Origin of the sequence: Dactylosporangium aurantiacum (genome assembly GCF_000716715.1) — a bacterium.
GTDB lineage: Bacteria > Actinomycetota > Actinomycetes > Mycobacteriales > Micromonosporaceae > Dactylosporangium > Dactylosporangium aurantiacum.
In genome coordinates this window covers 56,847-112,891 of record NZ_JNYJ01000011.1, presented here as the reverse complement: position 1 = coordinate 112,891, position 56,045 = coordinate 56,847, and the positions used below count along the sequence as shown (strand labels likewise).

General features: G+C 72.9%; 54 protein-coding genes (2 of these 54 cut by a window edge). 26 read left to right on the top strand and 28 right to left on the bottom strand.

Going from position 1 to position 56,045, the window contains the following annotated elements:
* Both OP18_RS15075 and OP18_RS15070 read right to left on the bottom strand, forming a co-directional pair.
* Positions 1-1,153, bottom strand: the 5' portion of a protein-coding gene (locus OP18_RS15075; RefSeq protein WP_033359502.1) for a hypothetical protein. The gene continues 314 nt to the left of window position 1, outside the view; only the first 1,153 of its 1,467 coding nucleotides appear in the window; the start codon lies at positions 1,151-1,153; the stop codon falls past the left edge of the window.
* A gap of 92 nt (positions 1,154-1,245) precedes the next feature.
* The gene (locus OP18_RS15070) at positions 1,246-2,292 is read right to left on the bottom strand and encodes a glycoside hydrolase family 26 protein (RefSeq protein ID WP_156089536.1); all 1,047 of its coding nucleotides are present in this window, start codon (positions 2,290-2,292) and stop codon (positions 1,246-1,248) included.
* Between the two features lie 282 nt (positions 2,293-2,574).
* Between OP18_RS15070 and OP18_RS15065 the strand changes: the two genes are divergently transcribed.
* On the top strand, positions 2,575-3,075 hold the full coding sequence (locus OP18_RS15065) for a YcxB family protein (RefSeq protein ID WP_033359500.1): 501 nt from the start codon (positions 2,575-2,577) through the stop codon (positions 3,073-3,075).
* Positions 3,076-3,129: 54 nt separating this feature from the next.
* Here OP18_RS15065 and OP18_RS57165 read toward each other — a convergent pair whose 3' ends face one another.
* Positions 3,130-3,645: a PASTA domain-containing protein gene (locus tag OP18_RS57165; RefSeq protein WP_156089535.1), complete on the bottom strand. Its 516-nt coding sequence runs from the start codon at positions 3,643-3,645 to the stop codon at positions 3,130-3,132.
* A gap of 264 nt (positions 3,646-3,909) precedes the next feature.
* On the opposite strand from OP18_RS57165, the gene OP18_RS15050 reads away from it, so the two are divergent.
* Together OP18_RS15050 and OP18_RS15045 are read left to right on the top strand one after the other, a co-directional pair.
* Positions 3,910-4,917 (top strand): radical SAM protein, encoded by a 1,008-nt coding sequence (locus tag OP18_RS15050; protein ID WP_033359497.1) that lies wholly within the window; start codon positions 3,910-3,912, stop codon positions 4,915-4,917.
* A gap of 35 nt (positions 4,918-4,952) precedes the next feature.
* Positions 4,953-5,162 (top strand): radical SAM-modified peptide, FtsH ternary system-associated, encoded by a 210-nt coding sequence (locus tag OP18_RS15045; protein WP_033359496.1) that lies wholly within the window; start codon positions 4,953-4,955, stop codon positions 5,160-5,162.
* A gap of 36 nt (positions 5,163-5,198) precedes the next feature.
* Here OP18_RS15045 and OP18_RS15040 read toward each other — a convergent pair whose 3' ends face one another.
* Genes OP18_RS15040 through OP18_RS14970 form a run of 15 tightly spaced genes read right to left on the bottom strand, consistent with a single transcriptional unit; the run spans position 5,199 to position 22,725 of the window.
* On the bottom strand, positions 5,199-8,222 hold the full coding sequence (locus OP18_RS15040) for a WD40 repeat domain-containing protein (RefSeq protein ID WP_156089534.1): 3,024 nt from the start codon (positions 8,220-8,222) through the stop codon (positions 5,199-5,201).
* Positions 8,219-9,763 carry a hypothetical protein gene (locus tag OP18_RS15035; RefSeq protein WP_156089533.1) on the bottom strand — a complete coding sequence of 515 codons (1,545 nt, stop codon included), beginning with the start codon at positions 9,761-9,763 and terminating at the stop codon, positions 8,219-8,221. Before OP18_RS15035 ends, OP18_RS15040 begins: the two co-directional genes overlap by 4 nt.
* Complete coding sequence (locus tag OP18_RS15030) at positions 9,763-10,416, bottom strand: soluble NSF attachment family protein (RefSeq protein ID WP_033359493.1); 654 nt, start codon at positions 10,414-10,416, stop codon at positions 9,763-9,765. Before OP18_RS15030 ends, OP18_RS15035 begins: the two co-directional genes overlap by 1 nt.
* Complete coding sequence (locus OP18_RS15025) at positions 10,413-10,673, bottom strand: hypothetical protein (protein ID WP_033359492.1); 261 nt, start codon at positions 10,671-10,673, stop codon at positions 10,413-10,415. The genes OP18_RS15030 and OP18_RS15025 overlap by 4 nt, the downstream gene beginning before the upstream one ends.
* Position 10,674: 1 nt before the next feature.
* Positions 10,675-11,466, bottom strand: coding sequence for a hypothetical protein (locus OP18_RS15020; protein ID WP_033359491.1), 792 nt, complete (start codon positions 11,464-11,466; stop codon positions 10,675-10,677).
* Between the two features lie 11 nt (positions 11,467-11,477).
* Positions 11,478-12,626 (bottom strand): AAA family ATPase, encoded by a 1,149-nt coding sequence (locus tag OP18_RS15015; RefSeq protein WP_052386745.1) that lies wholly within the window; start codon positions 12,624-12,626, stop codon positions 11,478-11,480.
* Complete coding sequence (locus tag OP18_RS15010; protein WP_052386744.1) at positions 12,623-14,452, bottom strand: ATP-binding protein; 1,830 nt, start codon at positions 14,450-14,452, stop codon at positions 12,623-12,625. The genes OP18_RS15015 and OP18_RS15010 overlap by 4 nt, the downstream gene beginning before the upstream one ends.
* A gap of 2 nt (positions 14,453-14,454) precedes the next feature.
* Positions 14,455-15,285 (bottom strand): hypothetical protein, encoded by an 831-nt coding sequence (locus OP18_RS15005; RefSeq protein WP_156089532.1) that lies wholly within the window; start codon positions 15,283-15,285, stop codon positions 14,455-14,457.
* A complete protein-coding gene (locus tag OP18_RS15000) occupies positions 15,236-16,297 on the bottom strand; it encodes a JAB N-terminal domain-containing protein (RefSeq protein ID WP_033359489.1) in 1,062 nt (353 codons plus the stop codon). Before OP18_RS15000 ends, OP18_RS15005 begins: the two co-directional genes overlap by 50 nt.
* The gene (locus OP18_RS14995; protein ID WP_033359488.1) at positions 16,287-17,855 is read right to left on the bottom strand and encodes an effector-associated domain EAD1-containing protein; all 1,569 of its coding nucleotides are present in this window, start codon (positions 17,853-17,855) and stop codon (positions 16,287-16,289) included. Before OP18_RS14995 ends, OP18_RS15000 begins: the two co-directional genes overlap by 11 nt.
* Complete coding sequence (locus OP18_RS58640) at positions 17,852-18,841, bottom strand: ThiF family adenylyltransferase (protein WP_052386743.1); 990 nt, start codon at positions 18,839-18,841, stop codon at positions 17,852-17,854. The genes OP18_RS14995 and OP18_RS58640 overlap by 4 nt, the downstream gene beginning before the upstream one ends.
* Positions 18,838-20,331, bottom strand: a complete 1,494-nt coding sequence (locus tag OP18_RS58635) for a hypothetical protein (protein ID WP_162189798.1) — start codon at positions 20,329-20,331, stop codon at positions 18,838-18,840. Before OP18_RS58635 ends, OP18_RS58640 begins: the two co-directional genes overlap by 4 nt.
* A complete protein-coding gene (locus OP18_RS57155) occupies positions 20,328-21,329 on the bottom strand; it encodes a ThiF family adenylyltransferase (protein ID WP_033359486.1) in 1,002 nt (333 codons plus the stop codon). The genes OP18_RS58635 and OP18_RS57155 overlap by 4 nt, the downstream gene beginning before the upstream one ends.
* Entirely contained in the window at positions 21,326-21,889 is a 564-nt protein-coding gene (locus tag OP18_RS57150) for a hypothetical protein (protein ID WP_033359485.1), read from the bottom strand. The genes OP18_RS57155 and OP18_RS57150 overlap by 4 nt, the downstream gene beginning before the upstream one ends.
* Complete coding sequence (locus OP18_RS14970; protein ID WP_081970765.1) at positions 21,886-22,725, bottom strand: CHAT domain-containing protein; 840 nt, start codon at positions 22,723-22,725, stop codon at positions 21,886-21,888. The genes OP18_RS57150 and OP18_RS14970 overlap by 4 nt, the downstream gene beginning before the upstream one ends.
* Before the next feature lie 185 nt (positions 22,726-22,910).
* Here OP18_RS14970 and OP18_RS57145 point away from each other — a divergent pair, with 185 nt between their 5' ends.
* The 6 genes from OP18_RS57145 (at position 22,911) to OP18_RS14940 (ending at position 29,350) form a co-directional block, all read left to right on the top strand.
* Positions 22,911-24,077, top strand: coding sequence for a serine/threonine protein kinase (locus OP18_RS57145; RefSeq protein ID WP_156089531.1), 1,167 nt, complete (start codon positions 22,911-22,913; stop codon positions 24,075-24,077).
* Positions 24,078-24,142: 65 nt separating this feature from the next.
* Complete coding sequence (locus tag OP18_RS14960) at positions 24,143-25,183, top strand: TRAFAC clade GTPase domain-containing protein (RefSeq protein ID WP_033359483.1); 1,041 nt, start codon at positions 24,143-24,145, stop codon at positions 25,181-25,183.
* Positions 25,180-26,856 (top strand): hypothetical protein, encoded by a 1,677-nt coding sequence (locus OP18_RS14955; RefSeq protein WP_033359482.1) that lies wholly within the window; start codon positions 25,180-25,182, stop codon positions 26,854-26,856. The genes OP18_RS14960 and OP18_RS14955 overlap by 4 nt, the downstream gene beginning before the upstream one ends.
* On the top strand, positions 26,853-27,905 hold the full coding sequence (locus OP18_RS14950; RefSeq protein ID WP_033359481.1) for a hypothetical protein: 1,053 nt from the start codon (positions 26,853-26,855) through the stop codon (positions 27,903-27,905). The genes OP18_RS14955 and OP18_RS14950 overlap by 4 nt, the downstream gene beginning before the upstream one ends.
* A gap of 29 nt (positions 27,906-27,934) precedes the next feature.
* Positions 27,935-28,414, top strand: a complete 480-nt coding sequence (locus OP18_RS52505) for a hypothetical protein (RefSeq protein ID WP_156089530.1) — start codon at positions 27,935-27,937, stop codon at positions 28,412-28,414.
* Between the two features lie 51 nt (positions 28,415-28,465).
* Entirely contained in the window at positions 28,466-29,350 is an 885-nt protein-coding gene (locus tag OP18_RS14940) for a DUF72 domain-containing protein (protein ID WP_033359480.1), read from the top strand.
* Positions 29,351-29,380: 30 nt separating this feature from the next.
* Here OP18_RS14940 and OP18_RS14935 read toward each other — a convergent pair whose 3' ends face one another.
* From OP18_RS14935 to OP18_RS14920, 4 genes are all read right to left on the bottom strand, one after another.
* Entirely contained in the window at positions 29,381-31,651 is a 2,271-nt protein-coding gene (locus OP18_RS14935; protein WP_033359479.1) for a serine/threonine-protein kinase, read from the bottom strand.
* Between the two features lie 64 nt (positions 31,652-31,715).
* Positions 31,716-32,876 (bottom strand): 5'-methylthioadenosine/S-adenosylhomocysteine nucleosidase family protein, encoded by a 1,161-nt coding sequence (locus OP18_RS14930; protein WP_033359478.1) that lies wholly within the window; start codon positions 32,874-32,876, stop codon positions 31,716-31,718.
* On the bottom strand, positions 32,866-33,606 hold the full coding sequence (locus OP18_RS14925) for an NUDIX hydrolase (RefSeq protein ID WP_033359477.1): 741 nt from the start codon (positions 33,604-33,606) through the stop codon (positions 32,866-32,868). Before OP18_RS14925 ends, OP18_RS14930 begins: the two co-directional genes overlap by 11 nt.
* A gap of 146 nt (positions 33,607-33,752) precedes the next feature.
* The gene (locus OP18_RS14920) at positions 33,753-34,904 is read right to left on the bottom strand and encodes an endonuclease (protein ID WP_033359476.1); all 1,152 of its coding nucleotides are present in this window, start codon (positions 34,902-34,904) and stop codon (positions 33,753-33,755) included.
* A 185-nt stretch (positions 34,905-35,089) separates the two neighbouring features.
* Here OP18_RS14920 and OP18_RS14915 point away from each other — a divergent pair, with 185 nt between their 5' ends.
* Genes OP18_RS14915 through OP18_RS14895 form a run of 5 tightly spaced genes read left to right on the top strand, consistent with a single transcriptional unit; the run spans position 35,090 to position 37,769 of the window.
* Positions 35,090-35,989: a YbaB/EbfC family nucleoid-associated protein gene (locus OP18_RS14915; protein WP_033359475.1), complete on the top strand. Its 900-nt coding sequence runs from the start codon at positions 35,090-35,092 to the stop codon at positions 35,987-35,989.
* Positions 35,990-35,993: 4 nt separating this feature from the next.
* The gene (locus OP18_RS14910; protein WP_033359474.1) at positions 35,994-36,329 is read left to right on the top strand and encodes a hypothetical protein; all 336 of its coding nucleotides are present in this window, start codon (positions 35,994-35,996) and stop codon (positions 36,327-36,329) included.
* Positions 36,326-36,823 carry a WXG100-like domain-containing protein gene (locus OP18_RS14905; protein ID WP_313900921.1) on the top strand — a complete coding sequence of 166 codons (498 nt, stop codon included), beginning with the start codon at positions 36,326-36,328 and terminating at the stop codon, positions 36,821-36,823. Before OP18_RS14910 ends, OP18_RS14905 begins: the two co-directional genes overlap by 4 nt.
* Positions 36,816-37,310, top strand: a complete 495-nt coding sequence (locus tag OP18_RS14900; RefSeq protein WP_081970763.1) for an EndoU domain-containing protein — start codon at positions 36,816-36,818, stop codon at positions 37,308-37,310. The genes OP18_RS14905 and OP18_RS14900 overlap by 8 nt, the downstream gene beginning before the upstream one ends.
* Before the next feature lie 45 nt (positions 37,311-37,355).
* On the top strand, positions 37,356-37,769 hold the full coding sequence (locus OP18_RS14895; protein WP_033359471.1) for a hypothetical protein: 414 nt from the start codon (positions 37,356-37,358) through the stop codon (positions 37,767-37,769).
* A gap of 46 nt (positions 37,770-37,815) precedes the next feature.
* On the opposite strand, the gene OP18_RS14890 is transcribed toward OP18_RS14895, so the two are convergent.
* Positions 37,816-38,748, bottom strand: coding sequence for a LysR family transcriptional regulator (locus tag OP18_RS14890; RefSeq protein ID WP_033359470.1), 933 nt, complete (start codon positions 38,746-38,748; stop codon positions 37,816-37,818).
* Between the two features lie 73 nt (positions 38,749-38,821).
* Between OP18_RS14890 and OP18_RS14885 the strand changes: the two genes are divergently transcribed.
* The gene (locus OP18_RS14885) at positions 38,822-39,781 is read left to right on the top strand and encodes a DMT family transporter (RefSeq protein ID WP_081970788.1); all 960 of its coding nucleotides are present in this window, start codon (positions 38,822-38,824) and stop codon (positions 39,779-39,781) included.
* Here the strand turns inward: OP18_RS14885 and OP18_RS14880 are convergent.
* Positions 39,760-40,155, bottom strand: coding sequence for a hypothetical protein (locus tag OP18_RS14880; RefSeq protein ID WP_033359469.1), 396 nt, complete (start codon positions 40,153-40,155; stop codon positions 39,760-39,762). The two genes, OP18_RS14885 and OP18_RS14880, sit on opposite strands and share 22 nt — an antisense overlap.
* A 456-nt stretch (positions 40,156-40,611) precedes the next feature.
* Between OP18_RS14880 and OP18_RS14875 the strand changes: the two genes are divergently transcribed.
* Positions 40,612-43,296: an RICIN domain-containing protein gene (locus OP18_RS14875; protein ID WP_052386740.1), complete on the top strand. Its 2,685-nt coding sequence runs from the start codon at positions 40,612-40,614 to the stop codon at positions 43,294-43,296.
* 90 nt (positions 43,297-43,386) lie between these two features.
* On the opposite strand, the gene OP18_RS14870 is transcribed toward OP18_RS14875, so the two are convergent.
* Both OP18_RS14870 and OP18_RS52500 read right to left on the bottom strand, forming a co-directional pair.
* Positions 43,387-45,300 (bottom strand): sensor histidine kinase, encoded by a 1,914-nt coding sequence (locus OP18_RS14870; protein ID WP_052386739.1) that lies wholly within the window; start codon positions 45,298-45,300, stop codon positions 43,387-43,389.
* A 159-nt stretch (positions 45,301-45,459) separates the two neighbouring features.
* Positions 45,460-47,055, bottom strand: a complete 1,596-nt coding sequence (locus OP18_RS52500; protein ID WP_052386738.1) for a sensor histidine kinase — start codon at positions 47,053-47,055, stop codon at positions 45,460-45,462.
* Between the two features lie 219 nt (positions 47,056-47,274).
* On the opposite strand from OP18_RS52500, the gene OP18_RS14855 reads away from it, so the two are divergent.
* The 3 genes from OP18_RS14855 (at position 47,275) to OP18_RS14845 (ending at position 48,741) form a co-directional block, all read left to right on the top strand.
* Positions 47,275-47,544, top strand: a complete 270-nt coding sequence (locus tag OP18_RS14855) for a DUF1876 domain-containing protein (RefSeq protein ID WP_033359467.1) — start codon at positions 47,275-47,277, stop codon at positions 47,542-47,544.
* 231 nt (positions 47,545-47,775) lie between these two features.
* On the top strand, positions 47,776-48,285 hold the full coding sequence (locus tag OP18_RS14850; protein ID WP_033359466.1) for a nuclear transport factor 2 family protein: 510 nt from the start codon (positions 47,776-47,778) through the stop codon (positions 48,283-48,285).
* A gap of 231 nt (positions 48,286-48,516) precedes the next feature.
* On the top strand, positions 48,517-48,741 hold the full coding sequence (locus OP18_RS14845; RefSeq protein ID WP_156089529.1) for a hypothetical protein: 225 nt from the start codon (positions 48,517-48,519) through the stop codon (positions 48,739-48,741).
* A 104-nt stretch (positions 48,742-48,845) separates the two neighbouring features.
* On the opposite strand, the gene OP18_RS14840 is transcribed toward OP18_RS14845, so the two are convergent.
* Entirely contained in the window at positions 48,846-50,180 is a 1,335-nt protein-coding gene (locus OP18_RS14840) for an MFS transporter (protein WP_245635386.1), read from the bottom strand.
* Positions 50,181-50,624: 444 nt separating this feature from the next.
* Here OP18_RS14840 and OP18_RS14835 point away from each other — a divergent pair, with 444 nt between their 5' ends.
* The 4 genes from OP18_RS14835 (at position 50,625) to OP18_RS14825 (ending at position 53,714) form a co-directional block, all read left to right on the top strand.
* Positions 50,625-51,620 carry a lipid II:glycine glycyltransferase FemX gene (locus OP18_RS14835; RefSeq protein WP_052386736.1) on the top strand — a complete coding sequence of 332 codons (996 nt, stop codon included), beginning with the start codon at positions 50,625-50,627 and terminating at the stop codon, positions 51,618-51,620.
* 182 nt (positions 51,621-51,802) lie between these two features.
* Positions 51,803-52,048, top strand: a complete 246-nt coding sequence (locus OP18_RS58630) for a hypothetical protein (RefSeq protein ID WP_162189797.1) — start codon at positions 51,803-51,805, stop codon at positions 52,046-52,048.
* Positions 52,049-52,056: 8 nt separating this feature from the next.
* On the top strand, positions 52,057-52,611 hold the full coding sequence (locus OP18_RS55115; RefSeq protein WP_162189796.1) for an RNA polymerase sigma factor: 555 nt from the start codon (positions 52,057-52,059) through the stop codon (positions 52,609-52,611).
* Complete coding sequence (locus OP18_RS14825) at positions 52,608-53,714, top strand: hypothetical protein (protein ID WP_033359464.1); 1,107 nt, start codon at positions 52,608-52,610, stop codon at positions 53,712-53,714. The genes OP18_RS55115 and OP18_RS14825 overlap by 4 nt, the downstream gene beginning before the upstream one ends.
* A gap of 55 nt (positions 53,715-53,769) precedes the next feature.
* Here OP18_RS14825 and OP18_RS14820 read toward each other — a convergent pair whose 3' ends face one another.
* Complete coding sequence (locus tag OP18_RS14820) at positions 53,770-54,414, bottom strand: TetR/AcrR family transcriptional regulator (protein WP_033359463.1); 645 nt, start codon at positions 54,412-54,414, stop codon at positions 53,770-53,772.
* A 91-nt stretch (positions 54,415-54,505) separates the two neighbouring features.
* Between OP18_RS14820 and OP18_RS14815 the strand changes: the two genes are divergently transcribed.
* The 3 genes from OP18_RS14815 to OP18_RS14805 form a co-directional block, all read left to right on the top strand.
* Positions 54,506-55,219, top strand: a complete 714-nt coding sequence (locus OP18_RS14815; protein ID WP_033359462.1) for an SDR family NAD(P)-dependent oxidoreductase — start codon at positions 54,506-54,508, stop codon at positions 55,217-55,219.
* 1 nt (position 55,220) lies between these two features.
* Positions 55,221-55,586 (top strand): YybH family protein, encoded by a 366-nt coding sequence (locus OP18_RS14810; RefSeq protein WP_033359461.1) that lies wholly within the window; start codon positions 55,221-55,223, stop codon positions 55,584-55,586.
* Between the two features lie 298 nt (positions 55,587-55,884).
* On the top strand, positions 55,885-56,045 hold the 5' portion of the coding sequence (locus tag OP18_RS14805) for a hypothetical protein (RefSeq protein ID WP_033359460.1). It continues 835 nt past the right edge of the window; only the first 161 of its 996 coding nucleotides appear in the window; its start codon is at positions 55,885-55,887; the stop codon falls past the right edge of the window.

Sequence of the window (56,045 nt, the reverse complement as noted above, 5' to 3'; positions counted from 1 at the left end):
CGCGTTCGTGCGCGGCCCGCCACCGTTGCAGGCGTTTCGCGAGGGCGTAGTTGGGCCCCTGTTGCGGCACGAGACTGTCGTTGACGCCCGGGTACCGCCCGGCGGGGTAGTTCGGGGCCAGCAGCCGCCCGCCGCTGAGGGCCCGCAGCGGGCGGCGCAGCCGGCCGATGCCGGTGGCGGTCGCGTAGCGGCGGGTGGCCTCGTCGACGGCGTCGTCGGGGACGGCGAACACGTCGGTGGGCGTGGCGAGGAACGCCAGGGCCACGTCGGGCCGGGCCGCGCGGAGCCGGACGGTGAGCGCGTCGACGGCGGTGGCGACCCGCACGTTGAGCGGCCCGTCGGCGTACACGTAGTTGCCGAGCACCGGCGCGCCGCCGACCTCGCCCAGCCAGCCGGTGACCCGGCGCAGGTCGTGCAGCAGGTCCGCGCCGGCCCGCCGGGCGAGGTCGCCGTCACCGTCGGCGACGGGGACGTGCAGCCGGCCGCCGTGGCGGTGCGCGGTCTCCAGGAGCCGCTGCCAGATGGCGGGGCGGGGCAGGTCGACGGCGACGACGTCGGCGCCCCAGCGCAGCAGCGCGGTCAGCGGTCCCATCTCGGCGCCGGCGCCGAGCACGACGACGGGCCGGCCGGGCAGCGCGAGCCAGTCGGGGTTGGCGGCGACGGTGCGCACCGCGTCGGCGCAGGAGCGCTCGACGACGCCGCCGTCGACCCACCGGTCCAGCTGCCGGTCGAGGCTCGCTCCCTGCAGACGTTCTCCCCGGTACGGCACGACGAGGTCCCGCCGCACCTCGCCGGAGCCGGTGACGGTGACCGTCCGCAGCGGCGCACCGGCCGGCGCGTCGAACGCGGCGTCGAGGGGCTGCTCCTCGTCGCCGGGGCGGTGGCGGTACCGCATCCGCGACCGCAACCCGGTGAGGCCGTCCGCGGCGACGGTCAGCGCCGCCTCGCGGGACGGCAGCCCGGCCTCGACGAGGCGGTGGAAGTGGCGCAGGTACCCGCCGCGCCAGTCGGTCGTGCGCTCCGCGTCGCGGGCCCATTCGGGGTTGACCGCCCGCAGCGCGTCGGCGACGACGCCCCGGCCGAGCGCGGACGTGCTCGGTGCCCCGTCGACGGTCGGGATGACCACCCCGGTGGGCTGCGCCGTTTCGCTCATGGTCGCCCAGTCTGCCACCCCCGGCATCCGCGAAGGCCGCCCAGGACCCCGGGGATCCTGGACGGCCTCCGGCACCGGGGGTGGCCAATTGGCTACTTGACGGTGACGTTGAAGCGCGGGTCGGCGGCGATGCGCTGGAACGCGGTGAGCGCCTGCGGCGTGTCGTCGACGCGGATGTCGTGGCCGGACTGGTCGCGGGCGGTCTCGAAGTACACCAGGCCCTTGATCGCGGGCAGCGCGGCCAGGTCGCCGAGGACGGTGTCGAACACGTTGGCCTTGTTGACGCCGGCGACCTTGGCCGACGAGTCGTACACGCCCCACTCGGCGACCATGACGGGCTTGCCCGGGTGCTTGGTGGTGGCCCAGGTGTAGAAGCCGGGGTACTTCGAGGTCTGGTTGCCGGTGGTGCGGTTCATCAGCGAGGTGAAGTCGCCGCTGTGGAAGCCGCCGGGCTGCGCGTTGAGGTACGAGTCGACGCCGATCCAGTCGATGACGTCGTCACCCGGGTACAGGTCGGCCCACCACGGGGAGTTGTTCCACTTCTCGTAGTTCATGTACGCGATCGTCGACACGGCGTTGGTGACGCCGGCGGCGCGCAGCCGCTGGATCGTGTGCCGGTACATGGCGGCGAAGTCCTTCGCGGTCATGCCCGAGCCGGCCTTCGGGTTGACGTCGTTCTCCGGCTCGTGGTGCAGCACCAGGAAGAACGGCCTGGTGAAGTTCGCCTTCAGGTACGCGGCCTCCCGGTCGATGCGGGCGTCCTGCGCGCCGGCGGCGACCTTCGCCCACGTGGTGCCGTACGCGACCTTCCAGTTGAGCATCAGGGTGCGCGGCTTCGCCGGGTCCGTGGTCATCGCGACCTCGTCCTTGGTCGGGAACAGCTCGTTGCCCTTGTGGTAGGTGTGGTAGATCGCGGCGGTCCGGCCGGTCTTGCGCTCGAACGTCTTGAGCGCCTCGTCGCGCGGCACGTCGGAGAACCCGCCGGCGGCGGCGCCCCACAGCACCCCGCACGAGGGGACGAGCTTGGCGTTCACCGTGCACTGCGCACCGGTGGCCGTGGCGGCGAAGGCGGCCTGCCCGGTGCCGGCGCCGGCGAGCACACCGGCAGCGAGCACACCGAAGGGCAACAGCCGGCGCACGGCGCGACGGACACGGTCGGAGTTGAGCGCGGCGAACGACAAAACGGATCTCCCCCGGAGTCTGGCGCCAGGCCCCGGCGGCCTGACCTCCACAAGATTCCGGGGCGCCCGGAGCGCCCCCGGTTCGCCGCGGGTTGCCGTTGGGGTGTCCGCCCCACGCTGTCCGCGTCCACAGTGGACAGCCGATCGGGGGACGTCCGCCGCGCCGGCGGTGCCCCTCGGTTGCCGGGCGGTTGCGGCCTGTGTCCGGATCCGCGCCGCCGGCCCGGTATCCTTCCGGGCGTGCACATCCGATTCGACGTCCCGGCCGACCCCGCGTACGCGGCCCGGGTCGCCACCGTGCTCAGCGACGTGTACCTGCGCAAGTACCGGTACATCGGCTTCGCGCTGATCGCCGTGGGCCTGATCGGCCTGTGGGTGCCGATCGGCGGCGACGGCTTCGACGCCAGCGCGATCTTCACCACGATCCTCGTCGTCGGCGTCGCGTCGATGCTGTTCCCGCTCTGGGCCCGCTGGTCGGCCCGCCGCCGCCTCGACGGCCTCGCCGTCGACGGCGGCTACGACATCAACGACGACACCGTCACCATGCGCAGCGGCACCGAGAGCGGCCACCTCGACTGGGACGAGGTGACGAAGGTGACCGAGTCGCGCGGCTTCTGGGTGCTGTTCACCGGCCGGGTGCCGTACACGGTGATCCCGCTGCAGTTCATGTCCGCCGACGAGCAGGCGACGCTGCGCGCGTTCCTGACCGAGCGCGGCAGCCTTCCCTCGGCGCCCGCCTGACACACACCCTCCGGGTGCGGGTCGGCGCGCACACCCTCCGGTGCGGGGCGGCGCTCACACCCTCCGGGTGCAGGTCAGCACGATCGGGGTGTCCGCCGGCACCCGGTCGCCCGCGGCCGCCGACTGCCGCGCCACCGTCCAGTTCTGCGGCAGCACCACGTCGGGGTCGCCGGCGTCCGCCGAGCCGAACCGCACGTCGGTGAAGCCCAGCCCCTCCAGCTCGATGCGGGCCGCGGCCGCGTTCTTGCCCACCAGGTCCGGCATCACCAACCGCGCCGCCGCCGCACTGGTCGCGGCCGCCGCCGTCGGGGGCGGCACCACCGGCGAAGCGTCCCTGGAGGCGGTCGCGGCGGCGCTCGTACCGGCGGAACCCGACGTCACCACCGGGGCCACCGCCGACGTGCCCGCACCGGCACCCGGTGCACCGCCGTCGCCGCCCCGCCCGGCGAGCACCAGCCCGGCCACGACGACGACCACGACGGCGACGACCGGCCCGGCGACGAGGCCGGCCCGCCGCCGCGACACCGGCCCGGGCGGCCCGCCGCCGGCCGGCTGATCTGCAGAGGTCACCGCCGGATTCTGCCCCGCACCCACCCCGACGGCAATCGCAGGCCTCGCACGCCCCGCTGTCCGCGCCGATCATCGACCGGACATCGGTCGCACGGTGGAATTGATCCTCCTCGTCGCGCGGTAGTCTCGGATGGCCCGGTCGGGCGCGAGCCGACGAGGAAGCCGTGGGATGAAGCACCCGGAAGCCGCCATCAGCACGGCCGAGCCACAGGTCGCCGGGCAGCGCCGGCAGGCGGCGGCCCGCGCCGTTTCGCGAGCGGTCCGATGACGCCGGGCCGCTGGATGCCGGGCGTGCTCGGCGAGCGCACGCCCAGAGGGACCCGCTGCCGGCTGTGCCCGCACCACTGCGTGCTGTCCGCGGGCCAGGTCGGCGCCTGCAAGGTCCGCCGGGGTGCGGCGGGCGGCGGTATCGAGACCGTCACGTTCGCATCGTCGGTGCGGCACGTCGATGCGGTCGAGCGCAAGCCGTTCTTCCACTACCGGCCCGGCACGCCGACGGTGACGCTGGCGGCGCCGGGCTGTTCGTTCCGGTGCGACTACTGCGTCAACTACCGGATTTCGCAGTACGGACGCGACGACGAGGCCGGGTGGGGTGCCGCCCCGGTCGACACGGCCGCCGTGGTGGCCCAAGCGGCCGCCGCCGGCGCCGCCGTCGCGCTGTCGTACACGGAGCCGTCACTCGCCCCGGAGATGACGCTCGACCTCGCCGCGCGAGGCCGTGCCGTGGGCGTGGAGGTCGTGTGGAAGAGCAACGGCTTCCTGACCCCGGAGGCCGTCGCGGTGTGCGCGCCGGCGCTCGCCGCGGTGAACATCGACCTGAAAGGCGTCGACGAGCCGTCGCACCGCCGCCTCACCGGCGCCCCGGCGCAACCGGTGGTCGCCGCCATCCGGGCGTTCCGCGAGCACGGCACGTGGGTCGAGGTGTCCACACCGCTGATCCCCGGCGTGACCGACCCGGCGGCGGTGGCCACGACCATCGCCGCGATCGGCACCGACATCCCATGGCACCTGGTGCGGTTCACCCCGGCGTACCGGATGCAGGACGCGGACCCGACGGCCCCGGATGCGCTCGTCGAGGCGGTCGACGCGGGTCGTGCCGCCGGGCTGCGGTACATCTACGTCGAGCGCGCGCTCGGCGACGCGGGACGGGCCACGCGGTGCCCTTCGTGTGCCGCCACGGTGGTCCGCCGCGGGATATGGTCACTCGAGGAGAACCTGCTCGACAACGGGCGCTGCCCGGGCTGCGCCACGGTGCTCGAAGGCCGCTGGTGAGGCGTGCGCGATCCGATGAGCGGCGAAGGAGCGGCATGAGCGAGTTCAAGTTCGTCGAGAACCTGCCCGACCTGATCCAGCCGGAGGAGTACGCCGAGCACCCCCAGGGCCGCCTGGTGCGGTTCCAGGTCTCCGTCACCGAGGAGGGTGTCGAGGTGCTCGGCGACGCGTTCCGGCCCGAGGTGATCGAGGCGATCCTGCGCGGCTTCGACCCGCCGGAGATCGAGCAGATGCTGTGCGGCTGAGCCCCGCGGGGTGGCGGACGCGCCGCTGGGACGCGGTCACGACGAGGCCAGGATGTCGCCGATGAGCGCGTGCAGCGTGTCGGCGTCCGCGCCGGGGGCGATGACGTGCGTTCGCGGCGACGGGTCCTCGACCGGTATGCCGGGGTAGTGCACCCGCACGACGTGCAGCCCCGGCCGGCTCGCGCACGGCAGATACGGATGGGTCAGCAGCAGCAACCGCGGTAGCCCGTTCACCGGGTCACTGAGCTGCGCCGCGACACCGTTCGCGGCGGCGAGCGCCGCCGGGAGGTCGGGGCGCTCGACAGCCCCACCCGCCCACAGGTGCACCAGGTCGGCCATCTCCGTCAGGAAGGTCACCCGCGAGGAGCTCAGCTGCACCAGCGCGCACCTGCGGTGCTGCCGCACGGCCACACCCGCCAGGAGGTTCGCCACCACCCGCAGGGTGACCCCGACCGCGCCGAACGCCGCGGGTGTGTCGTCCAGCAGCAGCACGACCGGCTGCGCCTCGACGGGAAGGTCGCCCTGGCGGGTCCTGAACAGCAGCTCGTCGCGGCCCTTCTTGGCCGTGAGCACGGCCCGCGGCAGGGCAAGCTGGGAGGGCAGCAGCGACGGCAGCTCGCCGTGCCGGGCGATCCCGCCCCGCGTGTCGCCGACGCCGTGCCCCTGGGATCCGCCGACCGTGCTGACGGTCGCCCGCAGCCCCAGCAGGCGCCGTTGCGGCGGCGCGAGGGACCAGCCGCCGAAGCTCTGGCTGCGCACCCGGGCGATGAGGTCCGGGGCGGCGGCCACCGCGGCCGGCCCGAGCAGGGTCGCGAGCACCAGCACGGAGTCGTCGATGGTGTCGAGCTCGGCGAGGATCTCGGCGGCCGGCACCTGGTACGAGCCGGCCGGCAGGGCGACCCCGGCAAGGGCGTGCTCGACCGCGCCGCGCAGCTCCTCCAGGGTCGGATCGGCCGGCGGCGCGAGGTCGGGCGCGGCGGGGAGACCGGCGGCGACCAGCACCGCCAGTCCGACCGCCGCCTCGGGCGGCCAGCGCAGGCTGCGCAGCAGCACGATCCCCGGATGGCCGTCGAACTCGGCCAGCGGCCCGGCGTCGCGGCCGAGCACGAGCGCGAACAGGTCCCCGAGCAACCCCAGCGGGACCGTCGTGCCGCGCAGCGCGGTCGCCGCGACGAGCGTGGCCAGGATCGGCGCCGGATGTGGCAGCGGCCGCTCGTCCTCCTGCGGCGGCGGGACGCTGATCGCCCAGCGCACGACCGTCCCGTCGTCGTGCACCACGGCGAACCGCCCGTCGGCGGACCAGTCGATCTTCGACACCGGTCGTGCCCCCTCCGGTGGTGGGGGCACGGTCAGGACCAACCGGCCGTGGCGGGCGTCCCACAGCTCAACCGCGCCGATCGGCCGCATCGTGGGGACCGCGAGGAGCCGGGAGTCCGGTGACCACGCCAACGCCTGCCGGCCGTCGCCGGCCGACCTGCCCATCGGGCGTCCGGCCTGCCAGGTGCCGGTGTTCCACACGGTGACCGGGCCACCGGTGCGCCCGACGGCGAGACGGGCGCCGTCCGGCGACCAGAGCACCGCCGGTGGATGCGACGTCGCCCCGATCTCCAGTCTGCGGGTCCGGGCGAGCGTGCGGCCGTCCCAGACGACGATCGCGTTGGTCGACGCGGCGGCGAGTGTCGTGCCGTCCGGCGACCAGGCCGGGTCGCCGACCCCGTCGGGCACCGGTACTGTCCGGACGTTCCAGCTCAGGTCGTAGACCAGGATGTCCCGGCGGCGCGGCGCGGCGACCGCCAGGGCGTGGGGCGCCCAGCTCGCCGGTCCGGTGCCGGCGAGCACCGTGATCGGGCCGCCGGTCGCCGCGTCCAGCACCGTGGTCCGCCCGTCCGCGCCGCCGATGGCGACGAACCTGGTGTCGCCCGACAGCGGGCCGGTTCCGGCCGGCGTGACCCAGCGGCGCTGCCCGTCGGCCCCGAAACGGGACAGCTCGCCGGAGGCGCGCTCCTGCAGCAGCCAGCCGTCGTCGGTCCAGGCGAAGCCGGCGCGCCGCGCGAGGGTGGAGGGCACCGGCGACGGTGCGTCGCGCTCGATCGGCGCCGTCACCCGGGCGACGCCGGCCGCCCAGCGGCGCAGCGCGACCGCGCGCCGGCGGCCCTCGTCCGGCAGTGCCGTGTCGGACAGCCCGAACACGGTCACCGTCGTCGCGTCGGACCGGACCGCGACCAGGCCGGTCTCGTTCACGTGCAGCATGGCCGGCTCGGTGACGGCGGCGGACCGTCCGCTCCGCAGGACCTCCGCCGGCTGCAGCTGACGGTCGAAACACGCGACCGACCCGCCCGGCAGCGCGACGAGGAGCATCGCACCGGTGCGGCTGAAGCCCAGTCCGGCGGGGCGTCCGCCGGTGAGGAGCGGCGGCGCGCTCTCGCCGCGGGTCATGACGCTGAGCACGCGGACGTCGCGCAGGCCGAGGACCACGATGAGGTCGCCATCCGGCGCCCAGGCCAGGCGCAGCGGATTGACGTCGCCCATGTCGACTGACGAGATCATCGTCTCGGCGGGTAACAGCCAGAACTGGAGGGACCGCGGTCGGGCGACGCAGAGCTCGTCGCCGGACGGACGCCAGGCGAGGGAGGACACCGGGTCGCCGCCACCGCGCAGCCGGGTGACCCGGCCGGTGTCCTGCTGCCACAGCAGGACGATGCCCTCCCGGGTACCGACGGCGAGCGTCAGGCCGCTGTGCGACAGCCCCAGGGCGGTGACGTCGGAGCGTCCGGCCAGCTCGTCCGGCACGGGCCGGTCGGCGCCGGTCACCGCGTCCAGGAGCCGGAGCGCGCCGCCGGTGAGCACGGTGACCGAGTCGCCGCCGGCACCCCACACCGACTCGACGGGAAACTCGGCCGGCACCTGCCACGCACGGGACCAGCCGACCGGCCCGCCGGACGCCTCACGGACCTGGATCCCCTCGTCGCCGACGGTCAGCACACTGGTGCCGTCCGGCGAGATCCGGACGCATCTGCATCCGGCCACGGTCAGGGTCGCGACGGTCCCCGGCATCGTCATGTGTCCGCCTCGGCGGCCAGCTCGTACAGCCGGGCGGCCAGGGCCGGCTCGCCGGCCTCCCAGTACTTGTGTGCGGCCTCGGCCAGCCTGCCCTGCTGTTCGAGCAGGAAGCCCTCACTGCGCAGGTTGCCGCTGGGATCCTCGGACGGCGGCACCAGGCCGGCCGGCTCGACCCGTGCCTCGACGGCGTCGACCTGCGTGAGGATCGCCCGCGCGGCCGCCGACAGCGGCTCAGGCTCCACTGCGGGGGCGACCGCGGGCCCGAGCCACAGCGACCAGGCCGGCACGGCGTCGGTCAGCCGCAGACGGTGCGCGCCGCCGGCGGCGAGGACCACCAGCGACGTGTCGTCGAGGTCGAACAGCTTCGCCCGCGCCGGTCCGGGCAGCGCCGGCTTGAGCCGGTAGCCGACCTCCTGGTACAGCGCGCCCGGCCCGACCCGGTGCAGGGGCAACCCGAACGGGATGTCCGACACGGTGCGGGCCGGCTCCGCGAACAGGTGCAGCCCGGGACCCAGCACGATGAAGGCCCGTTCGGCCGCGGGATGCCCGGTCAGGAACCGGCGCAGCGGGACCAGCTCGTCGTCGCGCAGCAGCAGTGCGTCGACCGTCCGCGGCTGCTCGTCCCGCACCAGGGTCACGTCCACCCCGATGCCGGACGGCAGGCGCCCCTCCGGCGGGGGTGGTGGCGGCGGCAGCGTCGCGTCGGTCCGCAGCGGCGGCACGTACTCGGCGCCGCGCTCGGTGATCTGCCACACGCCGAGATCGCCGCTGAGCAGCCACTCCTGGTCGTTCGGCACCCATAGCGCCAGTTCCGGGTCGGGCAGCGGCAGCGCCAGACGCTGGTCGATCAGCAGCCGGCCGCCGCTGAGCCGGCACACGACCGTGTGCGGCAGCCCGCTCAGCGCGTGCGCGAACGCCCGCGGCACGGTCCGCCCCCTGCCCTCGGCCCGCACCAGCACCGCCGGCCACTGCTGGGCGGAGCCGCGGAACAGCGGCGTCAGCTGCGCGGCGGCGACGTGCAGGTCGACGTCGGACGCCTGGAACCGGTCGATGACCCACCGGGCGAGCGAGCCCGTCGTCACGACGAGCACCTCCTGATGCTCGACCGCCCCCGCCGTGGTCGCGAAGTGGCTCGCCAGCTCCACCCACGACACGGGCGACCATGCCTGCAGGTCGTCCCAGCGGTACCGGCGGCCGCGCGGCGAGACCACGTCCGGGCCGTCCGGCAGGTGGACCACGCCGCCGAGCGCCCACGCCAGTTCCGCGTCGGCGGGACGCGGCGCCTCCACGACGACCCAGATCGCACCGTCCGGCGCGCGTCGCGTCGGCGGGAACCGGCGCTTCGCCTCGTCGCGGACGGCGGCCAGCAGCGTGAGCGCGTCCGCCGCGGCGGCGAACCTGGCCGCGTACATGTGCTCCGGCGCGGCCGCCGGGGCGGCGGCCGGCGGCGCGGTGCGCACCGGTTTCGGGTCCAGGCGGGTGATGTGGAACGCGCCCGGCGGCGGTTCAGGAGGGGTAGGTTGTCTGCGCCACCGTGCCATCACAGCTCCCGTTCCGGTATGCCAGCGGTGCCGCCGAGGGCCGGCCGGGCCCACTCACGCCACCGGCCGACCGTGCCACGCAGCCTGCAGCGGTATGCGGCGGCGAAGACCTGCGCCGCCAGATCCGGGCGACCCAGCTGGTCGGCGGCCTGCACCGCCCACCGGGTGAGCCGGTCCTGTTCGCTGGCCGGGGCGACCGCGGCCAGCTGGTCCTCGACCTCGCGCAGCACCGTGACGAGCGGCTCGGGGCGCCGTTCCAGGGCACCGCAGAGGGCAGCCGCGAGTCGCAGCCGCAGCTGCTCGCCGCGGCCCGCGGGCGTGCAGCCGGCCAGCAGCCGGCGGGCCGCCTGCGGCTCGCGGGCGTCGACCGCCAGGACCCAGGCCGCCTCCAGCGGGGCGTCCGCCTGCGTCCACAGGTCCGCCGCCTGACGCGGCCGGCCGAGTGCCAGCAGGCAGGCGACCGCGTCGGCGGTCCGCCCCGCCCGGTGGAAGCAGGCGGCGGCCTGTTGCAGGTCCCCGGCGGCGCGGAACAACCCCGCCGCCGCGACGAGCTCCCCCGCCTTCTCCCGGCACCGGGCCGCCTCCCTGAGCTGCCCGGCCTGCTCGAAACACAGTGCCGCCTGGGCGAGCAGGTGCAGCCGCGCCGCGGTCATTCGCTCGTGGTCTCCCCGTCGGCAACCGGCGGCAGCGTGTCCTCGGGCTGGTAGACCAGCGGTGTCTGGTCACCGCTCACCCCGCCGACGACCTGCTGCGGCGACGGCCGCCGCTCGACCACCTTGCCGACCTCGTAGGCGATCCGGTCATGGGTCGCGTCGTGCTCCGGTTCCGGCTGCGTGCTGATGTCCTCGACCAGGAACTCGTCGACCTGGCCGGTCGTGGCGTCGACGCGGAAGACCACCCGTACGCGCATCTCATTGCTCCAGCTCGAACTGAATCTGGATCACGCCGTCCTCCTCGGTGACGCGCAGGTTCTCGCCGTACTGTTCGGCGTACGCCTGCAGCGCCTGGGAGTAGCCCGTGGCGACCAGCTGGAAGATGCCCTTGAGCGTCTCCTCCTGGACCTCCTCCAGCCGCCGGCCGGCCTCGTCGTCGAGACTGGTGCGCATCTCGTCCGACTTCAGCGTCAGCTCCCGCTCCGCGCTGCGGCGCGCCTCCAGCACCGCCTCGCCGGCGCGGGCGTTGAGCTCGAAGCGGGCCCGCTCCTCGGCCTCCAGCTTCAGCGCGGCCAGCCGGTCGTCGGCCAGCGCGGCGACCTTCGCCTCGGCGGCCGCGCGGGCCCGCGTCTCGGCCATCTCGCGGGTCTGCCCACGGTAGTTGTCGTCGTAGTACTGGCCGCTCGCCTCGGCGGCCACCTCGTCGGTGACCTCGCCGGCCGCGACGAGCTTCGCCGTGGCGACCGCCTCGACGGCGGCGCTGAGCATGATGACGATCTCCAGCTCGCCGGTGTCCGGCCGGTAGGTGATGGTGCCTCCCGGCACGGCCCGGCGGTACTCTCCGCCGGACTCGGCCCAGTCCGCGGAGTCCCGCATCGCCCGCTCGAACGCCATCCGGGCGGGTCGGGGCAGCAGGTCGTCGATCAGCTGGACCAGCCGGGCCTCCGAGCTGACGTCGCCGCGTGCGGTCGCGGCCCGCTCGATCTCGGCCTTCCACGCTTCGGCAATCTTGCGTTTCGCCTGGACACGTATGCGCCTCGGATTGCACATGCCTCGTCCTTTCAGGGCTGTTGGTCCAGCAGCACGGAGACCCGGTCCCGCTGGGTGCGGATCAGCTCGTGCGTCGGGTGGGCCGCCGGGTGGTGGGTGCGGGCGTCGGTCAGCAGCTCGTTGATGGTGCGCAGCGCCGCGATGACCGAGCCGCGGGCGACGGCACCCTGCCGGCTCAGGATCATCGCCGCCTCGTGCTGGGCGATCGCCGCGAGTTCGGCGGGGCTGCGCCGAGCCGTCGCCGGCTCGCCGCCGTCGTCGATGACCCGTTCGTAGACCGCGTCGCGCAGCAGCGCCGCATCGGACTGTTCGGTCCACAGGTGCGCCAGCGGCCAGAAGTCCCGCGGGCGGGCCGTGCCGTCCTCACGCAGCAGCGCGGCGGCCGCCACGAGCTTCTGCGCCCGCACGATCCTGCGGTCCGACAGCGTCACCCCCTGGGCGAGCAGCTCACCGATGAGGTCCGCGAGCATGCCACGCACGGGTTGCAGGTCCACGTCCCGCAACACGTCGGAGAGCTCCCGCAGCTGCTCCACCCGCAGCATCGGCGGCTCGGCCCCCAGCAGCCGCAGGCGTTCCTGCTCCCAGCCGCGGTCCAGCAGCTCCGGCAGCCGGGCGGCGCCCACCGGCGTGACCTCCAGCCGGAGCAGGAAGCGGTCGCTGAACGCCTGCAGCGCCGGGTCCTCCGGCAGCTCGCTGGACGCGGCGAACAGGCTGATCAGCGGGGTCGACACGGTCCTGGCCCCGTTGTGGTACCGCCGTTCGTTGATCAACGCCAGCAGTGTGTTGAGGATGGCGCTGCTGCCCTGGAAGACCTCGTCCAGGAACACCACCTCGGCCTCGGGCAGCATGCCGTCGGTCTTCACCTGGTACGTGCCCTGCTGGAACAGCTCGAAGTCCAGCGGCCCGAAGATCTCCGACGGCTCGGTGAAGCGGGTCAGCAGATAGTTGAACCGCCGGGCCTGGATGAGCCCGGCGAACCGGTGGATGAGCTCCGTCTTGGCGGTGCCCGGCGGCCCGATGAGCAGCATGTGCTCCCGGGCGACCACCGCCAGCGCGAGCAGGGACACCGCGGCGGACCGGCCGACGAACCGGGCGTCGAGGTCGCGACGGACCGCGTGCAGGCTGCGCACCACACCGAGTTGCCGGTCGCTGAGCTTCATTGACGTCCCGCCTTGCTGCGCTGTTGTTCCCGCCGGGCCCGCTGGTAGTGCCCGACGAGCTCGCCGAGCCGCTCGGCGTCCGCCGCCTTGTCCTCCCGCCACCGGTCCACGAACGCGTCGCGGAACAGGGCGCGGATCTCATCGCCGTTCCAGCCCTCGGAGGCGACGATCAGCGGTTCCATCAGCCCGCTCACGTCGATGTGGAACCGGCGGGCGTGGACCTCGATGATGCCGCGGCGCGCCTCGGCGTCCGGCAGTCCGATGTGGAAGCTCTGGAACCGGCTGGGCCGCAGCAGCGCCCGGTCGATGATCTCCAACCGGTTGGTGGTGCCGATGACGAGCATCTGCACGTCGGGCCGGAAACCGTCCATCTCGGTGAGGATCTGCGCCACCATCGCGTTGCCGGCCCGGCTCCCGCCGTCGTCGGCGGTGCTGCGGCTGGCGGCGATGGAGTCGAACTCGTCGAAGACGATGACGGCCGGGGCGTTGCGCCGGGCCTCCGCGAACAGCTCCCGGATCTTCCGTTCGCTCTCGCCCACGTACTTGTTGGTGACCTCCGGACCCGACACCACCTGGATCGTCGCGTCCATCGAGTTGGCGATCGCCTTGGCGAACAGGGTCTTACCGGTGCCCGGTTCGCCGTGGAAGATGAACCCCCGGGGAATCAGCTCCCCGCGCAGTTCCTGGTACTCATCCGGCAGCTCCCGGGCTCTGGCCATGACGTCCAGCGCCCTGATGATCTCGGACTTGACGTCGCCGTAGCCGCCGATGTGGTCGAACGTCACGGTCGGGATCTCGAAGCTGCTCGATGCCTGGGCCTTGAACTTGCGGATGTTCTCCTGCAGGTCCTTCACCGTCACCCCCTCGCGGCCCTCGGTCTCCTGATAGGAGTAGCGGATCGCCTGCCGCAATCGGACCGGGTTGAGCCCGGCGACGTACTTGTAGAAGTCCGCGGTGTCGATCCCGGTGAACCGTTCGGCCTCGCCGACGGTGACCAGCGCCCGTTCGATCGGCTGCAGGCTGCCGCCCAGCGGCACCAGACGAGGGCTGCCCTCGAACCCGACGCGGACCGCGAACCGGGCCGCCAGCACCTCCGGAAGCGTCAGCGACGGGTCGCTGAACGCCAGCATCACCGGGTCCTCCGCGCCGTACAGCAGGTCCACCAGGTCCCGGGTCTCGTTCGCCAGGGCCGAGTCCGAACCGCCGCCGAGCAGATCGAGGTGCGTGATGACCAGCACCTGTCCCTTGGTGATCTCGCGGAGCAGCTCACGCAGCTGGGCCAGCTGCCGCTGCCGGAGGCTCGTCTGGGCACCGCCCAGTTGCCGCAGGTCGATCGGCGGCTCAGCCTGGTCCTCCGCACCGGCCGGCACGGTCAGCACCTTCGGTTCCTGGCCGCTGAGCCGCACGATGTGCTCGGCCAGGTGCGGCACGACGACCTTCTCGCACGCCACCAGCACCGACAGCCCGGACCGCAGGAACGAGGCGACCTCACGGATGTACGCGTCGTAGGCGATCCGGGTCGCGTCGCCCTCGGTGATGCTGTCCGGGCGCTTGACCGGCGGCGGCTCGGGCGGGGGCGGCGGCGCGTGCCGCACGATGCGCGGTGCACCGTCGGCCTCGTACACCTCGCGCCCGTCCTGCAACTGCGCCACCGGCAGCCAGCTGATCTCCACCGAGCCCATCGGCAGGGCTGCCACCTTCGGCTGCAGCCGCTGCAGCAGCAGCAGCCCGGCATGGGCCAGGGCCACCCCGAACTCGGTGTGGCCGGGCAGCTGACTGAACCGGGAGACCTGCTCCGCCTCCGCATACACCAGTTCGACCCGCATACTCACGCTGCCTCCAGTTGCTGCACGCGCCGGAACAGGTTGGTGCCGACACGGCGGTGCTCCAGGCGGGGACGCCGCCGGATCCGGGCCGGCTCGGCCGCCTCCAGCTCGGCGAGGGCCCGCCACCAGTACGCGGTCGGCGCGGCGAGCTCGGGCGCACGGTCGACGAGGATCTGCCGCCAGGCGAGCCGCGCCTGGATCTCGTGCTCGCGCGCATGGTGCAGCAGCGCGGTCTCGTACACGTCGAGGACGAACTCCGGATCCTCGTGCCGCACATAGGTCAGGCATTCACCGCGCCAGCGTGCCTGCGCCCCGGTCTGCGGCGCCGCGGCGAAGCGCAGCACCAGCATGGCCCGGGTGCCGGGGTCGGTCCGCAGCCGGTCGAGCAGGCTCTCGCACGCGCCGGTGCTGCGCGGGCCGGGCCGGTCCAGCACCCCGGTCAGGGGTGACAGGTCGCGCAGCTGCTCGGCGAGGTCGGGCAGCACCGCCGACGCCGGCTCGACGATCCCGTGATGTGCCAGCAGGTCGGCGGTGCGGCTGGCCGGGCGGACGGCGCGCAGCAGCAGCGTGGCACGCTCGCCGAGCCGGTGGGCGCCGACCGCGGCGGCGAGCACGGCGACGCCGAGGCCCGCGGGCCGCCGGTCGTTCAGCGGCACCGGGTCGAGCCGCAGCCGGGCGGCCGTCACCGCGGCCAGCCGGCCGATCCACCGCTGCGTCTCGGGATCCGGCTCGGCCAGGTTCGCCGCCTGCGCGAGATCGCCCTCCGGCATGGCCTGCCGCATGTCAGTCGTCGCCCATCGGACGAGGTGCAGGGCGGTAGCTCGTGCGGTCATCGGAGATCCACTGGTCGTACTCCCGCAGGGTCTTCTCGTCGCGGCCGTAGAAGCGCAGGACGCGGTCCCTGCGCCGGATGTTGATGAGCGCGGCGACCTGCCAGGGGCGCTGGAAGGTGGCCAGATGCAGGTCGACGTCGATGGAGGACAGGCCCATGGAGAAGTCCAGACCGAACAGGTGGGTGTGGTACCAGCCGACGAGCTGCTCGTCCTCACCCCGGTCCTCGATCAGCTGGGCGGCCGCCAGGAAGCTGTCCCCGGTGAACGTGAAGTGGATGACGCCGGCGCCGGAGCGGTGCGCCGGCGTGATGTGGGTGATCTGGACCAGGTGCACGTCGTCGGCGGCCTTGCTGATCCGCCCGAGGAGGAACCCGCCCTCCTCCATCCGGTTCGACAGCGGCATGCGGCGCAGGAACTCGTCGTGGATGTCCTTCGACATCAGGATGTTCAGCCGGCCCAACCGTTCCGGATCGAGGCCGAGCGTGCTCGGCTGGACCAGCTCGGCGTCGGTGGCCGCCATCGGGGTGAGCGTGAACGGCCGGTGGCGGCGCTCGCCGGGGTCGACGTCCACGGATCCCTCGGCCTCCGGCGCCGGCCGCTCGTTGCTCAGCAGCCGCTCCGCCAGCACCTCGGCGACCTGCAGCAGGGTCGCCACGCGCCGTTTGCGGAGCCTGAAGGCCCAATGGGTCTCCTCCGGCTGCAGCTGCGCCAGTTCCGGAGCGAGCACCGGACCGAACAGGTCCACGACCCGCATCCGCTCCACCGCGAGGGTCTCGCCGTCATTGAGCAGCCGGATGCTGCAGCGGGCGAACCGGTCGGTCAGGTTGCGCACCTGTGGCGGACCCGTCCAGGGCCGGTCGTCCTCCGACTCCTCCAGCTGGAACTCGATCTGCCCGCGCCGGGCCCGGTCGCCGAAGCACAGCAGGGCCGCGTGGCGCAGGACCGGTGACAGCGCGAACTCGCCGAAGTGGAACTGGTCCTCGCCCTGATAGATGGTCAGATCAATGTCCATGTGGCACCTCACCGAGTGGCTTGATCCAGAACAGCCGGGGCGAGCGCGTCCGGGGGTCGCCCTGGCGCACCACGTCGGTCAGCGGGCGACCGCCGATCGATCTGATCATCCGTTGGCCGGCCTCGGTCCCGGCCCACCGCGCCGCGTCGGGATTGGGCGCGGCGGCGCCCTCGGTCAGGTCGTAGTCGCGGTACGCGGCGACCGCGGTGAGGACCCGGGCGATGTGTGCCGAGTCGACGCCGGGGTGGTAGCTCACCAGCAGCGGATGGAACTGCAGCGTCCCGGCCGGGAACTCGTCCTGGCCGGCGGCACGGATGTTGGGATGGAAGATCGGGCTCTCCCACACGATATGCGGCGCCACCAGGGGAAACATCGGCCGGAAGTGCACCGCGACCCGGTGCGTCGCCACCGGTTGCGGCACCCCGTCCGGATCGGGCGGCGGTGCGAGGCCGGGGCGGGTGATCCGCACCGTGACCCGGCACGGGACGTCGGGGTCGTCCCAGTCGTCGATCACGAACTCCGGGCGGCGGGCCGCATAGCCCCGCAGCTGCGCGGCGGCCCGCACGACCGCCGCCATGCGCACCTGCGGCGACAGGCTGCCGGCCACCGCGTTCGGCGCGACCCGCAACCTGTCGCCGTCGCCCACGCCGCACTCGTGCAGCGTGGCGAACGGGTCGAGCCGGCGGCTGGCGTCGGCCTCGTCGTGGTCGACGACCACCCGGATGAGCCCTTCGACGCCCGACTGCGCGTCGCGGGTCTCGGCGATGATCGCCGCCGCGATGTCCTCGGGCGTGGAGGTCGCCGGCACGTCGCCCAGCACGTACGCCGACGTGTCGGGCCCGTGCACGATGAGGTGCTTGTACAGGTACGGCCGGAACGGGAACACCTGGAACGTGACACGGCAGCCCGGCGAGTACGCCCGCATGTCCTCCTGGATCTTGTGCCTGATCTCCTCGTCCCGGTCGCCGGGGTCGGGGATCCGCAGCGCGCACTGTTCACGGGCCACGTACAGCATCGAGATGTCGTCGCCGAGCAGTGCCCGGGCCACCGCCAGGAACTGCTCGGGCAGGTCGGCACCCTCCAGGCCCAGCGTCGGGCACCGGCCGGCGCCGGCGCGGGTGGCGTCGTCGGTCACGCCCGGCGGAGGCGGCGCCGGGGCCCCGCTCGTGTCCTCGGTGGCGCGCCATCCGCCGGTCTCCGCGTCGTGCCGCTCAGGCACGTCACCGTCGGCGGCGGCCGGCTGCTGCGGGCCCGGCCCGGCCGGCCCGGACCGGTAGGGCCGGGCCACGATCGAGGCGCCGAGCACCTCGTCGTGCAGTTCTTCCAGGGCCGCCACGCCCGGGTAGCCGAGCATGGCGGCCTTCAGCAGCTTGATCATGCCGTCGCTGACCCTGGCCTCGAGGGTGAGCATCACCTGCGGCCAGAAGGTCTCCGCCGTGACGAACTTCGGCAGCGCCGACAGCGGGTAGCCGATCCTGATCAGCACGCCGCGCGCCGCGTCCTCGTCGAAGTACAGCTGGGCCAGCAGCTCCCGTGCCCGGTCCTCCTGCGGTGTCACAGCGCCCCCCGCAGTGCCAGGTAGCGGACGTGCTGGCTGGGGCGGGCCCGCAGCACCGGCAGGAACTCCGCCGGGGGTATCCCGAGCTCGCGCAGGCGCCGCTGCGGTCCCGCGGCGTCGAGGTGCAGCGGTGACAGCGCGTCCTGCCGGTCGACCGGGTTCCAGGACTGGACCCGTTCGCCGGCGGTGGTGAGGGCGAGCACCTCCTCGACCGTGGAGTCGACGGTGAGGTCGGTCGTGGCGATGTACCGGTGGTCGATGACCTCGTGGCAGGGGCAGTCCTCCGCGCGGTCCTGCAGCACCGGGCGGCTCAGACCGGCCGCGGCGTCCACGGTCACGATGCCCTCCGGCAGCGGCTCGTCGAAGAGCAGCCGGACCGCGAACATCGCCTGCCAGGACGCCACGAGCGTCACCACGGGCGCGGGCGCGCCGAGCACCGGGGGGAAGCCACAGGCGACATGCCAGGCGGGCATCGACCGGTCGACCGGTGAGCAGCCGCAGACGTAGCAGCTGCCGTCGCTGCTGTAGTGCCGGACCTCCCCGCCCCAGGGGTGCAGCCCCGCGTCGAGCAGGCCGCGCGGGCTGCCGGAGAAGATGCACCGGCTGGACAGGGCGATCCTGTCGGCGATGCTGTCCAGGCAGCTCAGCACCAGGTCCGCGGCCCGCAGCTCACCGAGCCCCACGCCGTAGCGGAAGTCGTCGGCCCGGACCTCGACCTCCATCCCCGGGGCGAGCTCACGCAGCACCTGCGCGGCGGCATCCACCTTCGGCAGCCCGACGTGGGCGGGCAGGAAGAGCGCGCCGCGGCTGAGGTTCGAGGCCTCGACGGTGTCCGGGTCGCAGAGGATCATCCGCCCGACACCGGCCTGCGCCAGCAGCCGCGCCACCTCGGTGCCGAGCCCGCCGACGCCGACCACCACGACGGTGGCGGCGGCCAGGTGTTTCTCCACCCGCGGCAGGGGCACCAGCCTGGTCGCGCCCTTCACGGCCGCTCCATCGGGTGCACGTCGGCGAGGGGTCGCAGCCACAGCGACGGCGCCAGCGGCTTCTCGTCCTCGCGCTGCGTCGGTGGGCGCATCGGCGGCCCGCCGATCGACCGGATCAGCTCCTGCCCTCGCTCGGTGCGGGCCCACAGGGCCGCCGGCGGGTCGGGGTAGGTGTTCGCGTCGACCACGTCGTAGTTGCGGTACGTGCCGATGTCGACCAGCAGCTGGCACAGGTAGCCGAAGTCGAGGTCCGGCCGGTAGCCGTCCATGAGCGGGCCCAGGCAGACGGTGCCCGGTCGGATGCCGGGCTGCACCAGCCGCCAGATGTTCGGGTGGAACACCGGCGTGTTCCACACGACGTACGGCGCGACGACCGGGAACATCGCGGACAGGTACATGGTGAACCGGTGGAACGAGATCTTCACCGGCGTCAGCTGCTCCCACGGCAGTGCCCGGTAGTCCTCGATGCGGAGGTTCTCCGTGCCGGCGAGGAACTCCTCGAGGTTCTCCGGCGGGGCGAGACCCGGGCCCTGCGCCTCGAACGTGATCCGGTTGGGCAGGTCCTCGTTGTCGTAGTCCACGATCTCGAAGTGCGGCTGACCGTAGGCGTAACGGCGGATCTGTGCACGCATCCGCAGCTGTGCCTCCAGCCGCTGCTCCGGTGAGATGTTGCCGGCGATGGCCTTGGTGCCCACGCGCAGCTTGCCCTTGTCCTTGACGTTGTTCTCGTGCAGCGTGCGGTCCGGGTCGAGGCGGGACGGGCCGTCCTCGGTCTCGGCGTCGATGACGGTGCTGACCGGGCCGCCCTGCTTGTCGGTCATGGCACGGGTCTCGGCGACGATGGCGGCGGCGATGTCGCGCGGGGTCATCGTCGCGGGCACCGACTGCAGCAGGTACGGGGTCGTGTCCGGGCCGAACACGGTCAGCGCGCTGAGCAGGTAAGGCCGGAACGGGTACTTCTCGTAGACGACCTGCAGCTTCACCCCCGGCGCGTAGGTCTGGATCAGCTCCTGGATCTGCTGCTGCAGCTGCCCGGCGTTCTTGCCGGGGTCGGCGATGGACACCGCGCACTGCTGCTTCGACACGTACAGCAGGTCGGGTGCGTTCGAGCCCAGCTGCTCGCGGATCACGTCCAGGAACTCGTTCGGCAGGTCCGCGCCGATCAGGGTCAGCGTCGGGCACGGCCCGTCCGGGGCGACGGGCCTCGCTGAGCTGCTGACCTGCGGTCCGCCGTTGAACTTGGCGTGCAGCGCCTGCGCCTCGGGGCTGCCCTCGAACATCTTCGCCGTGGCCGCGATCAGCGTCATGATCGAGTCCGCCGGCCCCAAGCCCTTCTCCATCTGCAGGACGGCGTGGGACCAGAACGACGACGCGTCCGCGAACGCCGGGATGGCGTGCGCGGGGAAACCGGCCTGGATCAGCGCCGACCGGGCCGAGTGCTGGTCGAAGTAGAGCTCGGCCATGAGCCTGGCGACTTCGGGATACTTCATGCCGGCGCTTCTCTCTGCAGTTCCAGATACCTGACTTCATCTGGCGGACGGACGACCGGGAGGATCTCCCCCGGTGGGATGCCGAGCTCCGCGAGCGTCGCGCGGGGGTCGGCGGCCGCGATGGTCATCGGCGCGAGCGGGTCGCCCGGCACGATCGGTTGCCACGCGAGGGCGTGCTCGCCCGGCTGGACCAGCGCCAGCAGGTCGGCGACGGTGCCGGCCGGGCCGAACCCGGCCAGGGTGATCCGGGCGGGATCCAGCCGTTCATGGCACGGGCACGCCGGATCGGCCCGCAGCCCGACCGGCTGGCTGAGCCCGCTCACCGGATCGAGCCGCACCGCGCCCGCCGGCACGGGAAGGCCGAACAGCAGCCGGACCGCCGTGACCGACTGCCACGCGGCGGTCAGCGCGGACACCGGGCCGGACGCGCCGGCGTGTGCGGGCGGATCAGCGCACGTGACGTGCCAGGCGGTGAGGGAGCGCTCGGCCGGGCTGCAGCCGCAGGCGAAGCACGCCCCTCCCGGCGGGTAGTAGCGCACCTCGCCGCCCCACGGGTACGTGCCCGCGTCCAGCAGTCCGGCACCGACCAGGCCGCACCGGCTGGCCAGGGCGATCCTGTCCGCGACACTGTCCAGGCAGCACAGCACCGCGTCGGCGGCACGCAGCTCGGCGAGGCCAACCCCGTGCCGGAAATCGGCCGTCCTGGCGGTCACGGCCGTCGCCGGGTCCCGGTGGCGCAGTGCCGCGGCGGCCGCCTCCGCCTTCCCGCGGCCAACGTCGGCCGGGCCGTAGAGCGCGCCACGGCTCAGGTTCGACTCCTCGACGGTGTCCGGGTCGCACAGCAGCAGCCGGCCCACGCCGGCGAGGGCGAGCAGCCGGGCGACCTCGGAACCCACCGCGCCGACGCCGACGATCACCACGGAGGACCCGGCGAGGCTGCGTTGGTCCCAGCCGGGGATGAGGGCGTGCCGGACGAACCGCTGCCCGGTCCCGGTCACTGCACCTTCTGGAAGCTTGTCGGGCAGCGCACCAGCGGCCCGTTGGCGACCCAGGCGTCGTAGCAGTCGTTGCCCCGGCCGGGGTCCCGGTGCACGCCGAGGCGGCACTTCGGCGCCTCGAGACTGCACGGGCAGATCACCGCCATCTCGTACGGGCGGAACGTCTTGCTGCAGAAGGCGCAGTGCAGCCGGGGACGCACGTCGACCAGCAGAGGGTGCCCCGGCAGCAGCCGCTCGGTGAGGGTGCCCTGCGGCGGTGGGTTGGCCGCATCCAGTGCCTTGTGGAAGGCGCTGGCCCGGCTGCCGTCGTCCGTCAGTTGCCCGCCGCCCTCCACGTGGCGCGAGCACGGCAGCGCCGGGCTGTGGTGGCGCACCACCAGCGGCGGGCCGTACTCGACGTACACGGGGTCGCCCTGGCGGAACGTGTGACCGCACTCGCAGTAGTCGGCCAGCCAGAGCGAGTCGGTCGTGGTGACCGCCACCCCGTCCGCGCCGGTGTTCACCGGGTCGCGGCCACGCCGGCGCCCCCGCTCGAACCGCTTGATCGCGTCCTCGCTCATGGTGTGCCGCCGCTGGCCGCGGGCGCCGGGAGGAAGGACACGAAGTGCAGCCCGGTGGTGTCGTGCTGGACGAGCGCGGCCTCGGCCCGGCCGGTCTCGAACGCCAGGCCCGGCGGTTGCCCGGCACCGATCCCCGTGTAGAAGCCACGGGCGAACGCGAGCGCGCAGTCGTCGCCGAGCGCGGTGACGCAACCGGCCACGGCCCTGGTCGCACCGCGGAACGCCTCGGCGGCGGCGCCCGAGTAGCAGGAGTTGAGCACGACGCACTCCAGGACGCCGGTCGCGGTGATCGCCTCGGCGAGCCGGGCGGGCTCGACCACGGTCGGCCTGCCGTCGTCGTCCTCGAACACCAGCCATCCGTCGGCGCGGCCGTGACCCGCGAAGTGCAGCAGCTGCGGCTTCTCCTGCAGCAGCGCGCGGATGATGTCGCTGACGCGCGTCGCCTGGCGGGTCCGCAGCTCGAACCCGCCGAGACCGGCGAGCTCCTGCAGCAGCCGGGCCTCGCGGTCCAGCCGCAGCTTCGACGACCGCGACGGGTCGGCGAACAGGCAGAGCACCCGCGGGCGCGGCGACGGCGGCGTCCCGCCGTGCCGGGCGAGCAGCTCCTGCACCGCGTCGTTGCCGGGGTGGTCCTGCGCCGCATTGACCAGCACGAGACGGATGCCGTCCTTGACGATTCCCCGCTCGAGCCGCAGCACCACCTCCGGCCAGAACGTCTCCGCGGATCGGAAGAACGGAATCTGTGCGGGTCGATATCCCGACCTGATCAACAACGACCGGGCGGCGTCGCCGTCGTAGTACAGATCCTGCAGGACGTCGGCTAATGCATTTGCCACGTACCACCCCCGGTCGAGCGATTCACGTCAGCATTGTGCGGCCCCGCGGTCGCTGTCAATCGTACGAGCGTCAATACGGACCGACCCGGGGCTGCGGCCAACAGTACCCATTAGTCTGGTACCCCGGAACTTGTTCTTCCGAGTATTTTCGCCTCAGCCACCGGCTACCGAACAGGGATGGGTGGATGGCCGAAGAGACGCTCTCACTCATACTTCCGAACGATCTGTCACACACTCCGGCGGCGTATGTCGTCGACTTCGGCCAGGTACAGCGCCTGGCCGGCGGAATCAGGTACCGGTTGGGGCACCACTCGTTCAGCGGGCCGGTGGCCCTGAAAACCGTGCAGGACGACGGTGCCGCGACTCCTCGGCTACGCCGTGAGCTGGAGGTTTCGCGTTTCCTCGGCACCCATGGCGGTGAATTGATCTCCAAATGCCTGGGGTACAACTTTGACGATTCCCCGGCCAGCAGCGTGGTCAGCCTCAGGGGCACCGCACTGGCCCGGCTCGCGCGGGATCATAATGCCTGGCCGTTGCCGCATGCGCAGCGCATGAAGATCATCACGGATCTGCTGCAGGCCCTCTCACTTCTTGAGCTGTCAGGCATCGTGCACGGGTCGATCGGTATGGACACGCTGCAGTGGGACGGCACGACGCTGCAGATCGTCGATTTCGGTCATGCCGCTCTTTGCGGTGAATATCCAGACGGAAGTCCCGCGCATCCTGGCGACGACATAGCGGCGGCCGGTCGGGTCATCTATTGCGTCTACACCGGTGAACCGCCACCGGATGATCCGGCAGCACTGCGCGCCGAGTTGGACGATGTCCAGGACACGGCACTGCGCGACCTGCTGCTGCGCCGGGACCCGGTGGCGGGGCTCGACATCGACTACGTGTTCGCCGCCGAGCCGGACCGGCGCCCGACCGCCCAGACGCTGCTGGACCGGTTGCAGCGGCGGCCGCACGGTGTCCAGCGGCCGCAGCTGGTCGCCAGGGACGAGGCGATCCGCGGGGACTTCCGCCGGCTACGGGACCGGCAGCGCAAGTTCCGGGTCGCGTACCGGCAATGGGCCGCGGAGCAGGAGGCCACGAGCCGCATCCCCGGGCAGCGCGCCGCCGGGCCCGGCACGCCGGCGGCGACGGTCGCCGCACCGTCCCCCGCGCCGCGCCCGGCGCCGGCCCGCCCGGCGCCGCCGCGGCCGGCCACCTCGGGCGGGTCCGGCAAGGTCTACGGCCGCCCGTCGACGGCGTCGACGCTGTCGAAGGCCAAGCTGCAGACACTGGCCGCGGCGGCGGTCCTGCTGGCCGTGGTGTTCCTCGTCGCCGTCACGTGCGTCGGGCTGCTGCGATGACGGGCCCACGCGTTCCGGCACCCCGGCGGCCACGCGCGGTGCACTGCCCGATCTGCGACCGGCGGATGGACTGGGACACGACCCCGCCGTACCGTATCGGCGACGACGGTGTGCCGGTGCCGCTGGAACGTGACCCGCGCGCGAGCGAGGCCACCTGGCGGGACCTGCTCGGCATGGCCTACCGGCCCTGCGGCGACCCGCAGCGGCCCGGCACCCATCTCCTGCCGTTCGACTACGCCGACTACACCCCGGTCAGCATCGGCATGATCGGGCATTCCGCGGCCGGCAAGACCCACCTGCTGGCCGCTATGATCTCGCGGCTGTGCTCCAACGACGCCGCCATCCGAGCGCTCGGCCTGCGGGTCGGCCCGCTCGACCTGCGCATCCACCAGCGCTACATGGCCGAGTCGGTCACCCCGCTGGTCACCCACCGGCGACGCCTGCGGGGCACCGCGGCCAACACGCCGATGGCGTTCTGTGACGCGCTCAAGGTCACCAACGCGGCCGGCCGGTCCTTCGCGCTGACGTTCTTCGACATCGCCGGCGAACGACTGGAGCGGCCCGACGACGGCGAGGTCCGCTTCTATGCCTCGGCGGACGCCCTGATGTTCATCGTCGACCCGGAGGCGCTGCCGCGTCCGGGCCGGGCGGGCACGCTCGGTGACCGGAGCTTCGAGGTCGCCCTGCACCGGCTCGCGTCCCGGCCCCGTCCCGACGTGCCCGGCGCGCTCCACCCGGTCGCGGCGGCCGTCATCGTCGCGAAGGCGGACCTGATCAGGTTCGAGGACCAGCTCGCCAGCGACTGGCTCGCCCGCGGCAGCGGTGAGGAGGAGGTCGACCTCGGCACCGTCGAACGGGAAAGTGAGGACGTCTATGCCTACCTCGCCCACCGTGGCGCGAATTCCTGGCTGCGCCCGGCGCAGGAGTGTTTCCGCAGCACCCTGCACTTCGCCTCGGCCACCAACTGTCCGGCCGTGGACGACCGGTTCCCGGGCGCCTTCCGGCAGTGCCGGGTGCTCAAACCGCTGCTGTCGGTGTTCGCGATGACCGGCATCCTCGAGGAGCGCCTGCTGCGGCCGGCCTCCGGCGTCGGGACACCCGGATGAGAGACGCGCCCATCCACCAGATCCGCTACGGCTGGTCAGAGTCGTCGCTGCTCGGGACCCGCGGCATGGGCCCGGTCGACGCGACGGTCCCCCTCGAGCGCCTCCCCGGCCTGGACGGCTTCCTGCGCGACCACGTGTGGGCGGCGGGCCCGGAGCCGGGGTACACGTACCTGTCGCACCCCGACGGCGGCGTCATGGTCCGCAAGTACACGACCCCGGCCGCCGACGGCCGTCCGAACTCCTTCGCCCACATCCTGCTGTGCCCGGCGCTGCGGGGACGGGAAGCGCTCGGGCTCACCGGTTGGGACGGCTGGGACGAGCCCGCGCTGCGGGTGCTGCACCTGTCCGATCTCGACGGCGTCATCCGCGCGCGGTTGCGGACCCTGCGCGCACACGCCCGCCAGCTGCCGGCCGACTGGCTCGCGGCGCTGTTCGCCCACTACCTGAGCGCACCGGCGGCGAGCTACACGATGATCGGCGAACCCGACCCGCTGTCGGTGGTCTGCGCGCTCGGTGACCTCGTCGGCCGGCCGACGACCTTCGCCACCGACGAGGCGGACGACGCGTCGGAGCGGCTGCCCGCCGCCGTGTTCCTGCGCCGCGCACCGTCCACGGCGAACGTCCCGACCCGGCGCCGGCTCAGCCCCGCCGGCGTCCCCGCGGACCGGTACGTGTTCGCGTTCACCACCGCCGTCGCCGACGCGTACGTCGCCGACGGCACCCGGGCCCTGGCCCGCGTGCGGCCCGCCCGGCCGCCGGTCTCCGTCGAGGAGGTCCACCGGTGGGCGCAGGGCGCACAGTTCGCACCCGGCGTCCTGGCCGACCTGACCCGGCTGCCCGGGTTGCGCGACGACCAGCTGCACCGCCTCACCGACCCGCGTGCCCTGCAACGCGTCGCCGACGCCGCCCAGGCGGCACCGGCCGAGGACCTGGCAGGCGCCATCGACGCGCGGCTGCCCCCGGCCGCGCTGACCGTGCTGGTGCGGCAGGCACTGGCCCGGCAGTTCCACGCCGTGCCGGACCCGGTGCTGCTGGAACGGCTGAGCGAGATCTCACCGCTGCCGGAGGATCTGGTGGCCGAGCACCTGCCGGTGCCGTTCGACCAGCTCGCCCGGCTGACCCGGACGCTGCTCGGGCCCGACGCGCGACGCCGGCTGCTGGAGGCGGCGGCAGCGGAGCTGCCCTTCGCGGAGCTCGTCCGCTGGACCGACGAGCAGGCCGCAGCCGACCCCGGCAGCGCCCTGGCGGTGTTCTCGGTCCTCTGCGTGCGGATCCGCACCGCGTCACCGGAGGAGGTCCGGGCACTGCTCGACCGGGGCATGCTGGCCTTCGCCGTGCGGCAGTTCGCCGACACCGCACACGGCCGCTCACTGCTGCTCGCGACGCTGCTCAGTGCCCTGCCGAAGGGCATGCTGACGGCCGGGACGGTCGACGCCCTGAGCGCCGGCGGTGACCCGGCGTTGCTGCACGCGCTGGACGGTGTCGTCACCGACCCGGCCGCCCGGGCGGTGATCCTGCGCCAGGTGCGGCTCGCCTTCTACGCCGGCCACCAGCTGCGCGAGCCGGGGGGCGCGGAGCCGGACGGTCCGTCAGAACCGAGAGCAACCTGGTGGCAGCGCTTCGTCATGGCCCTGCACCGCCGACGCACAGTCAACGACGGGAACCCGACGTGACCCGAACCCTGCTGCAGGTCTCCGCGGATCTCACCCAGCTCGCACCCGGCTCCTCCCCGGGCGAGCGGGCCGTCCGGCACCTGGCGACGCTGCTCAAACGTGCCGACTGCTCCGACCTGGTCGGCATGGACCTCGCGGCGGTCTACCCGCCACCGGTCGTGCTGCCCGAGCACACCGGCACGTTGCGGCACGTCGTCAGCGTCCTCGAACTGGCCCGCGACGTCCTCATCTTCGTCCCGGTCATCTACACCTGGTGGAAGCTCGCCCAGGCGCTGCAGGCCTACCGCCGCTACGACGGCACGGAGAACTTCCTGCTGGCGTGGCAGCAGGGCTTCGGCGAGCGGACCGACCCGCTGTCGGGCTCCGCGGTCGTCGTCGCCACCGTGGTGCTCGCGGTCATCCTGCTCACGGTCGCGGCGCACGTCGCCCGCGGCCGGTACGAGGCGGCCGTCCAGGACCGGCAGCAACGGCTCGCCGCGCTGCTCGCCGAGGCACGCATGCTGCTCGCCCGCTCGCTGCTCGCCGGCGCGCCCGACGTGTCCCGGGTCGACCTCGCGGCCATCGGCGCCAGCATCACCACCAGCGCCCAGGCGCTGCAGACCGCGCTGCGCAGGACCAGCGCCGACATCACCGCCGCGGTCAACACCAGCCCCGGCAGCAAGCTGCGCGAGATGTTCGAGCAGTGGACCGCGGCCGCGAACGAACTGCGCACCCTCGGCACCCGGCTGCAGAGCACCCAGGAGGTGGTCAAGGAGCTGCGCAGCACCCAGAAGGCGCTGTCCGGCATGGCGCAGAACATCGGCACGGAGACCAGCCGCCTGCTGGCCGCGCTGGAGACCGAGCGCACGCTGTCCAGGCAGGAGGCGCACACCCACCACAAGCTCGCGGCGGAGGTCGGCAAGTCGACCGAGCTGCTCGGCGAGTCGCTCAAGGGCCTCAACGAGCGGGCGGCGCAGTTCAACGAGCTCATCCTGCGGCTCGCCTTCATCGTCGAGCGCATCGACACCGAGGACATCGAGGTGTCCCCGACGGGCGGGCCGCACCTGTGAGGCGCCGAGCACGACCCAACCTGACGATGATGGCGGGCTGGCTGTTCGCCGACCTGTTCCTGCTGCTGCTGGTGACCGCGCTCGCCGTGCTGCCCGCGAAGGGCTCGACGGCACCGGAGCCGGGCCCGACCGCGTCGAGCTCCGCCGGCTCGTCGGCCCCGCCGTCCGCGCCGCCCCCCTCGCCGACCCGACCGGCCGGGCTGGACCCCGAGTTCCTGACGTTCACGATCCCGGTCTCCCCGGCCGCGCTGCGCGCCGGTGGCGGCGCGCTCGACCAGTTCGTCACCCTGGTCGAGGCCGAGATGCGACAGCGCGACCTACAGGCGCGCAAGGTCGGTTTCGTGCTCGTGTTCGCCACGGACACCGACCCGGACCGCGGCGTCACCACCGGCACGAAAGGGCTGGACCTGCTCCGCCAGCGCTCGGACGTCTTCAGATCCGCCGTCGGCTTCGGCTACTGGGGTGGCCAGGGCGATGACTTCGAGCTCAAGGTCTTCCTGCTGAACTGACGGCCGCTGCCGGTGGTTTACCGGCCGCTCCGGCGGGGACGCCATGCATGCATGGGCGAGATCAAGGTGGGCACCGCCTCGTGGACGCACCGGTCGCTGCTGGAGTCCGGCTGGTACCCGCCGGACGCGAACACCCCCGAACGCCGCCTCGCGTACTACGCCACCCGGTTCCCGATCGTGGAGGTCGACGCCACCTACTACGCGCTGCCGGCCGAACGCACCACGCTGCTGTGGGCGCAGCGGACCCCGCCGGGCTTCACGTTCAACGTCAAGGCGTTCGGCCTGCTCACCGGGCACCCGGTGCGGGCCGGCGCGCTGCCGAAGGACCTGCGCCCGGACGGCGGCAAGCCGCGGCTCTACCCCGCGGACCTGCCGCCGCACGTGCTCGACGAGGTGTGGAGCCGCTACCTCGCCGCCCTGGATCCGCTGGTACGGGCGGGCAAGCTCGGCGTGCTGCTCTTCCAGTTCCCGCCGTGGTTCACCGCCGGCGAGCGGGCCCGGCAGACCCTGCTCGCCGTGGCGGCGCGCTGCCGGCCGCTGCGGGTCGCCGTGGAGTTCCGGCACGTGTCGTGGTTCGCCGGCGACCGGCACCGCGAGACGCTGGACTTCCTGCGCGCGCACGACCTGCCGTACGTCGTCGTCGACATGCCGCAGGGCCACCGCTCGTCGGTCCCGCCGGTCGTCGAGGCCACGTCCGACCTCGCCGTGGTCCGCTTCCACGGCCGCAGCGACAACTGGACCAGCTCCGACATCGACGAGAAGTTCGCCTACCGGTACTCGGAGCGCGAACTGGCCGCCTGGGCGGGCGACGTGCGCACCCTGGCCACCCGCACCACCGAGACCCACGTGCTGTTCAACACCTGCTGCGCCGACAGCTCCCAGCGCGACGCGGCCCGGCTCGCCGAGCTCCTCGAAGCCCCCGAGCCGGGCCGGTGACGCCGTTCACGAACGCCGCATCGTCCCCCGTCACCCAGCCGGCGCCGGCAGGGACGAGCCGGTGGTCTGCGCCGGGACCGTCCGGCCGAGGTAGGAGGACCGGCGGCCGTTCGCGGTGCTGTCGCGGTGCGGCGGGGTGCGCGGTCCCAGGTTCTCCTGGTACGTGTCGAACCGCCGCGACCGGCGCCGCAGCTCCCGGGCGATCCAGTCCTTGCCCTCGGCGGCGACGGCCTCGAGGATGTGCAGCGCGGCGGTGATGCCTGCGGAGTCCAGGGCCAGGTCGAGCAGGGTCCGTGGATCCTCCCGGACCCGGTCCACGAGACCTTCGTCGAAGTTCTCGACATGGACGTTGAACAGGTCGTTGTTCACCAACGCCAGCCGGAAGGAGCGGGCGAACACCAGCTCGCCCCGGTTGAGGTCGGCGTTTCGCCGCAGGTCGGCGGCGTCGCCGGCGTCCAGCGCTGAGGTCCTGGCCGAGGGGCGGAGGTTGTCGATGCGCACGCTGCGCTGCGTGACCCCGGCGGACGCGATCGCGTCGTACCTGAAGGTGAACCGGTTCTCGTTGCTCACGGTCCCGGTGGCGAAGTCGACGAGCACACTGAACTGGCGCACGCCACTGCCGGTGAGCAGGAAGACCAGGACCCGATAGGTGGAGTACCTCGGCGGGCCGTGCACGACCCGGGAACGCCGCGGGTTCCACCCACCCGGCTCGCACAGCACGGTGTGTGCGAACACCTCACGGTTGCTCAGCCGGTAGTGCCGCATCGCCAGCATCCGCACGTGCGCCTTGTCCCGGTCCAGCCACTGCGCCATCTCGCTGTCGCTGGGGCGGTCGGCGAGGACCACCCGCATGCGGTCGTAGGCGGCCGTCTGCTCGTCGAACCGCTCGGCCGCCTCGGCCACGTCGTCGGCGTGGCGGCGGTACTCGAGGTAGACCGCCGTGCCGCCGACGGCCAGCGGGATGCAGCCGACCAGCAGCGCCGGGACAGCCCAGAGCGTCACGGTCCAGCTGACCGGGAACGCGATGACGTACGCGCCGCCCAGGCCGGCGAGCGCCGCGAGCACCCCGAGTGCGATGGCCGCGGACGCGAGCGGCGGCGCGTCGGCGCTGGGCTTCTGGTCGGCGGGGGCGCCGTTGTACCACTGCCGGACGAACTCCCGGGTGTGCCAGCGCACCAGCCACTTCGCCGGGTCCAGCTCGCCACCGTCCTCGTAGACGTCGATGATCTCGCGGCACAACGCGTGCTTCACGGGTGCCGACTCGGCGTCCCAGCGCTTGGCCGCGGGCTGGTCCAGCCGCGGCCGGTAGTAGCGGAACTCCGCGTTGACCAGCTTCTTCACCTCGGCGGAGAACGAACGCTCGTCCGGTCCGCTGATCCAGGACTCGTCCGGCAGCGGCTGACGCGCCGCCAGTCTGGCCTCGAGCCGGCGCTGCCGGGCCAGCTGCTCCCATCGTTGCCGTAGCGCGACGAGGACACCGATACCGCCGACCACCGGCAGCATCACGACCGCCGGCCGCCCGCTGCGGACCAGCACCGGCAGGAGCAGCGCGAATGCGGTGGCGACCAACACGCCGCCGACGACGACCGCTGTCCAGGCGGCCGGGGAGACCTTGGCCGGTGGCGGCTGCCGGCGCAACGGTGGCACCGGGTCGGGTTCGAAGAACTTCCAGGCTCGGTACTTGCGCTGACCGTCCAGCCGCTGGACGCCGAGCTCCCGGGCGTATCGGGCGTCGAGGTGGTCCTGCATGCCACCGTCGAGGATCATTTCCAGGTGGCGGCTGATCTCCTCCCGCCGCGACGCCGGCAGGCGGTCGAAGTCGGCCATCACCTCGGCGAACTGGTCAGGATCGGCCTCGCCCTTGCTGTCCTGCTCCGCGAGGCAGTGCATGAGGCGGGAGACGACCGCGAGTGCGCGCCTCCACTGCTCGGGGGACGCCGCGTCCGCGTACCGGAACGCCATGCCCAGATGTCCGAAGTCCTTCTGGTCCAGGTGGTCGAACGACCGGCCGCTGAGGACGGCGAGCGCCCAGAAGTACGCCACCTCGGCGCTTTCGTGGCCGTGCACGAAGGCCTCACCGATCAGCTGCTCCGCCCGCTGCTGCGCGTTGCCCTTCAGGTAGTTGCAGCCGACCCGGAACTTCTCGGCCAGGGTGTCCCCGGCGATCTGGTACAGGTTGTGCACGTCGCCGTGCATCACCCCGACCTGCACGGCGACCTGGGTCTCGCCCTGCGCGACATTGTTGTAGACGGTCTGGCCGCCGGGCTGGGCGGGCGCCGCGGGGGCCCGGTCCGGACTCATCGCCCACCTCCTTGCGTCACTGACACGGTGGGCCGCGCGGTGGCCCCGTCCGGGTGCCGGCCCGTCATGACATGCCCTTCACCACGGCGACGACGGCGGCCACCTTCGCCGCGAGATCGGCGAGGTCACCGACCAGACCGCCGAGCCTTCTGAGCGCCATCAGCAGCGGCGCCCTGCGCTGCGGCGCCGGCGCGTCGGCCGCCTCCGTGGCGACGTCGAGCTCCGCCCGGGCGGCGGCGTACGTGTCCTCGTCCAGCCGTCCGTGCTCCCGCGCCCGCTCGACGGCGGCACGCAGATCCGCGAGCTGGACGGACAGCTCGATCGCACCGGCGGCCGCCGGTGACGCGTGCACGTCGCCCTCGACCACGCCGACCTGCATGCCGACCCGCGCGTTGTCCTTGGCGGTGTTGTTGAACGTGGGACCCATTCCTGCACTCCTCCGGTTCGCTTCGACGCTGACCCGCTGATCGGCACGACGTTCCGCGGACAGTTGCTCGGCGAGCGCCACGGCGAACGCGGCGGCGTTCGCGACCGCGCGGGGCTGCCAGTTCACCCCGTCCGTCGCCGTCTTCGTCCCATCGGCCATGTCGCTGATGCCCCGCACCACGACCACCGGCAGCGACCTGTTGAGGTGGCCGGCCTGCGCGACGCCCGCCGCCTCCATCTCGATGGCCAGGGCGTCGTTGTAGTGCTGCCTGACCCAGACGGCGTGTGCGGCGACCGCCGAGTCCTGGACCACCTCACCCGCGGCGATCGGTCCGAAGTGGACGGGCGGCACGGGGACGGTCGGCGGCAGACGGCGCGCCCAGCCGCCGTCCCTGGCGAGGTGCCGGGCGATCTGGTCGGGCTCGTGCGGCACCTCCCAGACCCTCGGGCGCGCCTTGAGCCCGTCGTCCTCGCTCGTGCCCCCGTGGTACGCGTAGACATGCGTCGCGACGACGACGTCGCCCAGGGCGATGCCCGGCCACAGCGATCCGGCGACGCCGACGAAGAGCACCGCCTGCGGATCGAACTCCGCCATCGCCCGCTCCGCCAGCACCGCCGCGGGGTTGTTGCCCTTGCCCACCAGCGCGAGCGCGATCCTGCACCGGCCACCCGCCAGCGTGCCGACCTCGAACCGGGTGCCGGCCCGGTGCCGGTGCACGTGCGTGCGGACGAGCTGGTCCCGGATCGCCTGGTACTCGAGGTTCAGCGCGGTGAGCACCACGACCGGACTACCGTCCATCGTCGGCTCCCTCCTCGGTCACCAGGGCGGCCGGGCGGAGCATCGGCGGATGCAGCGTCCTGCCCGGTCCGGCCCGGAAGAGCCGGGCGGGCCGTCCGTGCTCCGTCCTGCGCAGCGGTCCGGCCGCGATGATGAAGTCCTGCACCTGCTGCACCTTTCGGTAGAAGTTGCGGGGATCGAGCCGGATCCCCCATACGGCCTCGTACACCTGCTGTAAATCGGAGATGGTGAACGTCTCGCCGCAGAACGCGGTCGCCAGCGACGAGCGCTCCAGCTTGGCCCGGGCCCGTTCGACGCCGTCCTCGACGATCCGTCGGTGGTCGAAGGCGAGTTTCACGTGGCCGGTGAGGACGTCGTCGACCGGCGTCCAGCACGCGCCGGCCGCGTCGGTGCCGGCCACCGGCTCCGGCAGTCGCGGTGCGATGGCGAGGTAGGCCACGGAGACCACCCGGTCCCGGGGGTCGCGACCCGGATCGTCATAGACGCCGGACCGCTCCAGGTGCAGCGACGCGGCGTCGAGCCCGGCCTCCTCAGCCAGCTCACGATGCGCCGCCTCCGCGATGGTCTCCTCCGCGTCCCTGAGGAAGCCCCCGGGGAGCGCCATCTCGCCGCGGTGCGGCTCGACCCCGCGCCGCACCAGCAGTACGTGAAGGTGGGGCCCGCGAAGGGTCAGGATCACCAGATCGACGGTGAGGAGCACTCTCGGCGCATGCCAGTCATCGACTTCCATGCATGCACCGTAGCTATTGTCACTCTGACAGTAAATGGAGTTTCGTCAGTCGTGCAAGCGGACTATCAGGCTATTGCGCGCGTACCATCCGAATGCCCACACACCAGTTCGAACCGGTCGCGGCCCTCCGTTACCGGTCGCCGGGTTCAGGAGCCCCAGATCGCCGCCGCCCATTCCGGGTGGTCGATGAACGGGTTGCGGTTGTGCTGCCAGGCGGCGTAGATCCGCTCGTTGCGGCGGCGTTCGAAGGCGTCCGGCGGGTCCTGCCGGTGCCACTGCAGCAGCACCGACAGCCGGCCGATGCGCGGGGCGGTGCCGTTGCCGACCAGGTCGTTGAGCTCCAGGTCGGGCCAGCCGTCGTCGCCCTCGTAGCGGATCGCCATGTACATGAGCATGCGGGCGACATCGCCCTTGACGGCGGCGCGCGGCTCGAAGGAGTCGCTGTCGGTGAGGCAGCCGGGGGCCTCGCCGACCGCGGACCCGCCGGTGTCGAAGTCCTTGTTGCCGCGCACGGCGTTGACCGACACGTCCTCGGGGCGCAGGTGGTGCACGTCGGTGCCGGGGCCGGTCGCGGTGCCGAAGTCGCCGTGGGACTTGGCCCACACGTGTTCGCGGTTCCAGTCGTCGGCGCCGCCGCCGTTGGTGGACTTGCTCTGCGACCGCCCCGAGTACAGCAGGATCACGTTGGCGCTGTTGCCCGGGTCCTGGTCGGTGTCCTTGAGGGCGTCCCACACCTGGTCGTACGAGATGGTGGTCTGCACCTTGATGATGCCGTGCAGCGCCGCGCGCAGCGCCGGGCCGGTCTTGCCGGCCGCCGCGGCGTAGTAGGGCTCGACCGGCCCGGACGCGGTCGGCGTCACCGTCGGCGTCGGCGTCGCGCCGGCGAGGCTCATCGCGGTCGGCGACTTCAGCCCGGCATGGGAGAAGTACGCCGTCAGCTGCCCCGCCACGACCAGCCGGCGACCCATCAGCGACGGGTTCGACTGCAGCCCGAACGAGGCCCGGTACGCGGCGGTGATCTGCACGTACAGCATCCGCGTGGCGCCGGTCTCGCCCGCGGTGTCGGCGAGCGCGAGCGCGGTGTCGCCGGTGAAGCCGGACCGCAGCACGGTGCTGGTCGCGGTCGGCTGCCCGACGACGTAGCCGACCACCGACGCGGACCGCCCGTCCTGCGCCGCGACCGCCTGCGCCACCGACAGGTCCGCCGCCACCGCCGCCGTCGAGGCCGCCACGACCACGGCGCCGGCCGCGGCCAGGGTCAGCGCCACGGCCACCGCGATCCGCCGGGTTCCGCTCATGGTCGCCCCACCTCCGCACACATCCGCTGCGGTCAATATCCATCATGACCTCGGCCCGCTGACCCATACCAGCCGCATCATCCCGGCCGGACGATGCCCCGCGTCGCCACCGTCACAGCGCGCGGGACGGCCGGTATTGGCCGCTCTTGTTAGGGTTTTCGGCGGGCGTACGAGAGGCGGTGGGCATGGCGGACGAATACGCGCAGCGGATCGACGACGCGAAGCGGCAGCTCGCCGAGGTGCGCGCGGTCGCCGGGCGCCGGGACGCCACCGCACCGGCGGTCGGCACGGGGCGGGAGGCGACCGGACACGCCGGGGACGGCGCGGTCGAGGTCGTCGCCGACGGCGGGCGGCTGCGCAGCGTCACCCTGGCGCCGCAGGTCATGCGCCGCACCGGCGAGGAGGTCGGCGCGCTGCTCACCGAGGCGGCCAACCAGGCGCTGCGGCGGTCGCGGGTCCCGGTGCCGACCGGCGCCGAGGCCGGCGTGCCGTCCCTCGCGGCGCTGGAGGCGAGCGTCGAGCAGGTCCGCGACCAGGGCGAGCGCGCCATGTACGAGATCCAGACCGCCCTCGACCGGACCATCGCCAAGGTCGGCGACCGCACCGGCCTCGGCGGCGACACCGGCGGGCAGGGCCTGGACCAGCTCCTCGCCGCCCTCGCCGGCACCCTGCGCGCCGCCCGGGCCACCGGCGCGGCGGGCACCGGCGCGGCGGGCACCAGCGACGCGGGCACCGGCGCGGCAGGTCCCGGCGACACGGGCAGCGGCGACGCGGACGCCCGCACGGCGCGCGGCGCGGACGACGAGGGGCACGTCTCGGCCCTGGTGGACGCCGGCGGCACGGTCACCGGGCTCACGTTCGGGCCGTGGGCGATGCGGCTGCCGTCGGTCGAGCTGGCCGCGCACACCGTCACCGCGGTCAACGCCGCCCTCGCCGGCGCCGAGGCGGACGGGGCGGCGCGGGCCGCCGCGGACCTGGCCGACCTGCGCCGCCGGGTCGAGGACGTGCGCCAGGCCAGCGTGACCCAGATGACGCAGCTCACCGCGGCGCTGACGGGCATCATGTCGAGGATCAGGGAGCCGTGAGCCGATGTCGTCGGACCGTGTCGAGATCGACCCGGAAGGGATCATGCGCTCCGGTGACGGGATCCTCACCGCCGCACAGGTGATCCAGCGTGAGATCACCGCGTTCCAGGGTGAGCTCGCGGCGTACGGCGAGCCGTGGGGCACCGACGACGTCGGGTCGCTCATCGGGATGGTGTACGGCGTGATCAGCGACCTCGCGTTCGAGACGTACACCGGCAACACCGACGAGATCGGGCAGATCGGCGCCCTGACCCGCCGGATGGGTGAGAACTACGTGGAGACGGAGACCGGCAACCGCACCGACCTCAACTCCTACAAGCAGGCGCTCGGGGGTGGATGATGGGGCTGCAGCTGCCCGGTGAGCTGGTCTCGCTGCTGGCCATGCTCGGCTACAGCTGGCCGGAGGCCGACGAGACGAAGCTGTTCGAGATGGCCGGGGCGTGGATGGCGTTCCCGGACCGGGTCACCAGCGGCCTCGCCGACGCCGACGCCGCCGCGCAGCGGGTGTGGACCGCCAACCACGACAGCGCCGTCGAGGCGTTCCGCGCGTCGTGGCAGCAGGGGGACTCGGCGCGGGCCAACCTGGAGGACGGCGCGACCGCGGCGCACCTCATCGGCGCCGGCCTGATGATCTGCGCCGGCATCGTGCTCGCCTTGAAGATCAACGTGATCGTCCAGCTGGTCCTGCTCGCGATCGAGATCGCGCAGGCCATCGCGACCGCCGTCGCCACGTTCGGCGCGTCGCTGCTGGAGATACCGATCTTCAAGCTGCTCACGCAGGTCGTCATCGACCAGCTCATCGACCTCGCGCTGAACGCGGTGCTGGGTGGTTAGACGGCGCGGCGGGGGCCGCAGCGGCGTGTTCCAGCCGGTCGAGAAGTGGCTGCGGGCGCGGCTGCGGCACCCCCGGTACCAGCACGTCTTCCGCGGCCACGTGGTGCGCAAGCCGCACGGGCTGCGCGGCTCCGGCTACCACCACCGGCACAACGGCTGGAACCCGCCGGGTGCCCGGGTGCGCCGCGACGCCGACGGGATGGAGCTCATCCTGGAGCGCAACCCGTCCGGCACGTACCGGGCCCGGGTCGACGTGCAGGCCGCCGACGGCACCTGGCACCCGAAGGACGGCTCGAGCACGTTCTTCCCCGACAACTGGCACCCCCAGCGCGTCGAGAACGCGATCAAGGACGCCTTCGCGAACCGTACGCCGCACCCGACGAACCCGCGGCGCTGGCGCGGGCAGTCCGACGGGCTGGTCATCGAGGGCAGCTACGATAACTTCCCGACGACCACGTCGTGGAACTCGGCCTGGCCGATCAACTAGCCGATCAACGAGTCTCCTGAACCTTTGACGCAGACGGGTGCACGCATGCGCGACCGGATCACCTTCAGCCGCGACCAGTACGGCGCACCGTCCGCCAAGACCGACACCGGCCACTTCAACCTGCTCGCCGGCCAGCTGATCAGCGACATCATCAACTACGCGCCTGACCTGCTGCAGCTGCTCGACAAGATCGACCGGGTGCGCACCGGCCAGTCGCCGGTCGAGGAGTACGAGGGCAACTCCGCGCTGTTCCAGGCCACCCCCGACGGGGTGCTGGTCGCCGACCTCGAGGACGACGGCGACTCGGCCACGTACACGTTCGACGAGGCCCGCGCGGCGATCCTGCAGTACCTGGACTTCCTCGCCCCGTCCGCGGCGCAGAAGCAGGACGCCGTCGCCCGCTGGGAGGCCGAGTCCGGCCGCGCCTACCCGCACCGCGCCGAGCTCGGCCTGAGCTGACACCCGCCCCACCCCTGACGGCACCGGCGGCCGCCGCCGGACCGGTTCACAGGGTGCGGGCCAGGTCGCCGGCGAGGTCCCGCACCACGGCGAGGAAGGCGGCGACGGCCGGCGGCAGCGGCCCGTCGCGGCGCACCACGACCAGCCGGCGGCCGAACCGGCCCTCGGCGACGTCGCGGACCGCCACCGCCGGGTCCGCCGCCGGGTCCGCCGGCAGCACCAGGGCCGGCAGCAGGGCGACCGCCGCGGCCGCCCGCACCAGGCCGAGCTGGACGTCGGCGTCGTTGGAGCGGTGCCGGACGTCCGGCTCGTAGCCGCCGACCAACCGGCAGTTGCCGACGACCATGTCGTGGTGGCCCGTACCGACGTCGGAGGCGACCCACACGTCGTGCCGCAGCGCGGCCAGGGCGACCGGCCCGCCGGGCGCGGCGAGACGGTGCCCGGCCGGCAGGACCACCCGCACCGGCTCCTCCAGCAGGACCTCGAACCGCAGCCCGGCCGGCCGGGGCCGCGGATGGCCGTCGTACTCGTCGCTGACCACCAGGTCGACCGCGCCGAGCCGCAGCCCCGGCAGCGCCTGTTCGAGCTCCACCTCGGAGATCTCGGTGCGCACCTGCGGGTGCCCGGCCGCCATGCGGGCGACCGCGGGGACCAGCAGCCGCCGCGCCGCCGACTGCAGGCCGCCGGCGCGGACCGTGCCGCGCACCGTGCCGCCCAGCGCGGCGAGGTCCGCCGTGGCCGCCTCGGCCGCCGCCAGCAGGACCCGGGCGTGCGCGGCGAGCAGCCGCCCGGCGTCGGTGAGCCGCACCCCGCGCCCGGCCTTCTCCAGCAGCCGCGTGCCGGTCTCCCGCTCCAGGACGCTGAGCTGCTGCGACACCGATGACGGGCTGTAGCCGAGCGCGACGGCGACCGCGCCGAGGGTGCCGCGCTCCTCCACCTCGCGCAGCAGCCGCAGCCGGCGCAGATCCAGCGTGACCATGCACAAAATCTAACCGGTCAGCTCCAAGAATCGTCGCTGGATTCGACGGGTACGCCCACCGATGCTGAACGGCATGGGTCCCGCACTGTGCCTGCTGTCGGCCGCCTGCTTCGGCGCACTGCCGATCTTCGGCAAGTTCGCGTACGCCGCCGGCGTCACCCCGGCGACGCTGCTGCTCGTCCGCTTCGCCCTCGCCGCCGCGATCCTGGGCGCGCTGCTGCTGCTGCGCCCGGGCCTGCGGCGCACCGCGGACGGCCCGGTCCGGCTCACGCCCGGGCTGGTCCTCACCGGGCTCGGCCTCGGCGCCGTCGGCTACGCCACCCAGGCCGGCCTGTACTTCGCCGCCCTGCGGCGGATGGACGCCTCGCCGCTGTCGCTCATCCTGTACACGTACCCGCTGCTGGTCACCGTCGCCGCCGTGCTGCTGCGCCGGGACCGGCTGACCCGGGCCCGCGCCGCGGCGCTCACCGCCGCCTCCGCCGGCACGCTGCTGGTCCTGCTCGGCACCGGCGGCGCCGACTTCGACCCGCTCGGCGCCGTCCTCGGGTTCGGCGCCGCGGCGACGTACACCGGGTACATCCTCGTCGCCGACACCGTCGTGCACCGGCTGCCACCGGTCCTGCTGTCGGCCCTGGTCATGGCGGGCGCCGCGGTCACCCTGACCGGCCACGCCCTCATCACCGGCGGCCCCGGCCCCGGCGCCGGCCCGCGCGCCTGGCTGTGGCTGGCGTGCATCGCGGTGGTCTCCACGGTCGCCGCGACCCTGACCTTCTTCGCCGGACTGCGCCGCACCGGCCCGTCGACCGCCGCGATCCTGTCCACCTTCGAGCCGGTCGTCACCACCGCCCTGGCCGCGCTGACGCTGCACGAGTCGCTCACCCCGGTGCAGCTCGCCGGCGGCCTGCTCGTCCTGGCCTCGGCCGCGGTGCTGCAGCTGCGCCGCACCGCGGCCGTCCCGGTGGCCGCCCCGGTGGCACCGCCGGGCCACCGGGACGGCGCGGCACCGGCCCCTCAGCCCGCGACGCAGGTGTAGACACCTCCGCCGACCCCGACCCCGTCGGCCAGGAGACCGAAGCCGATGGTGACCGCGTGCGGGCCCGGGGTGGCCGGCGTGTAGGTGATGACGACGTTGCCGGCGGCGTCGGTGGGCGCGACCACCTTCGGGCCGTTGTCGATCCGGTACGAGTACGACACCACCCCCGGCACGTATGACGTCACCACGAACACCCCGGGGGTGCCGGCGGCCGCGCCGAGCGGGCCACCGATCGGGCACTGCTCGGACGTGACGATCGGCGCGCCGCGCGGGTTGACGACGGCCGAGCTCTTCTCGGACCTGGTGCCGTCGGCGCTCCGGCCGGCGACGTGCAGGTCGGATCCGCCGCCGGACTCGTTCACCAGCCGCCGCATCGGGGTCGTGGTCCTCGATCGTCGGCGCGTCGGACGCGACCCGGTACTCGTACAGCGCGACGCCGGACGGCCTGGCGCAGTCGGCGACGAAGAGCTCCGGCACCCGCACGGCCGCCGAGGTGACGCTGAGACCGGCGTACGCCGACAGGTCGAACGTGGAGTAGGAGCCGGCGCGTGCCGCCCGCACGTCCATAATGGACATTCAACTCGATCGCGGCGGCGGCGGCGTTGCGACGGCGTGGTCCGGCGGCGCCACCCTCGACCACCGGATCCCCGCCGGTGACGCCGGCCGCGGGCCCGGCACCGAGGCATCCCTAAACATGATTCGTATGATGTATGCTGTCCCGCCATGTAAGGGTGTCGATTGGTGCCCGGGGTCCGCCGCCACGCCCGCGCACCGCGTCCCTGACCACACGACGCCGGCACCGGTTCCGTGGCGAGCGAAAGGAGCAGTAGGTGAACGCAGCCTCACCCCCGCGACGGTTGCTGACGGCAGCCGCGGTGCTCGTCTGCGCCGCGGCGACGGTCACGGTCGCCACGCAGGCGCCGGCCGCCGGCGCCACCCAGGCGACCCTGTACGTCGCCCCCACCGGTGACGACGCCGCCGCCGGCACGATCTCCGCGCCGCTGCGGACCCTGCAGCGCGCGCGGGACGTCGTGCGCACCATGAACGCGAACATGACCGGCGACATCATCGTGTACCTGCGCGGCGGCACCTACCCGGTGAGCAGCACCGTCGAGTTCGGCCCCGGTGACAGCGGGACCAACGGCAACCGGGTCGTCTACGCCGCGTACCAGAACGAGACGCCGGTCCTCGACGCCGGTGTCCCGGTCACCGGCTGGACCCAGCACAGCGGCAACATCTGGAAGGCGCCGCTGGACCGGTCCACCAAGCTGCGCGCGCTGTACGTCAACGGCAAGCGGGCGTTCATGGCGTCCAAGACGATCAACTCCGCGGGCTGCTACGGCACGTACACCGTCACCGCCGGGCAGGCCGCCTGGGCGTGGGAGTCCGGGTCGCAGTGCGACGGCGCCAAGTACAGCCTGTCGGACCTGCCGGCCGTCTCCCGCAACCAGGACGACCTGGAGATCGAGACGGGCACGACCTGGACCACCGCCGTCGTCAGCGTCCGCCAGGTGACGACCAGTTCCGACGGCGCCAACCGGGTCGCGCTGTTCCAGCAGCCCGGCGCCGCCATCGCCCAGGGCGCGTTCAACGGCAACGCCCAGATCGGCGGCTCGCACAAGCTCATGAACGCCTACGAGTTCCTGGACAGCCCCGGCGAGTTCTACTTCGACCGGGCCGCCAAGACGGTCTACTACTACAAGGCGAGCAGCGAGAACATGTCGACCGCGGCGGTCGTCGCCCCGAACGGCGTGACCACCGCGCTGCGCGTGGCCGGCACGTCGACGAGCAGCCACGCGCGCAACATCACGTTCTCGGGTCTGACGGTGCAGCACTCCGACTGGAACCTGTTCAACGTCGCCGGCTCCTCGTTCAAGCAGGCGCAGCAGGGCAACCTCGGCGCGACCGCGTACGCGCGGCAGAACTTCCACGCGTACTACTACCGCAACGTCGACGTCACCCCGGCCATGGTCCAGATCCAGAACGCCGACGGGATCCTGTTGCAGCGCAACCGGATCCAGCACACCGGCGCCGACGGCATCAGCATGGTCAACGACGTGCAGGGCTCGCAGCTCATCGGCAACGTCACCAACGACATCGCCGGCAGCGCCATCGACATCGGCCACCCGCAGCACGTGTACATCGGCGACGGCACCTCGACCAACCGCGAGAAGTACTCCCCGCAGGTCGAAGGGCTCACGAAGAACATCGACATCAAGAACAACTACCTGTACGACAGCGCCGTGCTGTTCAACGGGCACAGCCCCATCTCCGCCTACTTCACCGACACCCTGACCGTCCAGCACAACCGGATCGAGAAGGCGCCGTGGGCGGGCATCACCCTCGGCTGGGGGTGGTGGAACTTCGACGGCTCATCGGGCTCGATCGCGCCGAACCGGCCGACGACGACGGCGCGCAACAACACGATCAGCTACAACCACATCATCGACACGGTGCAGCGCCTCAGCGACACCGCGCCCATCTACACCCTCGGCGCCCAGCCGGGCACCACGGTCACGAACAACTACCTGCAGGGCGTCCCGTCCGGCCACAAGTACGGGCTGCACCCGGACGAGGGATCGGCGTACATCACCTTCCGCGACAACGTGCTCAGCGTCGACAAGAACGTCACGTGGCTCATCAACTCCGACGACTTCGGACGCAAGCACGACCTGAGCATCACGCAGACGTACGGCCCCATCAACAAGGTGTCGAACAAGAACCTGCCCAACAGCACGATCCAGGACATCATCGTCTCCTCCGACTACGTGTGGCCGGCCGCCGCGTACGCCATCGCCGCGGGCTCCGGGCTGGAGGACGCGTACCGCGACCTGGCAGCGGTGACGCCGGACTACGTCCTGCCGGCGAGCACGTGGGTCAACAGCACGACGGCGACCGTGCCGGTGCGCAGTACCGGCGACGCGTCGAAGACGATCTGGCTGGCGCCCTCCGGCACCACCACGTTCACCGCCGGAGCGACGATGACCCGGGCGACCGGCACCGCCACGTCCATCGCCGTGCCGGCGACCGCGGGCGACTACCGCCTCTACGTCCTCGACGCGCAGGGCAACCGGTCCGCCGAGTCCGCCTCGCTGGTGCGGCAGCAGGCCGGCGGCGGCAGCAGCCAGCAGAACGTGCAGATCGTCGGCGCCCAGTCCGGCCGCTGCGCCGACGTGCCCGGCTCGGCCGCCAACGGCACGCAGGTCCAGCTGTGGGACTGCTCCGGCGGGACGAACCAGCGGTGGACGTACACCAGCGGCAAGCAGCTGACCATGTCCGGCACCCGGTGCCTGGACGCGTCCGGCGCCGGCACCACGAACGGCACCCAGGTCATCGTCTGGGACTGCCACGGCGCCGCCAACCAGCAGTGGAACGTCAACTCCAACGGCACCATCACCAACGTCCAGTCGGGGCTGTGCCTCGACGCCAACGGTGCCGCCACCGCGAACGGCACGAAGCTCATCCTCTGGTCGTGCAACGGCGGCACGAACCAGCGGTGGAGCCTGCGCAGCTGACCGGGCGCGCCCGGGGGCCGGTGTCCGCGCCGGCCCCCGGGCGCCATCGCACCGCCGGTCCCCCGCCGCCGCCGTCGCGCGGCCGGCGCGTCAGCCGGCCCGGACCATCGGGAACGGCGCGACGGCGGCGCAGGGGTCCGGCTCGGCGAGCGCGATCTCCGCGGTCAGCGTCGTGCCGTGCGCCGGCGGGCTGACGACGCTGAGCCGGCCGCCCAGCGCCTCGACACGGTCGCGCAGGCCGACCAGGCCCGTGCCGCCGTCCAGCCTGGCCCCGCCCACACCGTCGTCGCGCACCGACAGCCAGACCCGCCGCTCGTCCGCGCCGACCGTCACGCTGGCGGTCGACGCGTGCGCGTGCTTGGCGATGTTGGTCAGCGCCTCCGAGACCACGTAGTACACGGCCACCTCCACCCGCTCGGGCAGCCGGCGGTCGACCTGCAGCCGCAGGTCGACCGGCACGGTGCTGCGCCGCACCAGCGTGCGCAGCATCGGGCAGATCCCGCCCTGGGTGAGCAGGGCCGGGTGGATGCCGCGGGCGAGGTCGGTCATGCACTCGTGGATCTCGGTGAGGTTCCGCACGGTCTCGGACAGCAGGCGCCCCGCCGCCGCCGGGTCGTCCAGCACCGAGTCCTGCGCCATGCGCAGCCGCAGGGCGAGCGCGACGATGCGCTGCTGCGGCCCGTCGTGCAGGTCGCGTTCGATGCGGCGCCGCGCGTCGTCGGCGGCGGCGACGAGACGGCCGCGGGACGCGATGAGGCGGGCGCGGTTCTCGGTGCTGGCGATGGCGGCGGCGACGAGCTCGGTGAAGTCGCCGAGGCGCTGCTCAGCGTCGGCGGGCACCGGCTCCGGCCTGACGGACAGCACGAGCATGATCCCCCAGAGCTCGCCGTCGACCACGATCGGCACGCCGAGACCCCGTCGGACCCCGCGGGCCCGCAGCCGCTCGGCGATCGGCCCGGTGGCGGTGTCGTAGTCGATCTGCGCCGTGCGGCGGGTCCGCAGGATCATGCCGGCGATGTTCTCCCCCGTGATCGGCAGGCTCGGGTGATCGGGCATCAGCCGCCCGCCGGTGTCGCGCTCGGAGACCGCTGTGACGGTGCGGTCCGGCTCGTACCGCATCAGCGCCGTGTGGAAGCCTTGGAACAAGCGGTGCAGCTCGGCCGTCACCGCCGCGAACACCTCCCGGGGCGGGCTGCCGGTGGCGACCAACGTGGCCACCCGCCGCAGCGCCGCCTGCTCGGCCAGCAGCGCCTGGGTGGCCTGCTGGCTGGCGCGCAGGGTGCCGATGAGCTCGTGGCGGTCGACGGCGATGTGGACGATCTCGTCCAGCACGGGGCCCAGCCGGTCGCGGAGGCGTTCCAGTGTCTCCGGCGGGGTGGTGTCCGGGACGACGAGCCGCACCCGGCCGCGCCCCTTGCCGGCGAGTTCGAGCACGGTCGCGCCGGCGATCTTCGCCTCGCCCGGCGCGGCGCCAATCTCGATCGCCACGGGGGACAGGCCCAGCCAGGCCGCGAGACACCGCGATCCGGCCCGGAGCCCGGAGGCCAGCTCGTCCTCGGCGAGGACGCGGCGGGCGAACTCGGAGGCAAAGTCTCCCTCCGCCGCCCGCTGCCGTGCCTCCGCCGCACGCGTCCGGGCGACGTCGGCCAGCCCACCGCTGGCCAGCGCCACGAGCCCGAAGGTCACGGCCCGCTGGAGATCCTGCGACGTGCTCAGGTGCAGCCCGAGCGGCGAGATGTAGATGAAGTTGAACACCAGCGTGCTGGCCAGCGCGACGCCGATGCCGAGCCGGGCGCCCCACACGGCCGTCAACGCCACCACGCCGAGGATGTAGATGACGGCGATCGGCGGTCGCTGCGGATCAGCGGCGTGCAGCAGCGCCAGGCCCACCGTCTCGACGGCGACGACCACCACGGCGACGATGACGCCGACGAAGAGCGGCGGCGGCTTCTCCGGCAGCAACAATGTGATGAGCCGGTGCTGGACACCCTTCGTCACCGTCATGCGCCTTCCCGGTCGGCGGGGTCGTGGATCGGGACTGGGCCGTGTCCGCATCCGTCCGGCATGCACACGTCCGACCGTTCGCCTGCTGCCCGACCCCCAACACCACCCGATCCGGGTGACCTGCCCCCGGCCGCAGGCGCGCGCCGGGCGCCACCGCCCTCACGGCTCGCCGAGCGGCAGGTCGGCCTGCAGGCGGGTGCCCCGGCCGGCCGGGCTCTCGATGGTCAGCTTGCCGCCGAGCGCCTCGGCCCGGTCGATCAGTCCGGTGAGGCCGGTGCCGCGTTTCGGGTCGGCGCCCCCGACGCCGTCGTCGCTCACCGTCAGGCGCAGGTAGTCGTCCAGGACCCGCACGGCGACGTGGACGAGCGTGGCCTGGGCGTGCTTCGCGGCGTTCGTCAGCGCCTCCGTCACCATGTAGTACGCGCCGACCTCGACCGGCTCCGGCAGCCGCCCCTCCACCTGGACGTCCAACTCCACCGGGATGGCCGCCCGGCGGGCCAGCCCGCCGAGGGCGGGTCGCAGGCCGCCCCCGACGAGGATCGCCGGGTGGACGCCGCGGGACAGCTCCCGCACGTCGTTGACCGCGCCGCTGAGCCCTTCGGCGAGGCCGACCAGCTCCTCGCGCAGCTCCGGCAGGTCCGGCGGCACGGTCGCCTCGATCCTGCGCACGTCGAGCCCCAGCGAGATGAGCCGCTGCTGGATGCCGTCGTGCAGGTCGCGCTCGAGCCGGCGGCGGGTCTGGTCGGCGGCGAGCACGAGCCGCGCCCGCGACGCCACGAGGTTGGCGCTGTCCACGAGCACCACCGCCTGGCGGACGATCAGCAGCCCGATGACCGCGGTCACGGCGACGACCTCGACGCTGTCCATCCCGATGTCCCGGACGAGCTGCACGACCAGCAGCACGACCGTCCCGGCGACCGGCACGTACGGCAGCAGCAGGTGACCCCAGTGCGCGTGCGGGCACGCGGGCCAGCGCCGCCCCTCCCGCGCCGGCGTGAGCGCGGCGACGGCGATCAGCGCGAACCCCGCCACGAACCCGGAGTTGGCCAGCGGCGACATGCTGTTCGCGCCCTTGGTCACCAGGTAGGCGAAGACCGTGTCGGAGAACGACAGCGAGCACAGCCCGGCGCCGAGCAGGACCAGCTGGAACCGGTTCGGCGCGGTCGCCGTCGTGGTGACCAGCAGGACGATCATGATGGTGAGCAGCAGGTCGGTGACCGGGTAGGCGATCGCGACCGAGTAGGCGAGCGGGGTGGCCGCGCCGGTGCGCACCACCGCCCCGAGCGCGGTGGCCCAGGCGAGCGCGAACAGCGCCCCCACGACCATGAGCCCGTCGAGCACGATCAGCAGGTTGCGCTGCCGCCGCGGCGGGCCGTGCGTCGGCCGGTCCGCGGCCAGGACGATGATCGCCAGGAGCGCGAACCCCGGCATCGTGAGGTACCCGGCGTCCGCGTACGACGGGCTCGGCAGCCCGGCGTGGTTGACCAGCCGGTACCAGGTCCAGAAGAACTGCCCGACCATCCAGCCGCAGGCCCCGGCGCCCATCCACACCCGCCACCACCGCTGACCGCCGGTGTGCCGGCCGGCGGTGGTCCAGCAGGCGACGGTCGCCGCCAGCGCGGCCGTGAACTGGCCGACGTCGTCGAGGAACGGCGACCACCGCCGGCCCAGCAGCCCCGAACTGGCCAAGCCGACAACGGCGACCACCGACACGGCGGCGACGGCGAGCGGGGTCGGCGAGGGTCTGTGCAGCAAAATGGGTTGATCCTGACCAAAAGCGGATCAGAACGACATGCGCTTACGCTACCGCGTCCACCGCGCCGCGAACCGTCGCGGGGGTACCGCCACCATCCCCGGTTTCACCCCGCCCGCACCCGCCGCGACATCGGTGGTGTGAACCCCGCCGCCGTGGGAAGAGCGCGGGAAGCCCACCGCTCCGGCACCGGCCGGCCCGAGGACGACGAGGAGGCTGCCATGGTGACCACCAAGCACTGGAATGTCGACGTCTCCATCGGTGAGGACGACGGCCGCACGTACGCCGAGGCCCGCCTGGAGGCCGGCGACGCGACCCAGCTTCGCGGGTACGGCGAGGCGCGCCTGAACCCCGCGGACGAGGACGTCCCGGAGATCGGCGACGAGCTGGCCGTGGCGCGGGCGCTGTCCGACCTCGGGCACCGCGTGCTGGTCGCGGCCGCGACCGACATCCAGGCCACGTCCGGCGAGCCGGTACACCTGGCCGGGTGAGCCGCGGGCGGCGGACGGCGCCGCCCGCGCGTGAGCGGAAGCCCAACCCCTGGAGCATCCTAGGACATTCGCGGCACCGCCTGGCGCGCCGCGCGGCGGGCCGGGCAGGCCGCGGCGTTCACCGGCGCCTGAGCCGGGTATCAGCCGGCGGTGGGGCGGCGACGGCGTCGCCCCACCGCCGCGGTCGCCCTCCTGGCGGCACGAAGGCGGACACCGTCGAGGAGGTACGGCATGCCGGAGCAGGACGACGCGATCGCCGAGCTGCGGCGCCGGGTGCGGGACCTGGAGGACCGGCTCGCCATCATGCAGATCCTCGCCACGTACGGTCCCGCCGTCGACAGCGGCTCCGCGGGCCCGGCCGCGCAGCTGTGGACCGACGACGGCGTCTACGACACCTACCCGGCGGTGCTGCACGGCCGCGCGGCCATCGCGGCCATGGTGGACGGCGAGCTGCACCAGCGGCTCATCCACGCCGGCGCCGCGCATCTGCAGGGCCTGCCGCACGTGGAGGTGGCCGGCGACCGGGCCGTCGCCACCGCCTACTCGCAGCTGGTGCTCCGCGACGACACGACCGACAGCTTCCGGATCTGGCGTACGGGCGCCAACCGCTGGCAGTTCGTCCGCACCGCGCGGGGCTGGCAGGTCACCCACCGGGTCAACCGCCAGCTCGACGGCGGCGCCGAGGCCCGGGACCTGCTCAGCGCGGCGCTCGACGAGGGCCACGCCCAGGAGGGTGGCTGACGGGCGGGTGCCGGGATGCGATGTCTCGCCCCTCGGCCGCCGCCCGGCGGCGCGGCGCGGAGGGCACCCCTGCTAGCTGGTATGTGCGGGTGCGGAAACCCGCACTCGGACAGTCTTGCTGGCGCCGAGGCCGTCACCCAACGGTACGAGGGACGGTGGATACAGACCCATTCGATACCCCTTGAACAGGTGATCCCCATGACGACTTGCCCGGTCGATCCGCTGCTGAGCATGGCCCTGTTCGTCTCCGACGCTTCCGCATTCAGCGACCTTGACGACACCACTGTTCGCGAAACCGTTCACCGCACCCTCGGACAGCTCGGTGCGGACGAGTGCTACGCCCGCGCCGCCGAGGTGTTCGGCGACCGGCCCGAGATCGCACAGGGCCGGATCCAGTGGGCCCGCGAGCTGTGCGCCCGGGCCATGGCGCCCGCGCTGGCCGGCGCCGCCGCCTGACGGTCCGGCCCGGCCCGCCAGCCGCGCCACCTCGCACCACACATCAATACGCACACCACACGAAGGCCAGCTGAGCTGGCCTTTCGCATGTGCCGGGACGGTGGTCAGGGGGTCACCGGCTCGGGGTACACCGGTGCGGCCCAGCGGCGCCGCGCACCACTGAGCGCCAGACCGGCGGCGACGCACGCCCCCGTGGTCAGCACGCCCGCCAGGACGAGGGTCTGGCGCGGACCGACCCACTCGGAGAGCCAACCCAGCAGCGGCGCGCCGAGCGCGCCGGCGAGCGAACCCGTCACCGACATGACCCCGAGCATCCGGCCACGCATCCCGGTGTCCGTGTCCAACTGCACCCGGGCCGACACCGTGGTGTCGATCAGCACCGCACCCGCGCCGATCAGCACCATGGCCGCGGCGAAGCTCCACACCCCGCTCGACAGCCCGGAGTACACCTGCAGCAGGCTGGTGACCAGCCCCGCCCCGATCAGCGTCTGATAGCCCAGGTCCGACTGCGAGGCCGCGACGAGCGCGCCGAGCACCGTGCCGGCCGCGAAGCACATGGACAGCAGGCCGTAGCCGGACGCCCCGATGTGCAGGGGACCGTTGCTCATCGCCGCCATCGTCACCTGGTAGTTGCGGCCCAGGCTGCCGAGCACCGTGGCCAGCCCGAGCGTGATCAGCACGACCGGTCGCCGGCGCAGGTACCGCAGACCGGCGCGGACACCGTGGACACCCGCCATCTCGACGTCGTGGACGATCTGCGCCCGGCCGGCGCCGCCGAGGCGGGGCCTGATGGCCAGCAGCGCGACGACCACCCCGAGGAAGCTGACCGCGTTGCCGGCGAACAGGGGCGCCGGCCCGACCGTCGCGGCCGCGACGCCACCCAGCGCCATGCCCAGGATCCGGCCGCACGAGTTGACCAGCGAGCCGAGCGACAGCGCGTTGGTCAGCGCGCCCGGCTCGACGATCGTCGAGCCGAACCGGCCCATCGCCGGCCCCTCGACGGCGTTGACGACACCGCCGAGGACGGAGATGGCGTACACGACCCCGAGCCCACCGACGTGGCTCCACGCCGCCGCGGCGAGCAGCCCGGCGAGGCCGGCGTGGACGAGCTGGGTGCACAGCAGCAGCGGCCGGCCGGGCACGCGGTCGGCGAGCGCACCGGCCCACGGGCTGAGCAGCAGCACCGGCAGTGACTGCAGCAGCAGGGCCACGCCCATCAGGCCCGCGGATCCGGTGGCCTGCAGCACGTACCAGTTGACGGCGAGCGACTGCATCCAGGTGCCGCTGACCGACACGAAGCCGGCGCCCATCCAGATCCGGAAGTTGCGTTCACGCAGGGCGATGAAGAGGGTGCGCAGGTCGTCGTCCGTTCTGTGCAGTCGGACGGCAGCGGCGACCCGCGTGCACCGTCCGTGCCGGTCCCCGGCGTCGGCTACCACACCGAGGCGAGCACCCGGGCAGCGTTATGCCCGAATCACTCCTTCGGTCCGCATATGCTGCAGACGCCTCGGCCGGGACGGCACGCCGGGGGCGACGATCGTGAAGCGCTTCACGTTTCCGCGGAATGCCGCGTATTTCCTGCTCAGTGGCCCTTTGCGCGGTGTCGTGGCGAGGGCGGCCCCGGCACGGGGGTGACCGTGAGCCGCACCCCGACCTCGATCTCGTGGCACGCGTCCGGCCCGCCGAACGGCACCAGGTGTGCCATCAGGACCCGGACGGCGCCGCCGGCCGGCACCGCCGATCGTGAGCAACCTGTGAAGCCCGCGTCGGGTTCCGGTCCGATCCGGGCCGTTCGTGGGTTCTTCATCGGATCCGCACAACCGCCTCCCTAGCCTTGCGCCACCGGATCACCTGCTGTCTCGCCGAAAGGTGACCCTCCGCGCATGTCCCAGCATTCCCCGATCGCGTGGTCCACCGAGGTGCCCGGCACCTCGTGGGACGACGACCTGTTCGCCCGCGGCGGCCACTTCCTGCAGAGCACCCACTGGGCCGCGTTCAACCGGCAGCTCGGCCGGCACCTGTTCTTCGGCCGGGGCCCCGGCTGGCAGTGCTTCGCCATCCTGGAGCGGTCCAACAAGGCGACCCGCCTCTATTGCCCGTACGGCCCGGTCGCGGAAAGCATCGAGAGCTACCAGCACGCGACCGAGGAGCTCAAAGCCCTCGCCCAGCACCAGGGCGCCCTCTTCGTCCGGATGGAGCCGTGGGCCCCGGTGACGAAGGCCGACCTGCGACGGCTCAGACACCGGCCGGCGCTGCGGGAGATCCAGCCGTCACTGGTGCTGCAGCAGGACCTGACCAAGCCCCGCGACCGGCTGCTCAAGGAGATGTCGAAGAACAACCGGCAGCGGTATCGCAACGCCGCCAGGGCAGGCGTCCGCATCGAGGCCAGCCACGACCCCGCCGACGTGGACGCGCTGCTGATGGTCGTCCACGAGGTGGCCGCCCACAACCACATCGTCCAGCACCCCGACGACTACTTCCGCACCATGGCGCGGGTGCTGCTCCCCCGCGACGCGGCCACCCTGTACATCGCCTACCACCACGACGAACCGGTCTCCGCCGCGATCGTCTTCGACAGCCCGACCACCCGCCACGTCGGCCACTCCGGCAGCATGCACGCCCACCGGTACGCCCACCCGGGCGCCATCATGCGCGCCACGATGCTCCTGGACGCCCAGGACCGCGGCCAGAAGATCTTCGACTCCCTCGGCGTGGCACCCCCGGACGAGCCGGACCATCCGTGGGCCGGACTGACGAGGTTCAAGCTGTCCTTCGGCGGCGAGCGGCGGTACTACCTCGGCACCTGGGAGCTGCCGGTGAGCCCGCTGTACCACGCCTACCGGTCGGTCTACCTGGCGTACTCGGCGACCCGCCGCTGACCCCCGGCCCTGCTGTCACCCCGCGGGTTTCCAGGTCCGCGCACCGGTGTTCGAATGAAGCACGCGCCGCCATGCGCTCCACAAAGAATCTTGACTGGACTGTAGACGCCGGGCCAGGCGTCGAGCGAGTCAGCTTTCGTCCGAGGCGTGAACGTTTCGCATGCGACGGAAGGAGCCTCGCAGTGATCGCACATTGGGAGTCGCTGGCAGCACTCGGGTTGCCGCTCTTGCTGGCGCTGGTGCGCTGGATGCGGGAGCGGAGCAGGTTTCGCAGCGCCGAACGGCTGATTCGCGAAGCCCGACCTGGATGGAAAGTGTCTGTTTCGTCGCGAGAGCCGCAATATTCGCTCGAAATGACCGTCGAGAAGCGGACAGGACGCCGCGGGTTGCGCCGGAACCGGCGGCGCGCGGCGCGGCAAATACGATGATGGATGCCATGGCCGACCCGGTCCCGGATGCTGCACGGCGCCCACCATTGACTGGCTTCGACCAGTTTTACGAGCAGGCATTTCGTCGGGTCGTCGGCCGCATGTTCCTGGTCGTGGGCAACGTCCATCTGGCCGAGGAGCTGGCGCAGGACGCAATGGTGCAGATCATGGATCAATGGGGCGAGCGGCGCGACCGGTCGGTGGAATCGAATGTCGCGTGGACGGTGGCGATCGCGGTCAACCTGGCCCGGCGTCATTGGCGCAGTCTCGCGGTACGGGCCAGGGCCGTGGCCCGCCTGGCGGGGCGCGGCCACTCCGGCGCCGTCTCGCTGGACGTCGAGGCGATCGAGCGGATGGACACCTACGGACTCCTCGCCACACTGCCACGCCGGCAGCGGGAGATCGCGACGTTGTCGGTCCTGTGCGACATGCCGGCGGAGGAGATCGCGGCCGTGCTGGGCATCAGCGCCTCTGCGGTACGTACGCACATGCAACGCGTCCGCAAGCGACTTGCCGGCGGCGTCGGCAAGCCGCTGACCGACGCAGGGGGTGAGCGGTCATGACCCTTCAGCGGCGGGACGACGACGGCAACGGTCGGGTGCGTCGCGCGGTGACCGACGCGGAGCACGCCGTCCAGCGACACCTGACGGTCGACGTGAACGCGGGGATGGCGGACCTCATGGCCCGTCGCGCGCGCCGCGACCGCGACGCGCAGCGCCCGATCCGGCGGCTGCTCGCCCGGATCGCACGCTGGCCGGGCGGCCGGCGACACGAAATTGCACCGCTCGTCGTCATCGAGCACCCGCATGTCGTCGATGCGGACGGACGCTCCGGCTCGGCGGAACCGCCCGTCGTTCCTCGCGGACGCCGTCTGCTCGTGGCGACGGCGCTCGCCGTCATCGCGATCGTGCTGTGTGTCGGCTCCCGAGGCGACCGACCCGCCGATCTTCAGCCCTCACTTCCGCAAACCTCACCGACGGTGACGCCGGCGACGGACAGCGTGTTGGACCCCGAACCGGTCAACATGCGGCTGACCGTCGACGTTCCTGGCCTGCTGAGCGGAGACGCCGCGGTCGAGGAGGCGCTTCGACGGCAGGTGCTGAACGAACCGAGCATCGCCGGACGTCGCGTGGCTCTGGTGCTCACCTATGGTGGTCTGCAGAGGGGTAGCGGCGCGGAGGCCCTGGCTGTCGCCGACCGCGTCAACGCCGTCCTGGCCGCATCGGCAGGCGCGTTCCACGATGCCGTCTACCGGTCGATGATCGGTATCGACGGTGCGCCGGATTCGATCGGCATCGACATCTACCTCGTTCGTTCCGGGCATTCACCCGCGTCGCCGGAGACGTCGCTGGAGCTCGAACCGGTGAGCATGCAGGTGACGGTCGACGCAGCCGGGCTACTGAGCGGACATGCCGATGCCGCGGAGGCGCTCCGGCAGCAGGTGCTGACGGCGCCGAGGATGGTCGGGCGTCGTGCCGGTCTGGTGCTCACGTACGGGGGTGCGCTGGACAGGGGTCCTGCCTCCGCCCTTGCCGTCGCCGCTGCAGTCAACGCTGTCCTGGGTGCATCGGGAGCCACGTTCGACGGCACCGCATACCGGCAGTACGTCAGCCTTGCCGCGCACGAGAACCTGGTGACGCTGGACATCTACCTGTGGCGAACGTAGGTGACGCCGGCGCAGACCGACGCGCGGCCCGCGGACCGACCGGGCACGCAGACGGTCATCGCCGGGCACGCGTTCCTGCGGAACCTCCGCCGGCGCCGGCGGCCACCGGCACCGCGCCGAGCAGGGCCAGGCAGTTCGCCCACAGCGCGTCGAGGCGCCCGGTGCTGTTGTACAGCTTCGCGAACAGCACCTGCCCCTCGAGCTGCGCCACGACCGAGCGGGCCGCCTCGCGCGGGTCGGCGACGGTGACCTCGCCGCGCGCCCGCGCCTCGGCGACGACCCCGGCGACCAGCTCGACCTGGGCGTCGAAGATCTGCTGCAGCCGGGCCCGGATCGGCTCGGTCTGGTTGGACAGCTCCAGCGTCAGGTTGCCGAACAGGCAACCCGTGATGGTGCCGCACGTGCGCTGACCCTCCCGCAGGTCCGCCTCGGTCTTGGCGAACAGCTCCCGCAGCCGGTCCAGCGGCGCCGCGGCATCCTGCAGGATGCGCCGCCACTCGCGGTCCTGCCGCGCCCCCTGCTCGTCGATGACGGCGAGGGCGAGGGCCTCCTTGGACTCGAAGAAGTAGTAGAAGCTGCCCTTGGGCACGCCGGCGGCCGCGCAGATCTCGGCCACGCCCAGCCCCGTGTAGCCGCGGACCTCGATGAGCTCCTGCGCGGCGGTGAGGATCTTCTCGCGGGCGTTGCTGGTGCGTCCCATGCCACAACGATTCCCGACCGGTCGTCTATTGGCAAATAGTAGACCGGTCGTCTAGTTTCGAGTGACCGAACAAGGGAAGGGAAGGTCCACCATGAGCGAGCAGATGCAACGGGTCGCCGTCGTCACGGGCGCTTCGCAGGGCATCGGGGCCGGGGTCGTGGGCGGCTACCGCAAGCTCGGTTACGCCGTCGTCGCCACCTCACGCAGCATCGGCCACTCCGGCGACCCCGCCGTCGTCACCGTCGCCGGGGACATCGCCGACCCGGCCACCGGCGAGCGGGTCATCGCCGCCGCCGTCGAGCGCTTCGGCCGGGTCGACGCCCTGGTCAACAACGCCGGGATCTTCGTCGCCAAGCCGTTCACCGACTACACCGCCGAGGACTACGCGGCGGTGCTCGGCACCAACCTCGGCGGCTTCTTCCGCATCACCCAGCTCGCGGTGGAACGGATGCTGGCCCAGGGCAGCGGGCACATCGTCAACATCACCACCAGCCTGGTCGACAACGCGAGCTCCGGCGTGCCCTCGGTGCTGACCTCGCTCACCAAGGGCGGCCTGCAGTCGGCGACGAAGTCCCTGGCGATCGAGCTGGCGACGCGCGGCGTGCGGGTCAACGCCGTCTCCCCTGGCATCGTGCGTACCCCGATGCACCCGCAGGAGACGCACGGTGCGCTGGCCGGGCTGATGCCGATGGGCCGGCTGGGCGACGTCAGCGACGTCGTGGACGCGATTCTGTACCTGGAGCAGGCGCCGTTCGTCACCGGCGAGATCCTGCACGTCGACGGCGGCCAGAGCGCGGGGCACTGACATGGGCGACGACGAGGCGATCCTGCGCGGCGTGCTGGACCGCTGGCGGGCCGGGATCGGTGCGCACCAACCGGAAGCCGTGGCCGCCTGCTTCACCACCGACGCGATCTTCCAGGGCCTGCACCCCTACGGCGTCGGGCGGCCGGCGGTCGCCGCCTACTACGCCGCCCAGCCGCTCGGCCTCGCCGCCGACTACCGGATCATGGAGACCCGACGGTTCGCCGACGACCTGGTGCTCGGCTACCTGGCCGTGGACTTCACGTTCACCGACGGCCGGCCACCGCTCGCGGTCAGCCTCGGCGTGCTGGTGCGCCGGGTCGGCGACGACTGGTACATCAACCACTACCAGGTCTCCCGACTGCCCTGAGACCGGAACGTCGGGGCGACGATCCCAGGCGGCAGGATCGGCCCGCGGCGGGCCGATCCTGCCGCCGCACCCGGCCCGTCGGCCGCGCCTTCCTGCACGCCACAACCATCCCGCGGCTCACCCTCACCGGGCACGGCGGCCGCGGCACGGACCACAACCAGCGCGCCGGGCCCCGGCTGCAGCCGTCACCCCGGCGTCAGGTGCTTATCCCTTCCCGGGCGGGGCAGGTCGTATCCCGATCGGCGCGCGGCCGAGCCCCGGCACGGGCCCGGCCGCAACAGGTGAGTCTCTTGCGGAAGTGGGCCTTGACGTGTGGGCTTTTTGGGATGCGCTGACAGCCGGCATCGGTCGTCTGACGTTGGCGGAGGGGATTCAGATCATCTCGGCGATCGGTGCGGTCGCCGCGGCGGTCGCCGGTGCCTCGGCCGCCCGCGCGGGGCGCGCCGCGGCCCGCACCGC

What these genes read in the sequence shown, in the direction of transcription:
- OP18_RS15050 (WP_033359497.1), top strand. Translation starts at nt 3,910, where the DNA reads ATGACGCCGGGCCGCTGGATGCCGGGCGTGCTCGGCGAGCGCACGCCC.
- OP18_RS15045 (WP_033359496.1), top strand. Translation starts at nt 4,953, where the DNA reads ATGAGCGAGTTCAAGTTCGTCGAGAACCTGCCCGACCTGATCCAGCCG.
- OP18_RS15040 (WP_156089534.1), bottom strand. Translation starts at nt 8,222, where the DNA reads ATGACGATGCCGGGGACCGTCGCGACCCTGACCGTGGCCGGATGCAGA.
- OP18_RS15035 (WP_156089533.1), bottom strand. Translation starts at nt 9,763, where the DNA reads ATGGCACGGTGGCGCAGACAACCTACCCCTCCTGAACCGCCGCCGGGC.
- OP18_RS15030 (WP_033359493.1), bottom strand. Translation starts at nt 10,416, where the DNA reads ATGACCGCGGCGCGGCTGCACCTGCTCGCCCAGGCGGCACTGTGTTTC.
- OP18_RS15025 (WP_033359492.1), bottom strand. Translation starts at nt 10,673, where the DNA reads ATGCGCGTACGGGTGGTCTTCCGCGTCGACGCCACGACCGGCCAGGTC.
- OP18_RS15020 (WP_033359491.1), bottom strand. Translation starts at nt 11,466, where the DNA reads ATGTGCAATCCGAGGCGCATACGTGTCCAGGCGAAACGCAAGATTGCC.
- OP18_RS15015 (WP_052386745.1), bottom strand. Translation starts at nt 12,626, where the DNA reads ATGAAGCTCAGCGACCGGCAACTCGGTGTGGTGCGCAGCCTGCACGCG.
- OP18_RS15010 (WP_052386744.1), bottom strand. Translation starts at nt 14,452, where the DNA reads ATGCGGGTCGAACTGGTGTATGCGGAGGCGGAGCAGGTCTCCCGGTTC.
- OP18_RS15005 (WP_156089532.1), bottom strand. Translation starts at nt 15,285, where the DNA reads ATGACCGCACGAGCTACCGCCCTGCACCTCGTCCGATGGGCGACGACT.
- OP18_RS15000 (WP_033359489.1), bottom strand. Translation starts at nt 16,297, where the DNA reads ATGGACATTGATCTGACCATCTATCAGGGCGAGGACCAGTTCCACTTC.
- OP18_RS58635 (WP_162189798.1), bottom strand. Translation starts at nt 20,331, where the DNA reads ATGAAGTATCCCGAAGTCGCCAGGCTCATGGCCGAGCTCTACTTCGAC.
- OP18_RS57150 (WP_033359485.1), bottom strand. Translation starts at nt 21,889, where the DNA reads ATGAGCGAGGACGCGATCAAGCGGTTCGAGCGGGGGCGCCGGCGTGGC.
- OP18_RS57145 (WP_156089531.1), top strand. Translation starts at nt 22,911, where the DNA reads ATGGCCGAAGAGACGCTCTCACTCATACTTCCGAACGATCTGTCACAC.
- OP18_RS14960 (WP_033359483.1), top strand. Translation starts at nt 24,143, where the DNA reads ATGGACTGGGACACGACCCCGCCGTACCGTATCGGCGACGACGGTGTG.
- OP18_RS14955 (WP_033359482.1), top strand. Translation starts at nt 25,180, where the DNA reads ATGAGAGACGCGCCCATCCACCAGATCCGCTACGGCTGGTCAGAGTCG.
- OP18_RS52505 (WP_156089530.1), top strand. Translation starts at nt 27,935, where the DNA reads ATGGCGGGCTGGCTGTTCGCCGACCTGTTCCTGCTGCTGCTGGTGACC.
- OP18_RS14940 (WP_033359480.1), top strand. Translation starts at nt 28,466, where the DNA reads ATGGGCGAGATCAAGGTGGGCACCGCCTCGTGGACGCACCGGTCGCTG.
- OP18_RS14935 (WP_033359479.1), bottom strand. Translation starts at nt 31,651, where the DNA reads ATGAGTCCGGACCGGGCCCCCGCGGCGCCCGCCCAGCCCGGCGGCCAG.
- OP18_RS14930 (WP_033359478.1), bottom strand. Translation starts at nt 32,876, where the DNA reads ATGGACGGTAGTCCGGTCGTGGTGCTCACCGCGCTGAACCTCGAGTAC.
- OP18_RS14925 (WP_033359477.1), bottom strand. Translation starts at nt 33,606, where the DNA reads ATGGAAGTCGATGACTGGCATGCGCCGAGAGTGCTCCTCACCGTCGAT.
- OP18_RS14920 (WP_033359476.1), bottom strand. Translation starts at nt 34,904, where the DNA reads ATGAGCGGAACCCGGCGGATCGCGGTGGCCGTGGCGCTGACCCTGGCC.
- OP18_RS14915 (WP_033359475.1), top strand. Translation starts at nt 35,090, where the DNA reads ATGGCGGACGAATACGCGCAGCGGATCGACGACGCGAAGCGGCAGCTC.
- OP18_RS14910 (WP_033359474.1), top strand. Translation starts at nt 35,994, where the DNA reads ATGTCGTCGGACCGTGTCGAGATCGACCCGGAAGGGATCATGCGCTCC.
- OP18_RS14905 (WP_313900921.1), top strand. Translation starts at nt 36,326, where the DNA reads ATGATGGGGCTGCAGCTGCCCGGTGAGCTGGTCTCGCTGCTGGCCATG.
- OP18_RS14895 (WP_033359471.1), top strand. Translation starts at nt 37,356, where the DNA reads ATGCGCGACCGGATCACCTTCAGCCGCGACCAGTACGGCGCACCGTCC.
- OP18_RS14890 (WP_033359470.1), bottom strand. Translation starts at nt 38,748, where the DNA reads ATGGTCACGCTGGATCTGCGCCGGCTGCGGCTGCTGCGCGAGGTGGAG.
- OP18_RS14885 (WP_081970788.1), top strand. Translation starts at nt 38,822, where the DNA reads ATGGGTCCCGCACTGTGCCTGCTGTCGGCCGCCTGCTTCGGCGCACTG.
- OP18_RS14880 (WP_033359469.1), bottom strand. Translation starts at nt 40,155, where the DNA reads ATGCGGCGGCTGGTGAACGAGTCCGGCGGCGGATCCGACCTGCACGTC.
- OP18_RS14870 (WP_052386739.1), bottom strand. Translation starts at nt 45,300, where the DNA reads ATGACGGTGACGAAGGGTGTCCAGCACCGGCTCATCACATTGTTGCTG.
- OP18_RS14855 (WP_033359467.1), top strand. Translation starts at nt 47,275, where the DNA reads ATGGTGACCACCAAGCACTGGAATGTCGACGTCTCCATCGGTGAGGAC.
- OP18_RS14850 (WP_033359466.1), top strand. Translation starts at nt 47,776, where the DNA reads ATGCCGGAGCAGGACGACGCGATCGCCGAGCTGCGGCGCCGGGTGCGG.
- OP18_RS14845 (WP_156089529.1), top strand. Translation starts at nt 48,517, where the DNA reads ATGGCCCTGTTCGTCTCCGACGCTTCCGCATTCAGCGACCTTGACGAC.
- OP18_RS14835 (WP_052386736.1), top strand. Translation starts at nt 50,625, where the DNA reads ATGTCCCAGCATTCCCCGATCGCGTGGTCCACCGAGGTGCCCGGCACC.
- OP18_RS55115 (WP_162189796.1), top strand. Translation starts at nt 52,057, where the DNA reads ATGGCCGACCCGGTCCCGGATGCTGCACGGCGCCCACCATTGACTGGC.
- OP18_RS14825 (WP_033359464.1), top strand. Translation starts at nt 52,608, where the DNA reads ATGACCCTTCAGCGGCGGGACGACGACGGCAACGGTCGGGTGCGTCGC.
- OP18_RS14820 (WP_033359463.1), bottom strand. Translation starts at nt 54,414, where the DNA reads ATGGGACGCACCAGCAACGCCCGCGAGAAGATCCTCACCGCCGCGCAG.
- OP18_RS14815 (WP_033359462.1), top strand. Translation starts at nt 54,506, where the DNA reads ATGAGCGAGCAGATGCAACGGGTCGCCGTCGTCACGGGCGCTTCGCAG.
- OP18_RS14810 (WP_033359461.1), top strand. Translation starts at nt 55,221, where the DNA reads ATGGGCGACGACGAGGCGATCCTGCGCGGCGTGCTGGACCGCTGGCGG.